Origin of the sequence: Pantoea sp. FN0305, from assembly GCF_050113845.1 — a bacterium.
GTDB classification, from domain to species: Bacteria; Pseudomonadota; Gammaproteobacteria; order Enterobacterales; family Enterobacteriaceae; genus Mixta; species Mixta alhagi.
Genome location: NZ_JBNJSN010000007.1, coordinates 227,684 through 285,354, shown reverse-complemented (window position 1 = coordinate 285,354; position 57,671 = coordinate 227,684). Strand labels below are relative to the sequence as shown.

Genomic DNA, 57,671 nt, shown 5'->3' with positions numbered 1-57,671 from the left:
GGCGTCAGGATGTGCTTCCAGCCAGGAAAGCGCCTGTGATACGTCCGGGATCAAAGTGACCTCCCGCTCAGAGAATAATTTATTTTTGTTTAGCATAATGTTTACCGTAGCCCCGATCCTGAAGGAATCAATGCCACCACGCCATGCCCTGTAAAGTTGCGGTCGCGACCACTACGTAACGCAGAGTCTTGCCAATAGCCAAAAACAGCACTACCGGGAGCCATGAGAAACGCAACCAGCCAGCCAGTACACACAGCAGATCGCCAATCAGCGGTAACCAACTGAATAACAGTGCTGCAGGACCAAGCCGACGCAACCACGCCATTGCTGTGTTATGCCATCGCCCCTGCTTTGGCGGCAGTAAGCGACCAATAACAACGTTTGTTAATCCGCCGAGCGTGTTCCCCACGGCTGCGACACAAATCAGACCTAATGCCGGCAAATTCCCTGCCAGTAGTAACGTAACCAGCAGCACCTCAGAGCTACCCGGTAGCAGCGTGGCGCTCAAAAAACTGCTGGCAAATAACGAACCGTAACTCAGAATGTCATTCACAATAAGCGAACATCTACCGCAGCCATACCAGCGGCTTGCGCTGCCTGCAGGCCAAAGTCGGCATCTTCAAACACCACGCATTTTTCAGCATCCACGCCCATTAACGCAGCGCAGCGCAAAAAAGTGTCGGGTTCAGGTTTATGGCGCGTTACATCATCAGCACCAACGATAACGTCAAAATAATGACGCAGATGCAGATGCTGCAACAAAGCATCGGCCATTGCATGTTCACTGCCGGTCCCCACCGCCATAGGCTTGCGCCCGTGATAAGCTTTCACCACCTCGATAAGCGGTAAAGTACGAACGCTGTCAAAAAGCATGGTTTTCACGGCGGCTGTTTTTTCAGCAGCCAGCTGGAAAGGATCCAGATCGGCCTGATGGCTGGCAATGATAAATTCCGCCACACGCCATGTTGGTGAGCCATTCAGCCCAATCATCGCCTGTTCATCAAACGACAAACCATAACGCGTCAGCACTCGATCCCAGGCCTGACGATGAGTCGTCTCGGTATCGAGGAGTGTACCGTCCATATCAAAAATCAGACCATCATAGCGATCGTACATATCCTCTCCCGGCTGTGAATAAATGCCCCTTTACTTTAACGTAAAGTATGCGGGTTGTCGCCGGTAGCAATGAACAGCAAATGCTTTGAATCTATTGGGAAATTTAGGAATCAGAAAAAGGTCAGAGAGTTCAGGAACCTGAATGAGGTCGTACGGGGGTCGCTAAAGAAGGTAATGAGAAAACGCAACAGGAAAATTTGTAAGGTAACGCGAGAGAATAAAAAGTAATGCGAGAGAATAAAGGGTAACGCAAGAGTGTGAAGAGGAGTACCAGAGAATAAACAGAGGAGAAAATCTGAAGATGGTGCATCCGGGAGGATTCGAACCTCCGACCGCTCGGTTCGTAGCCGAGTACTCTATCCAGCTGAGCTACGGATGCATCGGAAAAACAGGGGGAACTGCAACTGACCTGAGGAAATACTAAAGAAGACGTTAACGCTTCAGAGAAAATGGTGCATCCGGGAGGATTCGAACCTCCGACCGCTCGGTTCGTAGCCGAGTACTCTATCCAGCTGAGCTACGGATGCATTACAAATTCTTGTATAACACAGGGTGCTGACAACTCACCGTGACACAGGCTGCTAACACTGTATCGCTTTACTTCCTGGAGATGGTGCATCCGGGAGGATTCGAACCTCCGACCGCTCGGTTCGTAGCCGAGTACTCTATCCAGCTGAGCTACGGATGCATCATTAAATGGCGGTGAGAGAGGGATTCGAACCCTCGATGCAGCTTTTGACCGCATACTCCCTTAGCAGGGGAGCGCCTTCAGCCTCTCGGCCATCTCACCTTACGCGTTCTTGCGAACTGTGCTGCTGAACTTTGTTTCCGCTCATCGGCACTGCGTGGCGCACATATTACTTTCCCGCACTTATAAGTCAAACAATTTTTCCCAACAAATGTTTGTTTGCACAAAAGCCACGCAATTCGCGTATTTTGCCGACAAAAAGAGTGATTTATCAACAGCGAAACAGGAGACAGTTCACAATCAGGGGAAAACAACAGAGAAAAAAACAGGGCGGGAAAAACATTGCGCCTCGCGGTAATGAGAGCGAGGCGCGGGATTCGGTATAGCTTTTACTGTGGTTGGCTCTTTTCAGCCTGGATACGCTGATAGATTTCTTCACGGTGTACTGAAACTTCTTTTGGCGCATTCACACCAATACGAACCTGATTACCTTTCACTCCCAGTACCGTTACCGTCACCTCATCGCCAATCATGAGGGTTTCACCAACTCGACGAGTTAGAATAAGCATTCTTTGCTCCTTGAAAGATTAAAAGAGTCGGGCCTGTCGGGTCCCCGGCATTATCCATCATATAGCGCTAAACGTAGATGATGACAAATACATCAACGCATCTTGTCACGCTAATACATTCTGCTGATAGTTAGTTTAGCCGAAATCATTACCCGCAACCTGACTTTGTTATTACAGAGTACGGTTTGCATTAAAAAGCGCCAGCGGAGGCTATCCACGGCGCTTTCCGCACTGCTTTTTTATCCCTTACAGTTTAGCAGACACCCAGGACTCAACGCTGGCCAGCGCAGCAGGCAGCGCCTGTGCATCCGTACCACCCGCCTGCGCCATATCCGGACGTCCACCGCCTTTACCGCCAACCTGCTGCGCCACCGCACCAATCAGCTCGCCCGCTTTAACACGGTCGGTAAGATCTTTTGTTACACCGGCAATCAGAGAAACTTTCCCGTCTGCTACCGTCGCCAGGACGATCACTGCCGAGCCCAGCTGATTTTTTAACTCATCAACCATGGTTCGCAACAGTTTAGGATCGACATTGCTCAGCTCATTGACCAATAATTTTATACCGTTGATATCTTTGGCTTTGCTGCTCAGCGAAGCGCTTTCCTGAGCCGCCTGCTGATCTTTTAACTGCTGCAACTCTTTTTCCAGCGCGCGCGCGTGATCGATCATAGCACGCACTTTTTCATTCAGATTACTGCTGTTGGCTTTAACCAGCTGCGCGATATCATGCAATTGCTCAGCCTGCGCGTTGACCTGCGCCAGCGCCGCTTCGCCCGTTATCGCCTCGATACGACGAATACCTGCGGCCGTGCCTGATTCAGAGGTAATACGGAACAGACCGATATCCCCCGTGCGGCTGGCGTGCGTGCCGCCACACAGCTCGGTCGAGAAGTCGCCCATTGAGAGTACGCGCACGCGCGCATCATATTTCTCGCCAAACAGCGCCATTGCACCGTTCGCTTTGGCCTCTTCGAGATCCATGATATGGGTCTCAACCGGCAGGTTACGACGGATCTGCGCGTTAACGATGTCCTCAACCTCACGGATCTCCTGCGGCTTCATCGCCTCGGCGTGCGAGAAATCGAATCGCAGATATTTATCGTTTACCAGCGAGCCTTTCTGAGCAACGTGCGTTCCCAGAACCTGACGCAGCGCAGCATGTAACAGATGCGTGGCTGAGTGGTTCAGGCGAATGCGCGCACGACGCGCCTCGTCAACCTGAGCATCCAGTCGATCGCCAATGCGCAGGTGACCAGAGATCAGCTTGCCTGTGTGACCAATAGCCTGACCATATTTCTGCGTATCGCTTACGTTAAACTCAGCGTTAAGCCCTTTCAGCACGCCGGTATCGCCTACCTGCCCGCCTGATTCGCCATAGAACGGCGTCTCATCGAGTACAATCACCCCTTCTTCTCCGGCGGTGATTTCATCTGCCGGCTGGCCGTTAACATAGATGGCAGTTATAGCGGCTTTTAACGCAAGGTTGTCGTACCCCTTGAAAGATGAAGCGGAATCGATGCTGATAACATTGCTGTAGTCAGCGCCAAAACCGCTGGCTTCACGAGCGCGCTGACGCTGACGCTCCATTGCCTGCTCAAAGCCTTCTTCATCAATTTTCAGATTACGCTCACGGCACACATCAGCCGTCAGGTCTGCCGGGAAGCCGAAGGTATCGTACAGGCGGAAAACGGTTTCGCCATCCAGCGTATCGCCCTGCAGATTCGCCAGCTCTTCATCCAGCAGCGCCAGACCACGCTCCAGCGTTTTAGCAAACTGCTCTTCTTCAGTTTTAAGAATCTGCTCTACCTGTGTCTGCTGGCGTTGCAGATCTTCACCAGCGCTGCCCATCACTTCAATCAACGGGCCAACCAGCTTATAGAAGAAGCTACCTTTAGCGCCCAGCATGTTGCCATGACGCACCGCACGACGAATGATACGACGCAGCACATAGCCACGGTTCTCATTTGAAGGGATTACGCCATCGGCAATCAGGAAAGCACAGGAACGAATATGGTCGGCAATAACCCGTAGCGATTTATTGCTGAGGTCGGTACTGCCTGTGACCTCTGCCACAGAAGCAATAAGCTTCTGGAACAGATCGATTTCATAGTTAGAGTTAACGTGCTGCAGCACCGCAGAAATACGCTCCAAACCCATGCCGGTATCAACAGAAGGTTTAGGCAGCGGCAGCATCGTACCGTCAGGCTGACGGTTAAACTGCATAAAGACGATATTCCAGATCTCGATATAGCGATCGCCATCTTCTTCCGGGCTGCCCGGCGGGCCGCCATAGATATGGTCGCCATGATCGTAGAAAATTTCGCTGCACGGGCCGCATGGTCCGGTATCGCCCATCTGCCAGAAGTTATCTGAAGCGTAAGCGCCACCTTTATTATCACCGATACGGATAATGCGCTCAGCGGGCACGCCAATTTCGTTGGCCCAAATATCCCAGGCTTCATCATCGGTTTCGTACACGGTCACCCACAGGCGCTCTTTCGGCAGGTTAAACCACTGCGCTGACGTCAGCAGCTCCCATGCAAAAGCAATCGCTTCTTTCTTGAAATAATCGCCGAAGCTGAAATTACCCAGCATTTCAAAGAAAGTATGGTGACGCGCAGTATAGCCTACGTTTTCCAGGTCATTATGTTTACCACCGGCACGCACGCAACGCTGCGACGTGGTGGCACGCGAGTAGCTGCGCTTGTCTTGTCCAAGGAAAACGTCTTTAAACTGGTTCATCCCGGCGTTAGTAAACAATAACGTCGGATCGTTATGGGGTACGAGGGAGCTGCTGGCAACAACCTGGTGTCCCTTACTATGGAAAAAATCGAGAAACGTTTGACGGATCTCAGCAGTACTCTTGCTCATAAATATCCTGGAATACGCTAACGAAGGTTCTTCCCTTGGCACCGGGCGGGCGTTCCACACGGCTGCGTGAAGAGTTACCAACAAAAAGTGGGAATAAGATAAATTTTCTTCCGAGGGAAGTAAAATCCCATCGCGGTTCAATCATCATTATTTCGATAAATCGACTGGATATCTTCCATGAAAAACCCTTTCGCCTGCAGATAACGCAGCACTTTGGATTTTTGTTTCCATTCCTGCGGCAACGGCAGGCCAAATTTACGTTCTGCCGCGTCTAAAGTCTGAGCGCCCCAATCGATCTCCGCCTCGCTCAGGGCGGTTTCCGCCAGTTCGCGCCCTATTCCCTTTTGCGCCAGCTCCATGCGGATACGCTGTGGGCCATAGCCCTTGCGGCTGCGGCTGATAACAAAACGTTGGGCAAAACGGACATCGTCCAGCCAGCTATGCTCATAGCACCAGGCGATAACCTGTTCTATCATCTCTTCCGGAATTTCCTCAGCCGGTTCATCATGGCGCATCGCGGCACGCGCAGCTGACTGCGCCATCTTACGACGGAACTCGGCTTCGCTATGATCGCGCATGGCAAGAATACGCGTAGCACGATCCAACAGGCGTGCAAAAGTGACCGGAGTTGCGGGCTTGTCAGTCATTACGCTTCCGTCAGGTTGGTAGGTTGAGATAAGCAGTAAAAAGCGAGGGTAGCGAGAATTGCGGCAGGATACAAAGTATTAGAACAAAAAAACCCCGGGCAGCCAGGCTGACCGGGGTGAGGAATTAGAAGTCTTCGTTAGTTTCGCTAGCGGTATCTTCGTAATTCTCCGCCGGGACGGCCGCTTTACCTTCCTCGACAGGATTGTTCAGCAGCATATCACGCAGTTTCTGCTCGATTTCGTTAGCCACAGCGCTGTTTTCTTTCAGGTAGTTGCTGGCATTCGCTTTACCCTGGCCGATTTTATCGCCATTGTAGCTATACCAGGCACCCGCCTTCTCGATCAGCTTGTGCTTCACGCCAAGATCCACCAGCTCGCCGTAGATGTTAATCCCTTCACCGTACATGATCTGGAATTCAGCCTGTTTAAACGGCGCGGCAATCTTGTTTTTAACCACTTTGACACGGGTTTCACTGCCGACGACGTTATCGCCCTCTTTGATCGCGCCAATACGGCGAATATCAAGACGCACAGAGGCGTAGAACTTCAGCGCGTTACCACCGGTCGTGGTTTCCGGGTTACCGAACATAACGCCGATTTTCATACGGATCTGGTTGATAAAGATCAGCAGCGTATTGGACTGCTTCAGGTTACCGGCCAGCTTACGCATCGCCTGGCTCATCATACGTGCGGCGAGACCCATGTGTGAGTCACCGATTTCACCTTCGATTTCCGCTTTCGGCGTTAGCGCCGCAACGGAGTCGACGATGATAACGTCTACCGCACCGGAACGCGCCAGCGCATCACAGATTTCCAGCGCCTGTTCACCGGTATCCGGCTGAGAACAGAGCAGGTTATCAATATCAACGCCCAGCTTTTTCGCATAAACCGGATCCAGCGCATGTTCGGCATCGATAAAGGCACAGGTTTTGCCCTTACGCTGAGCGGCGGCGATGACCTGTAGCGTCAGCGTGGTTTTACCGGACGATTCCGGACCGTAAATTTCAACCATACGGCCCATTGGCAGGCCGCCAGCACCAAGGGCGATATCAAGCGAAAGCGAACCGGTCGAGATGGTTTCCACATCCATTGAGCGGTCTTCACCCAGGCGCATGATGGAGCCTTTACCAAATTGCTTCTCAATTTGGCCCAGCGCTGCTGCCAGAGCCTTTTGCTTGTTTTCGTCAATAGCCATTTTTACTCCTAATCATGCCGGGGTAAAGCACGCCACGGTTGTGTGCAGTGCTCTCGTTCATTGGATGGTAATTATACTGTATAATCATACAGTATCAAGTCAAATTTTTGAGAAAATCATCATGTAAAATCTGCAGCGCCGTCGCTACCGCTTGCCGCCGCACAGCCTCTCGATCACCCTGAAATACAAAGCGTTTTTGCACTGCTTCGCCTGCTGCTGTGGCAAAGCCGAACCAGACGGTGCCGACCGGTTTTTCCGTGGTGCCGCCGTCCGGTCCGGCAATGCCGCTAACGGCAATGGCGAAGTCCGCTCTGGCCTCTTTTAACGCACCAGCGGCCATCTCTTTTACCACTTGTTCGCTGACTGCGCCCCACTGCTGCAAGCTCTGTTCAGATACGCCAATCATCTGCTGCTTGGCATCATTACTGTAGGTGATAAAAGCGCGTTCAAACCAGGCGGAGCTACCGGCGATATCGGTCAAAACTTTAGCAATCCAGCCGCCGGTGCAAGATTCGGCGGTGGTAAGCTTTGCCTGGCGCTGCAGCAGCAGCTTTCCGTTAAGGGCGCTTAACGCTTTCAGTTGTTCGTCAGTCATTCTCTCATCCCTGGATGCTCTGCCCAACGTTAACAACAAAGCGCGCGCAAGGCGTCACCTTTTTGCCGTTTCGTCCGGACAGCATGGTTATTTTGCGAGGCAGGTTCCTGCTTTATATGCGGGCGACGAACTGACTTAGCAAGGTTACCAGTCAACATATTAGCGCCACAGGAAATTGCCATTGAGATTCAGTATGGATGCTATTTCAGCGTTCGTTAAACAGGATGAAACAGCAAGATGGATAAATCACGCCGCATTTTTCAGAAAAGAGCGTTAAGTAAAGACGATAATTGAGATCGCGGTTGGATTATCGTGCTACTTGCTGTGACACGCACAGATAAAAATGATTAATTTAAAACACCGTTTCAATTGTCGCCTGCGGAGAACAATATGCAAAATCAGCCTGCTTTTTCCGGCGTTTGGTGCCCCTCGGTAACCCCATTTACGGCAGATAACCATTTAGATCTGAATGCACTGGCGCAGCATTTTGCGCGTCTGGACGCATCCGGCATTGATACGCTATTGCTGATGGGTAGCATCGGCGAGTTTGTTTCACTGACGCAAGCAGAGCGTAAATTATTAATACGTGAAGCCCGCAGCATGTCCCGTCTCAGCATGGTGGCCAATATTTCCAGCAGCTGTAACAGCGACATGCTGGAGTTAGCGCATCTTGCCTGGGAGAGCGGCTTTGATGCCGTAATGGTGCTGCCGCCCTGGTATTACGGGCAAACCCGACAACAGCTGTTAGCTTACTTTCGACAGCTCGATCGAGAGCTGGAAGGCAAATGGTTCGCCTATAATTTTCCGGCGCGTACCGGTTGCGATCTTGATGCGATGCTGGTGGCGGAACTGGCGGCAGAACTGCCCAATTTCATCGGCATCAAAGACACCACGGATTGCCTGTCACATAACCGTTCATTAATAGAAGAAACCAAAAAGGTGCGCAGCGATTTTGCCGTGCTCTCCGGCTATGATGAATATCTGTTGCCTAACCTGCTGGCTGGTGGCGCAGGCGTGATTAGCGGGCTAAATAATCTGGTGCCGGCGATGTTTGCCGAAGCGATGCAAAGCTGGCGGGATGGAGATTTGGCGGCGCTCACGCAGTTTCAGCAACGCATTGGTAAACTGATGGCAATTTATACGGTGGGCGATGATTTTGTGACCACGATTAAAGCGGCGGTGGCACGTAAATATGGCTACATGACGCCGCGCTCACGTAATAGCGGCGGAACCTTGAGCGAGGCGCAGTGCGACGCCATCGATCTGCTGTTCAGCTAAACAGAAAGGCAGCAGCCAAGCCAATGCTTAGCTGCTTTGCCTGACGTTGCAGGAAACTTAGTTCTTTTTAACGAACTCAGATTTCAGTTTCATCGGGCCAAAACCCTCGATCTTACAATCGATGTTATGATCCCCTTCCACCAGGCGGATCCCTTTAACTTTTGTACCGATCTTCAGCGCAGAAGAGCTGCCTTTAACCTTCAGATCTTTGATGACCGTTACGCTGTCGCCATCTGCCAGCAGAGTACCGTTGACATCACGCACAACCAGTCCCTGATCCCCTGGCGCTCCGGTCTCCTGCTGCGACCAGATGTGACCACATTCAGGACAGTTCAGCGTGTCGCCATCCTGCCAGGTATATTCAGAATGGCATTCAGGACAAGAAGGTAAAGTCTGCATTACAACCTCAAAAAGTTACGACCCAGCGGGTTATGAAAAAGGCGCTCATTCTATAACCTTAATTTTGCTGTGGGTAGCGTTATTCACTCTGCCCTTTTGACCTGGCACAAGCTTCTTATACTTTGCGAGCCGAGCCGAAGAAGTGGGTAGCCGCAGATAATAACCCTCCCTTTCTGACGTTACGCCTGCTAACGTCGGGTAGCGCTTTTGATACTTTAGCGATAGGATCCGCCTGAATCCCCAGACCGCCGCTGAGACCAACAGGAACATGCAAGTTGAGTGACATGACCGTGAAAGGATCGACAGATATGGATATTGGTAACCACACCCCGATGATGCAGCAGTACCTTCGCCTGAAGGCACAGCATCCCGACATCCTGCTGTTTTATCGCATGGGTGATTTCTATGAACTGTTTTATGACGATGCCAAACGCGCCTCTCAACTGCTGGATATCTCCCTGACCAGGCGCGGCGCCTCCGCTGGCGAGCCGATCCCCATGGCGGGCGTGCCTTATCATGCTGTGGAAAACTATCTGGCCCGGCTGGTACAGCTGGGCGAGTCGGTAGCGATTTGCGAACAGATTGGCGATCCGGCGCAGAGCAAAGGCCCGGTTGAGCGCAAAGTAGTGCGTATCGTCACGCCGGGTACAATTAGTGATGAAGCCCTGCTTAACGAGCGTCAGGACAATTTACTGGCGGCTATCTGGCAGGACGCGCGCGGTTTCGGCTATGCCACGCTGGATATCAGTTCGGGCCGCTTTCTGCTGAGCGAACCGGCAGACCACGAAGCAATGGCCGCTGAGCTGCAGCGCACTAACCCGGCCGAGCTGCTCTATCCGGAAGATTTTGCCGCGATGGATCTGATTGAAAATCGTCGCGGTATGCGCCGTCGTCCGCTCTGGGAATATGAACTGGATACTGCGCGTCAGCAGCTTAACCTGCAATTCGGTACGCGCGATCTTACCGGCTTCGGCGTTGAAAATGCGCATGTCGCCCTGCGTGCCGCCGGCTGCCTGCTGCAATATGTCAAAGATACGCAGCGCACCTCGCTGCCGCATATTCGCTCGTTAACGATGGAGCGCCAGCAGGACAGCATCATCATGGATGCTGCTACGCGCCGTAACCTGGAAATTACCCAGAATCTGGCGGGCGGCGTTGATAATACGCTGGCCGCCGTGCTGGATAAAACGGTCACGCCGATGGGCAGCCGCATGCTGAAACGCTGGCTGCATACGCCGGTCAGAGACAGCCGCGTGATCGCGCAACGTCAGGAAAGCATTGCCGCTCTGCAGGATCTCAGTGGCGAACTGCAGCCGATCCTGCGTCAGGTTGGCGATTTAGAACGCATTCTGGCGCGCCTGGCGCTGCGCACTGCACGCCCGCGCGATTTGGCGCGTATGCGCCACGCGTTTCAACAGTTACCGGAGCTGAACGCTCTGTTAGCCGATGTGGATGCCGGACATCTTCCCACGTTGCGTCAGCAGATGGGGGAATTTAGCGAACTGCGTGAGCTGCTGGAACGTGCCGTTATCGAAACGCCACCGGTACTGGTGCGTGACGGCGGCGTAATCGCGCCGGGTTATAACGCCGAGCTGGATGAGTGGCGCGCGCTGGCTGATGGCGCAACCGACTACCTCGATCGTCTTGAAATCCGCGAACGTGAAAAGCTAGGGCTGGATACGCTAAAGGTAGGCTTCAATGCGGTACATGGTTATTACATCCAGGTTAGCCGTGGGCAGAGCCATCTGGTGCCGATCCATTATGTGCGCCGTCAGACGCTGAAAAATGCTGAACGTTACATTATTCCAGAGCTGAAAGAGTATGAAGATAAAGTGCTTACCTCTAAAGGTAAGGCACTGGCGCTGGAAAAGGCACTGTATGAGGAGCTTTTCGATCTGCTGCTGCCGCACCTGGATGCGTTGTTGCAAAGCGCCGCTGCGCTGGCCGAACTTGATGTCTTAACCAATCTGGCTGAACGCGCCTGGACGCTGAACTATACGCGTCCGACATTAAGCGATAAGCCCGGCATCAAGCTTTCCGGCGGCCGTCACCCCGTGGTTGAACAGGTGCTGAAAGAACCCTTTATTGCCAATCCGCTTTCGCTTTCACCGCAGCGCCGCATGCTGGTGATTACCGGTCCGAACATGGGTGGTAAAAGTACCTATATGCGTCAGACAGCGCTGATAGTGCTGATGGCCTGTATTGGCAGTTTTGTTCCGGCAGAGCAGGCGACTATCGGTCCGGTCGATCGCATCTTTACGCGCGTCGGTGCGGCGGACGATCTCGCCTCAGGCCGTTCAACCTTTATGGTGGAGATGACCGAAACGGCGAATATTCTGCATAACGCCACAGAACACAGCCTGGTGTTGATGGATGAAATTGGTCGCGGAACCTCAACCTATGACGGTCTTTCTCTTGCCTGGGCCTGTGCTGAAAGCCTTGCCAGTCGTATTAAGGCAATGACGCTGTTCGCTACCCACTATTTTGAGCTGACTACCCTGGCAGAAAAAATGGAAGGCGTGGCCAATGTCCACCTGGATGCCGTGGAGCATGGCGATACCATTGCGTTTATGCACAGCGTACAGGAAGGCGCGGCCAGTAAAAGCTATGGCCTGGCGGTTGCTGCGCTGGCAGGCGTCCCCAAAGAAGTCATTAAGCGCGCCCGGCAAAAGCTGAAAGAGCTGGAGGCGTTATCGGGCACGGCTGCGGCAACAAAGGCTGATGGTCCACAACTGCCGCTGCTGGTCGAAGAAACGTCGCCTGCGGTTGAAGCACTTGAAGCGCTGGATCCCGATACCCTTTCACCGCGTCAGGCTCTGGAATGGATTTATCGGCTTAAATCATTGCTGTAAACCTGCCTGTATTCAGCCGCGATCGCTGAATACAGGCAATAAAAAAGCGGTGGTCTGAGACCACCGCTTTCGCATTACCCTATTGCAGGAACATTGTTACTCGCGGAACAGAGCTTCAATGCTCAGGCCCTGCGCCTGCAGGATTTCACGCAGACGACGCAGACCTTCAACCTGAATCTGACGTACACGCTCGCGGGTTAAACCGATTTCACGGCCCACATCCTCAAGCGTTGCCGCTTCGTAGCCCAGCAGGCCGAAACGACGTGCCAATACTTCACGCTGCTTGGCATTCAGCTCAAACAACCACTTAACGATGCTCTGTTTCATGTCATCGTCCTGCGTGGTGTCTTCCGGACCGTTATCTTTCTCATCGGCCAAGATATCCAGCAGCGCTTTCTCAGAATCTCCGCCTAATGGCGTATCAACTGAGGTAATGCGTTCGTTGAGACGCAACATACGGCTTACGTCATCAACTGGTTTATCCAGCTGCTCGGCGATCTCTTCCGCACTCGGCTCATGATCCAGCTTGTGCGACAGTTCACGCGCGGTGCGCAGATAAACGTTCAACTCCTTGACGATGTGAATCGGCAGACGAATTGTACGGGTTTGGTTCATAATTGCCCGTTCAATCGTTTGACGAATCCACCAGGTGGCGTACGTTGAGAAACGGAACCCACGCTCGGGGTCAAACTTCTCAACAGCACGAATCAAGCCCAGGTTACCTTCTTCAATCAGGTCCAATAGCGCCAGACCACGATTGCTGTAACGACGAGCAATCTTTACCACCAGTCGTAAGTTACTTTCGATCATGCGACGACGAGAAGGAATGTCGCCTTTCAGTGCGCGGCGAGCAAAAAATACTTCTTCCTCTGCCGTTAAAAGCGGCGAATAACCAATTTCACCGAGGTAAAGCTGCGTCGCATCTAAAACACGTTGCGTCGCACCCTGTGACAACAACTCTTCTTCAGCTAGTTCATTATCACCAGGTTCATTTTCAACAAGAGCCTTCTCGTCGAAAATCTCAGCTCCGTTCTCGTCGAATTCCGCATCTTCATGTAACTCATTAACTTTCAGCGTATTCTGGCTCATAAGCGGCTCCTACCCGTGATCCCTGGGCAGAACTTCAAGGCTCTGCCCGTTTATCGCTGCGGTAAATAACGCAACGGGTTTACGGATTTCCCCTTGTAACGAATTTCAAAATGTAATCTAACTGAACTGGTTCCGGTGCTACCCATAGTAGCTATTTTCTGCCCCGCCTTAACTTCTTGTTGTTCCCGGACCAGCATAGTGTCGTTATGGGCGTAGGCACTCAGGTAATCATCGTTATGTTTGATGATAATCAGATTACCGTAACCGCGCAGCGCATTACCTGCATACACTACACGACCGGATGCGGTGGCAACCACTGGCTGTCCTCGCGATCCTGCGATATCGATACCTTTATTGCCGCCTTCTGCAGCAGAAAAGTTATCGATAATCTTACCGTCGGTGGGCCAACGCCAACCAGCCACAGGGGTTGAACTGGACGTTGTACTGCTTACCGTCGGCGGTGCGGTAACCGGGGCTGTTGTCGTTGCAACAGTTGTATTCCCCGCTGAAGGCAACATTTTGCCCCCACCTGATTTTCCTGAATCATCAGAATACGTAATAACCGGTTGCTGCGCAACTGTAGAAGATTTGATTTGTGTTGAGCCAGGCGTGGTCGGCACGCCCCCTTGCGTAGCGTCCGCGACCGTGATCGCATTGCCACCGGTAATCGGTGAACCTGAGCCGTTACCAACCTGCAAAGCCTGACCCACATTGAGGTTGTAAGGCGCAGCGATGTTATTACGCTGGGCTAAATCGCGAAAATCATTGCCGGTAATCCAGGCAATATAGAACAACGTATCGCCTCGCTTAACGGTATATGTCTCACCGCTATAGCTACCTTTCGGAATATTCTCATAACTGCGCTTGTAGACGATACGACCATTCTGCGTCATTACATTAGCGTTGCTATTGTTCGAACCGGACGCAAATACCGGTCTGGAGGATGACGCGCCGCTTAACATACCGCCAGAGGCTATATTACCGCCCCGAGGCTGAGACTGACCGCCAACCGTACTAATAGGAGCCTGAGCGTTATTATCAGAAGTACAACCCGTCAGCCAAAATCCAATTAATGAAACAGCCGCAAGGCGGCTCAAAGTAAAAAGTGGGCTTCCTGTGCTCATTTATCCCCCGTGATAACAAACCTGTGACGAGCCTTGAAACGACGAACGTAAGCGTTCACGTTCGCTATCCATTGCTGACGAATGGAATGGCTGATACTAACAACAACCCAATTCCCGTGCTATTAATCAGTTGTGAAGAAATGCGTAGTCTGGTGCCGGGCCGTCAGGCGAGATCGCCCTGCACCAGCGGCACAAAACGTACCGGCTCAATAACATCGACAATAAACTCACCGCCCTTACGTCGAATGCGTTTCAGCTGCTGTATTTCTTCCCCAACCGGCAAAACCATAATGCCGCCTTCATCAAGCTGAGCCAGCAGAGCCTCAGGGATTTCCGGCGGCGCAGCGGTGACAATTATGGCATCAAACGGCGCGCGTGCAGCCCAACCCAGCCAGCCATCGCCGTGGCGCGTCGAGACATTATGCAAATCAAGCTGTTTCAGGCGGCGCTTCGCCTGCCATTGCAGCCCTTTAATACGCTCAACAGAACAGACATGATCGACCAGATGGGCCAGAATCGCCGTTTGATAACCGGAGCCGGTACCAATCTCCAGTACGCGTGAATCTGGCTTCAGCTCCAGCAAAGAGGTCATTTTCGCCACCATATAAGGTTGCGAAATGGTTTGCCCGGATCCAATGGGCAGTGACATGTTTTCCCATGCCTGATGTTCCAGCGCTTCATCAACAAAGCGCTCGCGTGGCACGTCGCCAATCGCTTTCAGTAAAAGTTCATCCTCGATGCCCTGCTGGCGTAGCTGATCCAGCAAAGCCTCGATGCGTCTGCTTACCATAGCGACTCGACTCCGGCTTTGGTCAGCCAGCCGGCCACCACGTCCTGCGCCTGATGGGCGGTGAGATCGACATGCAGCGCCGTCACAGAGACATAGCCTTCATCAACGGCGGCAAAATCGGTATCCGGGCCGGCGTCATGCTTATCGCCCGGCGGGCCGATCCAGTAAAGCGTATTGCCTCGCGGATCTTGCTGTGGAATAACTTTATCGGCGGGATGACGGCTGCCGCAGCGAGTAACGCGAATACCTTTGATTTGATCTAACGGCAGATCGGGAACATTGATATTCAAAATACGGCCGGTGCGCAGCGGCTCACGCTGCAATCCTTGCAAAATAGCGCAGGTGACCGCAGCGGCAGTTTCATAGTGATGCTGACCGTCCAGCGAGACCGCCAGCGCAGGGAGCCCTAAATGTCGCCCTTCCATCGCCGCCGCTACCGTGCCGGAATAGATCACGTCATCGCCCAGATTAGGCCCGGCATTGATACCGGAAACCACAATATCGGGCTTTGGGCGCATCAGCGCATTGACGCCAAGGAATACGCAGTCGGTGGGCGTCCCCATCTGCACGGCGATATCCCCATTGGGATAAGAAAAAGTACGTAAGGGGGTTTCCAGCGTCAGCGAGTTGGAAGCGCCGCTGCGATTACGATCGGGCGCGACCACCTGCACCTCGGCGATTTCACGCAGGGCTTTTGCCAACGTTTGAATGCCTGGCGCATGGATCCCATCATCATTACTCAGCAATATCCGCATCGTTACCTTCCTGTTCGAAAAGTTCCCTGACTATGCTGGTGGCAAAACTGCCGGCTGGCAGCCAAAAACTGAGTTCCAGCGTGGCATCATCGCGCCAGTTCCAGTGCAGGTCGCGCGGAATAACCAACATCGCCCGGCGAGCGGCTTCTACCCGTTCCCGCTCCAGCAACTGGATAAACGCCAGGCTGTCGGCCAGACTTTGCTGCTCGAAAGCCAGCGCGGCGTCACGGCTTCCCCACTCCCCGCTGCCGGGTAACGGCGCGGTAATGCGCAATTCATTATTATCAATCCGTGTCTGCAGCTGCGGCAGCTCTTCTTCTGTCGCAACAAACCAGCTGCCGCGACCGGTCAACTGCAACGCATCGCCCGTTATCGCCTGGGTCAGGTTGCCCTGTTGCGCCAGACGATCGCTGATCACCTGATTAAACATAACGCTGCGCGCGGCGGAAAGCAGAAAGCTGCGTTTACTCCGTTCACGCACGCGGATTTCATTACTGGCCCAGCGTTTCGCCTGCTCCAGGTTGTTGCCCTGAAAACCAAAACGCTGTTGGCCGAAATAGTTAGGCGCGCCGCCGTTCTGCACACGTAGCAGCCTTTCCTCCAGCGCCGCGCGATCGCTGATCTGACGCAGCACCAGCCTGAAAGCATTGCCCGCCAGCGCGCCGGTACGTAATTTACGTTTATGGCGCGCCAGATGCAGGATCTCACAGCCTTCCAGACTAAACGCGGAAAAATCTGGCGTCTCTTTACCCGGCAGACGCAAACAGAGCGTTTGTTCAGTCACCGCATGGCGATCTTTCATACCGGCAAAGCTGACATCACGCGGATGAATACCTGCAAACTTTGCCAGCGCATCGGCGACAAAGCGCGTATTACAGCCGGTTTTACGGATGCGCACCAGCAGATGCTCACCTTCGCCGTCAGCCTCGTAGCCGAGATCTTCAACCACCATGAAATCTTCCGGGCTGGCCTTTAACTGCCCGCGGATCGCGGGCTTGCCGTAAAGCCACTGCCATTCAGGTAAAGCCATTATGCCTCCGCCCGCGCGATCAGCGCCACGGCTTCGCAGGCAATGCCTTCGCCGCGTCCGGTAAAGCCAAGCTTTTCAGTAGTCGTCGCTTTGACATTAACATCATCCATATGGCAGCCGAGATCCTCAGCGATATTGATGCGCATTTGCGGCACATGCGGCAGCATTTTCGGTGCCTGTGCGATGATAGTGACATCGACATTAACCAGCCGGTAGCCTTTTGCCTGGATACGTTGCCAGGCTTCACGCAGCAGCCCACGGCTATCCGCGCCTTTAAACGCAGGATCGGTATCGGGAAAAAGTTTGCCGATATCTCCCATGGCAGCGGCTCCCAGCAATGCATCCGTCAGGGCATGCAGCGCCACATCGCCATCGGAATGGGCGATAAAGCCTTGCTCAAACGGAATCCGCACGCCGCCAATAATCAACGGGCCTTCGCCACCGAAAGCATGGACGTCAAAACCGTGACCAATACGCATTATGCGTACTCCTTGTTATGTCGTTGAGTAAGATAAAACGCCGCCAGCGCCAGATCTTCCGGGCGGGTGACTTTTATATTATCGCTGCGGCCAGCGATCAGTTCAGGATGATAACCACAATATTCCAGCGCCGAGGCCTCATCGGTAATGGTGGCCCCTTCGTGCAGGGCGCGCTCCAGACACTGACGCAGCAATGCTAAAGGAAACAGCTGCGGCGTCAGCGCATGCCATAAGGCCTCCCGCTCAACCGTATGCGCGATGGCGTCTTTGCCCGGTTCGCTGCGCTTCATGGTATCGCATACCGGTGCGGCGAGAATGCCGCCAACGCGGCTGTGACGGCAAAGCGACAGTAAACGGCTTAAATCTTCAGCGGCCAGACAGGGACGAGCCGCATCATGTACCAGCGCCCAGTCAGCCTGTTCAACCGCCTGCAGGCCCGCCAGCACTGAATCGGCGCGCTGTTTCCCGCCGGTTACCGTATGAATACGGCTGTCATTAGCCAGCGGCAGCTGCGGAAAATAGTTATCGTCCGGACTAAGCACGACAATCACCCGGTTAATGGCCGGATGTGCCAGCAGGCTGGCGATGCTGTGCTCCAGAATGGTGGACTGACCGATGGTCAGGTACTGCTTAGGGCGCCCCGATTGCATACGGCTACCGATACCGGCAGCGGGCACCACGGCGATAATATCCGGCCAGGCGTCAGTTATAGTGGTCATTGCTATCGTTGTTGATTTGGCAAAGCCTGCTGCCCGTTACGTTTGTTTTGATCCGGCACCAGGCGATAGAAGGTCTCTCCGGGTTTAATCATCCCCAGCTCATTGCGCGCACGCTCTTCAATTGCTTCCAAACCGCCGTTTAGATCGTCGATTTCGGCAAACAGCTGATCGTTACGCGCTTTTAATTTGGCATTACTCGCCTGTTGTACCACTACGTCATCGCTGACGCGGGTGTAATCATGAATACCATTCTTGCCCAACCACAGCGAATACTGTAGCCAAACAAGTAATGCAAGTAACAGCAGCGTCAGTTTTCCCATCCCCGCCCCCTGAAAAACGGCCCAATCATCCCATAACTTTTCACCGGACTCCACTCTGCCGGTTAAATTGCGCCGCTTTCTGCACGGTGTGCCTGAAAATAGTGCTGCAGGTAAAGATTTGTAACGCGTGGTCGCGTTTGATCATCAGCGGCAGGAGATAAACCTGAGCCTTGCAGAGCTGCCACTGCTGCTTGTGGTGTCAGCGACAGCGTGCCTTACCAGCCGGTTAGCCAGGAAAAGAGCAGCCATAAAACACAGGTTACGGTGACCAGCGTCAGCAGCAACGTCCAGATAAGATGACCGCGCAGCAGCAGACCAAAGGTGATACCGATCAACACAGCCACCGGCAGCAGCGCCAGAAAGAATGGCCAGGTATAAAGCAGGAAAAACAGCGTATTGGAACCATACAGCAGGAAAGGGATCGCCAGAGCGCACCAGTAAGAAACAAAACCGATTACGCCGCCGGGAAAGGACCAGGCACGGTCGTCCTGGTCACTGTGAGTTTTACGGGCCAGCAGGGGTGTAACATTATGCATAGGTATCCTGTTGTTGCGCATCACGGCCCGCTCTCTGGCCGTTTGCCGCTGCAATCTCAGGATTTGATAATATCGCGCCGACGCAGCAGATCTAACAGTTGCGCCGTCAATTTTGTTACCAATTGTTCGCCATCAAGATGGATTTCCGGCTGTTCCGGCGCCTCATAAACTGAGTCGATTCCGGTAAAGTTACGCAGCTCGCCCGCCCGCGCTTTTTTATACAACCCTTTGGGATCGCGCGCTTCGCAGATCGCCAGCGGCGTATCGACAAATACTTCGATAAACTCCCCTGCGCCCAGCATTTCACGCACCATCTGCCGTTCTGCGCGGTGCGGTGAAATAAAGGCGGTCAGCACCACTAATCCGGCATCCACCATTAGCCTGGCCACTTCGCCCACGCGACGGATGTTCTCTTTACGGTCGGCGTCGCTGAAGCCTAAATCACGGCAGAGGCCGTGCCGGACATTATCGCCATCCAGCAGATACGTGCTGACGCCCAGCTGATGCAGCGCCTGTTCCAGCGCCCCGGCGACCGTTGACTTACCCGACCCCGAAAGGCCGGTAAACCAAAGCACCACACCCTGATGCCCATGCTGCTGCTGACGATCGGCACGCGTTACCGCGTGTGCGTGCCAGACCACATTCTCGTCATGCGTCGCCATCTTATTGCTTGCCCGCCAGCAGATCGCGCGCTTCCCAGTGCGGGAAGTGACGACGGATCAGCGCATTCAGTTCCAGCTCAAAGGCAGAGAACTCGCCATGGCTGGCAGTAGCCTGCTGCTGCGGCTGACGGATCATTCCGGCACCCACGGTGACGTTTGTCAGGCGATCGATAAAGATCATCCCGCCGGTTACCGGATTCTGTTGATAGGCATCCAGAACCATCGGCTCATCAAAGGTGACGTTTACCAGCCCGATGCCATTCAACGGCAGCGCCTCTATCTGGTTGTTATGGGTCAAGTTATTGATATTGACCTGATAATCGATGCTTTCGATGCGGGCACGGCTTTTTTTACCGGCAATTTTCACATCAAAACTCTGACCTGGCGTCAGCGCCTGTTCCGCCATCCAGACAACATCAACCGAAGCGCCCTGCACTGCTTTCAGCGTTTCATCCGCCGTCACCAGCAGATCGCCACGGCTAATATCAATTTCATCGTTTAATACGATGGTCACCGCTTCGCCCGGTCCCGCTTCCGGCAAGTCGCCATCAAAGGTTACGATGCGCGCCACGCTTGACTCAACGCCGGAAGGCAGCACCTTCACGCGCTGGCCCACGCGCAGAATGCCGGAGGCCAGCGTACCGGCATAGCCACGGAAATCGAGGTTAGGCCGGTTAACGTACTGCACCGGAAAACGCATCGGCTGACTTTCTACTACACGATTAACTTCCACCGTTTCCAGTACGTCCAGCAGCGTGGGGCCGCTGTACCAGTTCATGGTGGTGCTTTGCGTGGCGACGTTATCGCCCTCCAGCGCCGACATCGGAACAAACCGAATGTCCACATCGCCCGGCAGCTGCGCTGCGAAATCAAAATATTCCTGTTTGATCTGCTCAAAACGATCCTGGCTGTACTCCACCAGATCCATTTTATTGATCGCTACGACCAGGTGCTTGATCCCCAGCAGCGTAGAGATAAAGCTGTGACGACGAGTCTGATCCAGTACGCCTTTACGCGCGTCAATCAGCAGAATCGCCAGATCACAGGTGGAGGCGCCGGTAGCCATATTGCGCGTGTACTGCTCATGTCCCGGCGTGTCAGCAATAATAAACTTCCGCTTTTCAGTGGAGAAATAGCGGTAAGCGACATCGATGGTAATGCCCTGCTCGCGCTCAGCCTGCAGGCCATCCACCAGCAGCGCCAAATCAAGCTTCTCGCCCTGGGTGCCGTGGCGCTTGCTGTCGTTATGCAGCGAGGAGAGCTGATCTTCATAAATCTGACGCGTATCGTGCAGCAGACGACCAATCAGCGTACTTTTACCATCGTCCACGCTGCCGCAGGTGAGAAAACGCAGCAGGCTTTTGTGCTGTTGCGCGTGCAGCCAGGCTTCCACCCCGCCCTTGTCGGCGATCTGTTGTGCAATAACGGTATTCATCTGGCGTCCCCTTAGAAATAGCCCTGACGTTTCTTCAGCTCCATTGAGCCAGCCTGGTCGCGATCGATAACGCGACCTTGTCGCTCGCTGGTGGTGGAAACCAGCATTTCTTCAATAATTTCCGGCAGCGTTTGCGCTGACGATTCCACCGCGCCGGTCAGCGGCCAGCAGCCCAGGGTACGGAAGCGCACCATCCGCGGCGTTATCTTTTCGCCTGGCTGCAGGTCGATACGATCGTCATCAATCATCATCAGCATGCCGTCACGCTCCAGCACCGGACGCTCAGCGGCCAGATAGAGCGGTACGATTTCAATATTTTCCAGAAAGATGTACTGCCAGATATCCAGCTCGGTCCAGTTGGAAAGCGGGAAGACACGGATGCTTTCGCCTTTGTTGATCTGCCCGTTGTAGTTATGCCACAGCTCCGGGCGCTGGTTTTTCGGATCCCAGCGGTGGAAGCGATCGCGGAACGAGTAGATACGTTCTTTTGCACGCGATTTTTCTTCATCGCGACGCGCGCCGCCAAAAGCAGCATCGAAACCATATTTGTTCAGCGCCTGCTTCAGACCTTCGGTCTTCATAATGTCGGTGTGCTTGGCGCTACCATGAACAAAGGGATTGATACCCATCGCTACGCCCTCCGGGTTGCGATGAACAATCAGCTCCGCGCCGATCTCTTTTACCGTACGATCGCGAAACTCATACATTTCGCGGAATTTCCAGCCGGTATCAACGTGCAGCAGCGGGAACGGCAGCGTGCCGGGATAAAAGGCTTTGCGAGCCAGGTGCAGCATGACCGATGAATCTTTACCAATGGAGTAAAGCATTACCGGATTACCAAATTCAGCCGCCACTTCGCGGATAATATGGATACTTTCCGCCTCCAGTTGACGCAGATGAGTCAGTCGTTTTTGATCCATGATTTTTCCTCAAGCCAAATTCACAACGGCGGAATTACGTCCGGCCTGCTGTACTGAATGTTGAAACCAGGCCAGTTGCGCGTGGAGATTAACCACTTCGCCAATGACCAGCAGCGCAGGCGTCGGCGCCTGCTGCGCCAGCTGTTCCAGTTCGGCAAGCGTTCCGGTCAGCACCTGCTGATCCTGACGCGTGCCGCGACCAATGACGGCAACCGGCGTTGATGCCGCGCGGCCATGAGCGATCAGCTGTCCGGCTATTTCCGCCGCTTTTACCGTGCCCATATAGATCGCCAGCGTCTGCTGCGCGCGCGCCAGCGACGGCCAGTCAATCGCCTGACCATCGGCACGGCAATGGCCGGTAATAAACAGCACGCTCTGGGCATAATCCCGGTGGGTCAATGGGATCCCGGCATAGGCGGTAGCGCCGGAGGCGGCGGTTACGCCAGGAACCACCTGAAAAGGAATGCCTGCGGCGGCGGCGGCCTGTAGCTCTTCACCGCCGCGACCAAAGATAAAGGGATCGCCGCCTTTCAGGCGCACCACGCGTTTGCCCTTGCTGGCCAGCGATACCAGTAAGCGGTTAGTCTCTTCCTGCGCCACTGAATGCGCACCAGCACGTTTACCCACGCACAGCCGGTCGGCGTCGCGACGCACCAGATCCAGAATTTCCTCGCTTACCAGGTGGTCATAGAGCACGACATCCGCCTGCTGCATCACCTGCAAAGCGCGCAGCGTCAACAGCCCGGCATCGCCTGGCCCTGCGCCCACTAAAATAATTTCGCCCTGATGAGACGTTTCATCGGTTAACTGCGCATCCAGCGTTTGTTTTGCGCCCTGCACGTTGCCGGCCGCCATCTGACTGGCAAACAGGCCATTGAAGGCGCGCTCCCAAAAGCGACGGCGATCGGACATTTTGCTGAAACGCTGTTTGACTTTGTCGCGCCATTCGCCCGCTACCTGCGCCATTGCGCCGAGGTTAGTCGGCAGCAAGGCTTCCAGTTTTTCACGCAGCATACGTGCCAGGACCGGCGCGGTACCGCTGGAGGAGATAGCAACCACCAGCGGCGAGCGGTCAACAATCGACGGGAAGATAAAGGAGCATTTCGGTTGATCGTCGACGACGTTAACCAGCAGCCGACGCGCATTAGCCGCAGCGAAAACCTGAGCGTTCAGTTCGCTGTTATCGGTTGCGGCAATGACCAGATAAACCCGATCGAGCTGCTGTTCTTCAAATTGGGTTGCCAGCCACTCAACCTGCTGGTTATCCGCCAGCGTCTGGAGTTCCGGGCAAAGCGCGCGCGCGGCGATTTGGACCTGCGCGCCAGCGCGCCGCAGCAATTCAATTTTGCGCGCCGCCACGTCGCCGCCACCGACAACCAACACCGGCCTGGCTTTTAGATCGGCAAATATAGGGAGATAATCCACGTCGACCTTATATTGAATAACAAAAAGTTAACGCGACTATACGACTGCAGCTTCAGGCAGATGAAATTACGAATTGGAATGAGTAGTTACTGAATGGAATATAGGCCTGGCAAAGCTTTGCATAAAAGGTGCTTAACAGATGATATTTCGGGTATTTAAGAGCAATTGAAATTGTGCAATCTGCATCACAATTTCATACTATCGAAGCAAAATTATTTCGTTTTCGCGTCATCGGATGACGTCTAAGGACTATGGTATGTTTTCCTTGCTCCGCCTGAGCGCGTTGGCCGCGTTGCTCAGCTGCGGCATCAGTTTGCCGGTTAGCGCCAGCACCCCGGTTCCCGGCCAGTTTGCAGAGCAGCAATTACGTCATATCGCTACCTGGTTCCCTGGCCGCATGGCGGGTAGTCCGGCAGAGCTGTTGACCGCCAACTATCTTCAGCAACAGTTTGCAGAGATGGGTTATAAGAGCGATAAGCGCGATTTTAAAACCCGGGGCCCCTGGCGCGACAATAATGGCAAGACGCACTGGCGCAATCTTACCGCCACGTCGGTGATTGCTGCGCGTGCCGGAGAGGTACCGCAGGAGATTTTAGTGATTGCGCACCTGGATACCTGGCGGCCAGTGAGCGAAGAGGAAACCGAGAAGGATATCGGCGGGCTGCGTCTTCAGGGGGTGGATGATAACGCATCCGGGCTTGGCGTGATGCTGGAGCTGGCGCAGCTGCTTAGTCATAAGCCGCTGCATTACGGCGTGCGTTTTGTAGCGCTCAGCGCTCATCAGGATGATTTACAGGGTATGGATGCCTATATCTCACGGATGAAAGCCGCCGATCGCAAGAATACGCTGTTAGTGATCGATCTTGATAGTTTGATTGTGGGCGATCGGCTCTATTTTAACAGCGGAAAGAATACTGCTTCTGCGGTGATCAAACAGACGCGCGATCGGGCGCTGGATATTGCTCATCGTTACGGTATTAACGCCGCCACGCGTCCAGCCCATAGCGCGCCTTATCCACTGCCTAACGCTTTTGATGCTGCGGGTTTTCCGTTGCTGACGGTGCGTGCTGCGAACTGGGATTTAGGCAAGAAAGATGGGACGCAGCAGCGGGCCATTTCTCGCCATTTTCCGCAGGGCGTCAGTCATCATCAGACCGCGCGGGATAATTTGAATTATCTTGATCGATGGTTACCTGGACGCATCAGCGCGCGAGCGCGCGATAGCGTGCGGATTCTGTTTCCTTTGATTAACGAGCTGGCTAATCCACCTGCTACTCATAAGAAGTCATAATGTACATTATTAATCTGAGCTACCATCGCCCGATTGAAGAGGTTGAGGCCCTGACCGAAGCGCATGTTGACTGGCTGAAACGTTATTTTGCTGCTGAGGTTTTTATCGCCGCAGGCCGTAAGGATCCACGCAGCGGCGGAGTGATTATGGCGAAGGATATCGATCGCGATCGTCTGGATACAATTCTGGCAGAAGATCCTTTTGTAGCAGTGGCACATTATGAGGTGATGAAGGTGAATATTTCGCTGACCTCAGAAGCGTTAAAGGCGCTGGCTGAGGGTTAAGCGTTAGCAGGAGGTCCGCCTCCTGGCCCCGTCCTTCCCTCTCCCCTAATTCCGCACTTACGATACTTAACCTTAAAAAAGCGTCACTACTACATTAGCAGTGGTGAAAATCATCTGCATGTTCAAGAAACGGTAAACAGGCTGCACAAAAGCTAAGCCAGCGGCAAACAGACAACGCCGATGCACAGGGAAGCGGCGAATGGGGACGGAGTAAAGCCTCCGCGTCAGGGATGACGCGGCGGAGTCCCCAGGGATGGGTTGACGACGTCTTTACGGAGCGCCCCGTCCGCCGCTGAACCTTGTGCCGGATCGCAGCCAGCGCCAAACCGCCGCTGCTCCACAGAAGCTAAGCCAGCGGCAAACAGACAGCGCCGATGCACAGGGAAGCGACGAATGGGGCCGGAGTAAAGCCTCCTGAAAACAAAAGGCGGCCTTTCAGCCGCCTTTCTCTTAAACTCGCTGCACGACCTTACTCATGCAGCCCGCATTCCCGTTTTAAACCGAAGAAACGCGTCTCCTCCTCGGCCATACCCGGCTCCCACTTGCGCGTGGTATGCGTATCGCCCACGGACAAATAGCCTTCATCCCACAGCGGGTGATAGCCCAAACCGTGCTGCTGCAAATATTGATAAACCTGACGGTTATCCCAGTCGATGATGGGCAACACTTTAAACACGCCGCGCTGTATCGCCAGCACCGGCAAATTTGCACGGCTGCCGGACTGATCGCGACGCAAACCGGCAAACCAGCTCTGTGCGCCGAGCGTCTGTAACGCACGATTCATCGGCTCAACCTTATTGATCTCGTTATAGCGCTCAATCCCTTCCACGCCCTGCTCCCACAGCTTACCGTAACGCGCTTCCTGCCACGCCGGCGACTGCTCCGCACGAAATATCTTCAGGTTCAGATCCAGCTTCTCTGTCAGCTCATCAATAAAGCGGTACGTCTCCGGGAACAGATAGCCGGTATCGGTCAGGATCACCGGGATGTCTGGCTTCTGGCGCGTAACCAGATGCAGCGATACTGCCGCCTGAATACCAAAGCTGGAAGAGAGAACAAACTCACCCGGCAGGTTTTCCAGCGCCCAGATCACGCGATCCTCGGCGGACAGCGCTTCCAGCTGCGTATTCACCTCAGCCAGCGCCATGATGCGCTCAACTTTCGGTAACTCATTCAGTGCTGCAAGATCGAGTACAGGCATCATCCCCTCCGTTATTCCCAGAAATCCCGGGCTGGATCGACCACTGGTTTGACAACACCGGCGCGAATGGTGAAATCCCCAAAGCCTTCGCCCGGCGTGCGCTCTTGCGCCCAACGACCTACCAGCTCATCGATATGCGCCAGAATCTCATCTTCAGTGATATTTTCACGATACATACGCGGAATACGTGTGCCGCTGCGGTTGCCGCCAAGATGCAGGTTATAACGTCCCGGCGCTTTACCTACCAGCCCCAGCTCCGCCAGCATGGCGCGCCCGCAGCCGTTAGGACAACCGGTCACGCGCAACACAATATGCTCATTGCCGACGCCGTGCTTCGACATAATCTCTTCCACACGCGTCACAAAGGCAGGCAGAAAACGCTCCGCTTCCGCCATCGCCAGCGGACAGGTCGGGAACGCGACGCAGGCCATTGAGTTTTCACGCTGCGCGGTCACGCTCTCCATTAATGCATGTGAGCGAGCGATCTCCTCAATGCGTGCCTTCTCGCTTTCCGGTACGCCCGCCACAATCAAATTCTGATTGGCAGTCAAACGGAAATCGCCCTGATGAATTTTGGCAATCTCCGCAATGCCGCTCTTCAACGGACGTCCCGGATAATCAAGCAGACGGCCATTTTCAATAAACAGCGTTAAATGCCACTTATTATCAATTCCCTTCACCCAGCCAAAGCGATCGCCACGCGTGGTGAACTCATAAGGACGGATCGGCTCAAAAGTGATCCCGGCCCGACGCTCCACTTCTGCTTTAAACGTCTCAACGCCAACGCGCTCAAGGGTATATTTGGTCTTGGCATTCTTACGATTGGTACGATTGCCCCAGTCGCGCTGAGTCGTTACCACCGCCTCGGCAACCGCCAGCGTTTTATCCAGCGGCAGATAACCAAACTCGCTGGCGGTACGGGCGTAAGTCTCTTTATTGCCGTGCTCGATGGACAACCCGCCACCTACCAGCAGGTTAAAGCCTACCAGCTTGCCGTTCTCGGCGATGGCGACAAAGTTCAGGTCGTTCGCGTGCAGATCGACATCGTTATGCGGCGGTACCACAACGGTGGTTTTAAACTTACGCGGCAGATAGGTTGCGCTGAGGATCGGCTCCTCTTCGGTGGTGGCGACCTTTTTCTCGTCCAGCCAGATCTCGGCATAAGCACGGGTACGCGGCAGCAGATGCTCAGAAATTTTCTTCGCCCACTCATACGCTTCCTGATGCAGTTCAGACTCCACCGGGTTAGAGCTGCACAGCACGTTGCGGTTCATATCGTTCGCCGTGCCGATCGCATCCAGCCCCACTTCGTGCAGCATCTGATGCGCCGGTTTCACATTCTTTTTCAGAATGCCGTGAAACTGGAAAGTCTGGCGGTTCGTTAGACGGACGCTGCCGTATAGTGTGTTTTCCGTTGCGAACTTCTCAATCGCCAGCCACTGCTTCGGCGTAATGATGCCGCCCGGCAAACGACAGCGCAGCATCATCGCGTGACGCGGCTCCAGCTTCTGCTCGGCACGTTCGGCGCGAATATCTCGGTCATCCTGCTGATACATACCGTGAAAACGGATCAGCAGAAAGTTATCGCCGCTAAAGCCGCCGGTCAGGCCATTGTGTAAATCTTCGGCAATCGTCCCGCGCAGAAAATTGCTCTCTTTTTTCATGCGCTCCGCATCGGAGAGTTTTCCCTCGACGACCAGCGGTCCTGGGTGTTTTTCACTCATTAGTAAACATCTCGCTGATAACGGCGCTCAATGCGCAGCTCACTTAAAAACTCATCAGCCGACTCAAGGTCCATTCCGCCCTGCCCGGCTACCACTTCCAGTAACGCCTGCTCAACGTCTTTTGCCATACGGTTGGCATCGCCGCAGACATAAATATGTGCGCCTTCCTGTAGCCAGCGCCACACTTCCGCACCTTTCTCGCGGATTTTGTCCTGAACATAAATTTTATGCTGCTGGTCGCGCGACCAGGCTAAATCAATATGGGTCAGCAGCCCCTCTTTGACATAGCGCTGCCATTCCACCTGATAAAGAAAATCTTCGGTGAAATGCGGATTGCCGAAGAACAGCCAGTTCTTCCCGCTGGCACCGTCGTTTTCACGCTGCTGCATAAAGGCGCGGAACGGCGCGATCCCGGTACCCGGCCCAATCATAATCACCGGCGCATCAGGATCGGCAGGCAGGCGGAAGTTATCGTTATGCTCGATAAACACCCGCACTTCTCCCTCTTCCTCCAGCCTGTCGGCCAGATAGCTGGAAGCGCCGCCCGCACGTGGGCGACCATCAATTTCATAACGCACCGCGCCGACGGTGATATGCACTTCGTTTTCCGTCTCAGCCTGTGAAGAGGCGATGGAATAGAGGCGCGGCGTCAGCGGACGCAACAGCGACAGCAACTGCTCCGGATTCAGCTCGCCAGGTGCCTGACGCGCCATATCCACAATCGGTACGGTTTGCGCATAATGCTGCAGCTGGGCCTTATCCGCCGCCAGCGCCAGCAGCTTTTCGTTGCGTACCAGTTTGGCGTACTGCTCAACGATTTGCGGCGTGTTAACCGTTAGCTCAAAATGCTGCTGCAACGCCTGTGAGAGCGGCAGGCTTTGCCCTTTCACCTCAACAATTTCATCGCCGCGCAGCCATAACAGTTCAGTCAGCTCTTTTACCAGCGCCGGATCGTTTTCATACCAGATGCCAAGCGCGTCGCCCGGCTGATAGCGCAGCCCGGCATCGCCTAAATCGATTTCAATATGGCGCACATCTTTATCGGAGCCACGGCCGGTAATTTTCTGGTTAACCGAAAGCGTGGCGACCAGCGGTTCGTCACGCGTATAGGGCGTGGTGAAAACTTCATTATAGGTGCCGCTGGCGGTAGCAACGGCCTGCGCCGGCGTGTCGGTGGGAACGCGCTTTTGCAGCAGCGCAACGATCTCTTTACGCCACTTTTCCGCATCAGCAGCAAATTCCACATCAGCATCAACGCGATCGAGCAGCCGTTCCGCGCCCAGCTCAGCCAGCCTGGTATCGAAATCTTTTCCGGCCTTGCTGAAAAACTCATATGACGTGTCGCCCAGGCCAAACACCGCAAACGCGGTCTCCGTCAGCTTCGGTGCCTTTTTGGACATCAGATATTTATGCAGCGCAACCGCCTCTTCCGGCGGATCGCCTTCGCCCTGCGTAGAGGTCACCACCACCAGCAGTTTTTCCTGAGCGATCTGTTTGAACTTATAGTCACCGGCATTCACCAGCTTCACATTCAGTTTCGCTGCCAGTAAATCATCACGCAGCTGCTCAGCGACACGGCGCGCATTGCCGGTTTGCGAAGCGGAGAGCAGCGTAATGGCTGGTGCCTCTGCGGCGGGCGCGGGCGCGCTCTGCACGGCGGCAACAGCACCGGGCGACTGGTTAACCACCCCCCAGAAATAGCCAGAAATCCATGCCAGCTGCGTCGTTGATAAATCTTGGGTCGCCGCCTGCAAGCGGGCGAGTTGCTCCGGCTGAAGCGGGAGCAAAGAACCTGGGGGAGCCTGAGTCGTCATTGCCTTGATGATTCCAGTATCAGTGATGCCAAACCGTTCAGAGACGGAAGATAGCGTAGAGGTTACCGAGTCGCATATTAACCGGTAAATAAGGGTTAGAAATAATAAATAACCAAAACGCCTAAACGCTTTTGGTGATAAAGCTTAACGCTTTAGCTTCTTATTAAAGAGTTTACTTATCAAAGAGTTAATCAGTGAGCATTTATTGCGCAGCGTTAAAAATAGCGGTAGCGGGGGAAACGGGTGCGAAAAAACTGTTTTTCCGGTAGACTTCGCCGGTTTTTGCAACAACTGAGATACCGATTATGGCAACTACGCTTTTTAAAGATTTCCAGTTCGAAGCCGCCCATCATCTGCCGCATGTGCCTGAAGGCCATAAGTGTGGACGTTTGCACGGTCACTCATTCCTGGTGCGTCTTGAAATCACCGGCGATGTCGACCCTTATACCGGCTGGATTATGGATTTCGCCGAGCTGAAGGCCGCTTTTAAACCGGTATACGATCGTCTGGATCACTATTATCTGAACGATATTGCAGGCCTGGAAAATCCCACCAGCGAAGTGCTGGCGCAGTGGATCTGGCAACAGATGAAACCGGTAGTGCCGCTGCTTAGCGCGGTCATGATCAAAGAAACCTGCACCGCCGGTTGCGTGTATCGCGGCGAATAAGCACCGTTTATCGCTCTTTTTTTCCCAGCCAGCGTTCTTTCTGTAACGCACCGTTGATAGCGATATTCAGCACAGGCGACGGGGGAAGCCAGTTTGCTTTACCCAGCGCCTGCATTTCAGCCAGCAACGGATTATCTTCCCCCACGGCATAATCCGCCAGCAGCTCTCCGGCAATTGTTTGCTTTGAGATCCCCGCGCCGTTGCAGCCGCCAGCAGTATAAAGATATTTATTTATACGGCCCCATTGCGGTGCACCGTTACGCGTCACGCTAATGGTTCCCGACCAGCAATGACTAAACGCTACGTCTTTAAGCTGCGGATAGATTTTGTGGAAGAGTTGAGAATGCAGGCGGGCCGCCTGCTGCGTCTGACGTGCGCTGATCATACCCTGTAGTGCAGGGATCACATGCTGACGAATCAGGAAACGGCGATCCTGCGTAAACCGGAGCGTGGCACCCGCGATAGCATTTACTGGCGTCAGGCCCCAACTGTCCATTTTTGGCAGTCGTGCAAGCTGCTGTTGAGTGAGCGGCGGCGTCAGGCTGGCGAAAGTCGCCATTGCTGCCTGGCGACGCAGGCCGGGCAGCAAATGCCCCGATAAGGCATTGGTCCCCAGCATCGCTTTTTTAGCCCGCACCGCGCCAGTTGCAGTATAAACGGTCACGCCCTGATGATAATCGATGGTCAGCGCCGGGCTGTGGTACCACAGAGAGACATTATCAGGCAGCGTAGCAGCCAGACCAGAAATCAGCAGGGCTGGATTCACTAATACCGTATTCGGGGTAAAGATCGCTTTATGATAAAAACGGGTGCCCAGCTTCTCCTGTAAGGCATCGCTATTCAGCAGCTGATAATCTTCCGCCATCTGCTCCAGACTGGAACAGTAACGTTGTAAAATCTTTTCCTGTCCAGCCGCGACCTGGCAATGATATTTTCCGGCGCTCTCCCATTCACATTCGATGTGATGCTTGTCCACTAATCCCTTCAGCCGCTGCATGCCTGCCTGCAGCAGTTGACGATAAGCATGAGCTTTTTTTAGCTCGGCCGTTGAGCTACCGATATTGTGTGGCAGTCCGATGATAAAGCCGGAATTTCTACCGGACGCGCTTTCATAAGCTGTGCCAGCCTCCAGCACTGCAATTTTCCATGCGGGCTTTAGCGTTGCCAGCCGTCGGGCAAATGCCAGCCCGGCGTAACCGGCACCTATCACCACCCAATCAGCGTCGATCAAAGAGGTTAATGCCGGAAACAGATGCGGTTGCGGATACTGGCTAAGCCAGCCGGAGATGTTTTGATTAAACGGTAGATGAGGCATAACCCTTCCCTTGGTGTGGTCATTCCGAAAACAGAAGTGTACCACCCGCAGGCAAGGGCGTTAATCAGGCAATATTGAGATATTTATGGGTCTGCATCGAAAGCCGCCAGTTGCGGGCAATGCAGGTGGCAATACAGAGACGCGTAGCGTCCTCTTTCTGACTGATCGGCTGCAGCGCAATAATCCGCGCTTTATCATCCTCTACGCGAACCAGCAGTTGATCCAGCGCATCGATATCACGCTGACGTGCCACCGGATGCTTGATCTCATCGGCACGCACCAGCGCCTGGTCCAGCACATCATAACCACCTCGCATATTAACCTTAGGCGATACCGTGACCCAGGTTTGCGCCGTACAGCGCACCGGATGCGTACCGCTGGTTTCAATCTGACAGCTGAAGCCAGCCTGCTGCAGCGCGTCGGTCAACGGGGTTAAATCGTGGATGCACGGCTCGCCGCCGGTAATCACCACATGGCGTGCGGTCCACTGCTGTTGATCGATGGTTTGTAATAAGGCAGCGGCATCGGCAGCGCCCCAGGCATCGCTTTCCACCGTTTTTATCAGAATATCGCCCAGCGAGGTTTCCCGATCGGCCAGCTTATCCCATGTGTGTTTGGTATCGCACCAGCTGCAGCCAACCGGGCATCCCTGCAAGCGGATAAAGATTGCCGGAACGCCGGTATAAAAACCTTCGCCCTGCAACGTCTGGAACATTTCATTAATCGGGTACTGCATCACGCACTCACGTCAGGAGAATTAAGGGCGCAGATTATGGCAGATGAAGGGAGGGACGCCAAATATCATGGACAGAAAAGGCACAAACTGAAGAGAGAAAAAGCCGCCCGCTATCAGGCCGGGCGGCTTTTGCCTGTTACAGGAATTTATTATGGTGCATCGTTACTATCGCCTGGCGCGCAACATCATTCGCGCCGCTTAGCGTAAAGTGTCCATAATCAAACGCGCTTGGCTGACCGTTTGAAGCCAACACGTGGCAAACATCATTCGGACACATGATGTTGTATACCGAGATATAACCAACCTTCTCTTCCGCTACCGCCTGCTGCATGCGTAGATCGATGCCTTTGATATTGCGGTTGATAGAGCTTGAGACTAAATCTTTACGTCCGTTCTCCTGGTAGGCCAGCAGATCCGGCAGCGCCTCAGCATACTCAATCGTCGGCCCCATAACGGTGATGTTGTTGGTGACTTTTTTTAGCGCTTCCAGTGTCGCTTTCAACGGCGCGATATCTTCCGGCAACCAGCGAGCAGAGATAATGATGCCATCCACTTTATGGTTGGGCAGCCACTGCTGATAAACATAATCCATCAGTTCCGTACATTTATTATTGATGGACTGGTGCGATACCGGCTTACAGCCTGCTGAGGTGGCCTGCATCAGGTTAACGCTCTCTCCTGCCGCAAGGCTAAGCGCACGCCAAAGATGGGCACCGTGGCTGTCACCGACCAGCAGATAATTTTTTTCCGTGGCGGAAGTTTTCAGGCAGAAATCGCGATCGTAATGCCCTTTCGCCTCGCTGTTGCCATCAATAAAGCATTTACCTAAACGGAACTGATAAAAATATTCATCGGTATTACGATATTGAGAGAATTTCGCTACCGCCAGCGCCTGATCGGAAAATTTACCGGACTCATTACTGACATGGCTTTTATACAGTGTAGCCGACGCGATAAGCACCAGGCCGACCACAGAGAAGGCGGAAACCGCTACCGGATTCAGGTTCGACAGCTTGTAACGGAAAGGAATTTCAATCAGATAGCGGGAAGCAATAGCCAGCCCAAAGGTCAGCGTCAGCACCAGCAGATCGCGCATTCCCTCATTCATATTCAGGAACATCTTGCTGTAAACGATAAGCGGCCAGTGCCAGAGATAGAGGCAGTAGGAGATCATGCCGATATAAACCACCGGCTTTAATGCCAGAATGCGGTTTACGATGGCCTCCCGGCCCGCCAGAATCAGCAGGAAACTTCCGAGACATGGCCAAAGCGCGTTCCACGACGGAAACGGCTTGCTGGTGCTGAGCCAGAAAAAGCCGAACAGAATCAGCGCCAGGCCGGCAAGGCTCATCAGATGCCTGATTTCCTGACGCACGGTCGCCATACGTGTTTCCAGGGTCGAAACCGCGATAAGCCCGCCAATTGCCAGCTCCCATGCGCGTGTAGGCAACATATAAAAGGTAAAGTCGGGCTTTTTCAGCACGCCAACCACGCTAAGCAGAAACGACACGGCGATGATGGCCAGCATGACCTGAGTAACACGATGACGGAACCAGCGTACGGCAAACAGCAGCACGATTGGGAACAGAATGTAGAACTGTTCTTCTACCGCCAGAGACCAGGTATGCAGCAGAGGTTTTAGTTCTGCGGGGCCGGCGAAGTAACCGGTCTGCTGCCAAAAGAAAATATTTGAAGAGAAAAGCGCGGTGGCGATAGCGCTATTGCCCAGTTCGGTAAACTGCGCCGGAAGCAGGTTATGATAGCCAAACAACAAGGTGGCTATCAGCACAACAAACAGCGGCGGCAAAATACGTAAGCAGCGTCGCTTGTAGAACTCCAGATAAGAAAACTCACCTTTCATGGCACTCTGATAAATAATGCCGCAGATCAGATAGCCCGATATCACGAAAAAGATATCAACCCCGGTGAATCCACCAGGTATACCGGTCACGCCCAGGTGATAGGCGATCACCGGCAGCACGGCAAGTGCGCGTAGACCGTCAATATCAGCGCGATATTTCATTTTAAACCTTCCGTATCATTACAATTAATGACGTAAGGTGTACATATTTCTGTTAAGAATTAACCCTTCCTTAAACCAAATCAGACAGTTCTGGAAAAGTGCTTTTACACCGCAACTGGTTAATTAACAACGTAATAATAAAAAAGCCCCATCACAAGACGGGGCTTTTCAGAAAATACGCAGGTCACATTATTCAGATGCGAGCTGAAAAGTCTTATTACTGACCTTTCACTTCTTTCAGACCGTTGAACGGTGCTTTAGAACCCAGCGCTTCTTCGATACGAATCAGCTGGTTGTATTTAGCTACGCGGTCAGAACGGCTCATAGAACCGGTTTTGATCTGGCCAGCTGCAGTACCTACCGCCAGGTCAGCGATGGTAGCATCTTCAGTTTCGCCTGAGCGGTGAGAGATAACGGCAGTGTAGCCTGCATCTTTCGCCATCTTGATAGCAGCCAGGGTTTCGCTCAGAGAGCCAATCTGGTTGAATTTGATCAGGATAGAGTTAGCGATGCCTTTCTCGATGCCTTCTTTCAGGATCTTGGTGTTGGTGACGAACAGGTCATCGCCCACCAGCTGGATTTTGTCGCCCAGCACTTTAGTCTGGTAAGCGAAGCCTTCCCAGTCAGATTCGTCCAGACCGTCTTCGATAGAAACGATCGGATACTGTTTGGTCAGATCTTCCAGGAAGTGAGTGAACTCTTCAGAAGTGAACGCTTTGTTGCCTTCGCCAGCCAGAACGTATTTGCCATCTTTGTAGAACTCAGATGCCGCACAGTCCATCGCCAGAGTGATGTCTTTGCCCAGCTCGTAGCCTGCTGCTTTTACCGCTTCAGCGATAACGGCCAGCGCTTCCGCGTTGGAACCCAGGTTCGGCGCATAGCCGCCTTCGTCACCCACAGCGGTGTTCATGCCTTTCGCTTTCAGCACTTTTGCCAGGTGATGGAACACTTCAGAACCCATGCGGATCGCTTCTTTCACAGAGGAAGCGCCAACCGGCTGGATCATGAATTCCTGGATGTCAACGTTGTTGTCAGCGTGCTCACCACCGTTGATGATGTTCATCATCGGCAGCGGCATAGAGAATTTGCCCGGCGTGCCGTTCAGTTCAGCGATGTGCTCATACAGCGGCATGCCTTTAGCTGCGGCAGCAGCTTTGGCGCTTGCCAGAGAAACAGCCAGAATCGCGTTAGCACCGAAGTTAGATTTGTTTTCGGTACCATCCAGGTCGATCATGATCTTGTCGATGTTCGCCTGATCTTTGGCATCTTTACCCAGGATAGCTTCAGCAATCGGACCGTTAACCGCAGCAACGGCTTTGGTGACGCCTTTACCCAGGAAACGAGATTTGTCACCGTCACGCAGTTCCAGCGCTTCGCGAGAGCCGGTAGAAGCCCCTGACGGCGCGGCAGCCATACCTACAAAACCGCCTTCCAGGTGAACTTCAGCTTCAACAGTCGGGTTACCACGTGAGTCGATGATTTCACGACCGATGACTTTAACGATTTTGGACATTAGTTTTTCCTCAGTACAAGTTAAGCTAAAACTCAGACAAACAGTGCGCGAAACGTTCGCGCACTGTTATAAAAACGCTTACTTCACTTGATGCTTCTGGTACTCGCTTGCAGCTTTCACAAAGCCGGCAAACAGCGGGTGACCATCGCGGGGCGTTGAGGTAAATTCCGGATGGAACTGACACGCAACAAACCACGGGTGGTTCGGGTTTTCGATAATCTCAACCAGCTGATTGTCCCCGGAGCGACCTGCAATGCGCAGACCCGCCGCTTCGATAGGTTTTAACAGCATGTTGTTCACTTCATAGCGGTGACGATGACGCTCAACGATGGTATCGGAGCCGTACATCTGACGCACCAGGCTATTTTCGGTCAGCTGACACTGCTGGCTGCCGAGACGCATGGTACCGCCGAGATCGCTCTGCTCGCTGCGAACTTCAACGTTGCCGTTTTCATCGCGCCATTCGGTGATCAACGCCACCACCGGATATTTACAGTCTGGCACAAATTCCGTTGAGTTGGCATCAGCCATGCCCGCAACGTTACGGGCAAACTCCATCAGCGCCACCTGCATACCCAGGCAAATGCCCAGATAAGGAATATTATTTTCACGCGCATATTGAGCGGTGAGAATTTTGCCTTCGATACCGCGCGGGCCAAAGCCACCCGGCACCAGAATCGCATCGAGATCTTTCAGGACTTCAACGCCGCGCGATTCCACATCCTGCGAATCGATCAGCTTGATGTTAACCGTTACGCGATTTTTCAGGCCGCCATGCTTCAGCGCCTCAATCACCGATTTATACGCATCCGGCAGTTCAACATATTTGCCGACCATACCGATGGTGACTTCGCCGCCCGGATTCGATTCTTCGTAAATCACCTGCTCCCATTCAGAGAGGTTAGCTTCCGGCACGTTCAGGCTGAATCGTTTACAAATATAATCATCCAGGCCCTGTGATTTCAACAGGCCAGGAATCTTATAAATGGAATCAACGTCTTTCAGAGAGATAACCGCTTTTTCCGGCACGTTACAGAACAGCGCGATTTTCGCCCGTTCGTTAGCCGGCACGGCGCGATCGGAACGGCAGATCAGCACATCAGGCTGGATACCAATGGAGAGCAGCTCTTTAACAGAGTGCTGCGTCGGCTTGGTTTTAACTTCACCCGCTGCGGCCATATAAGGCACTAACGTCAGGTGCATATAAAGGGTATGTTCGCGTCCGACATCTACCGCCATCTGACGAATGGCTTCCAGGAAAGGCAAGGATTCGATATCGCCGACGGTACCGCCGATTTCCACCAGCACCACATCGTGGCCTTCGCCGCCTTCGATAATGCGTTCTTTGATGGCGTTAGTGATGTGCGGAATAACCTGAATGGTGGCGCCCAGGTAATCACCGCGGCGCTCTTTGCGCAGCACCTCAGAATAGATGCGGCCAGTGGTAAAGTTATTGCGACGCGACATCCGGGTGCGGATGAAACGTTCATAGTGACCTAAATCGAGATCGGTTTCAGCGCCGTCATCGGTAACAAAGACTTCACCGTGCTGCGTCGGGCTCATGGTGCCTGGATCCACGTTGATATACGGGTCCAGTTTCATGATGGTCACATTTAGGCCACGCGCCTCAAGAATGGCTGCGAGGGAGGCTGCGGCAATGCCTTTACCCAGAGAGGATACGACCCCGCCGGTCACAAAAATATAGTTCGTTGTCATGCTGAACCTGAGAGTTGAGGTTTAAAGACGGTGGAATAACCAGGACGGGAAAACAGTATACTGGATTCACCTCTTACTCACAATTGATCATTGCCGCCATCGCCACACCTGATGACGGCCTACCTTACCTGGGCAATGGGTCTGGAGGGTTGATTTGGGTCATAGTGAGCGAATATTTTTTGCTAAAAGCTGAAACGAGTAAGCTAAAAATCAGGTGGAATGGCAAAAAATATTCTGGCAATCAGTGCCCGGGGAAGCGGGGGACAGGCTACGAAGGAAAGCCTCCGCGTCAGGGATGACGCGGCGGAGTCTCCAGGATGGATTAACGACGTCTTTACGCAGCAGTCTGTCCCCCGCTGGGGGCGGCGGGATTTTAACTTTACAAGCATGTCGGTCAGTCAAAAGGCCGCATTCAGGCTGATTAGCCTGCCGCTTTCTCCCCCGCTTTAACCTGTTGCCAGGCAGCTTCCATCTGCTCCAGCGTGGCGTCGCTCATATTCATGCCCTGCGCCGCAATAATCTGCTCGACCTGTCGAAAACGTCGCTCAAACTTCACGTTGGCTTTTTGCAACGCCGTCTCTGCTTTGGTGCCCAGATGACGCGCCAGGTTCACGGTAGCAAACAGCAGATCGCCGACCTCCTCTTCCAGCTTCGCCTCATCCACCACTGCCTGCTGCGCTTCGTGCATCACCTCATCAATCTCTTCATGCACTTTATCAACGACCGGCCCTAATGAGTTCCAGTCAAAGCCTACGCTGCGGCAACGTTTCTGAATTTTTTGCGCACGCATCAGTGCCGGTAACGCCTGGGGAATATCATCCAGCGCCGAGTGCTGTGCCTTCCCGGCGCGCTCCTGCTGTTTGATCTGCTCCCAGTTATGCAGCACTTCTTCGCTGTCTTTTACCTGCCCGTCGGCGAAAATATGTGGATGACGCCGTTCCAGCTTATCGGCGATGCCGTGACAAATATCATCGAAAGTAAAACGTCCCTCTTCCCGCGCCATCTGGGCATAAAAAACCACCTGAAACAGCAGATCGCCCAACTCATCGCGCAGATCGTCATAGTCTTCGCGCTGAATGGCATCGATCACCTCATAGGTCTCTTCTAATGTATAGGGGGCAATCGTGGCGTAAGTTTGTTCGCGATCCCAGGGGCAGCCGTGCTGCGGATCGCGCAGCGTCTGCATAATAGTCAGCAGACGATCAAGAGCAGTCATAGTGAAACCTTAATACCAATAAGCGGGAGCGACATGCCGCGCCAGGCACGGCATGTCAGATAATTAATGAAGACGTCGGGCGTCAATAATGTCGGGAACCTGATTAAGACGCGCCAGAACGCGACCCAGCACCTGCTGATTGTAAATCTCAATATCCATATCAATGGTTGCCAGCTGCTTACGCGTATCGCTGCGGCTGGAGACGCCCAGCACGTTCACCTTCTCATTGGCGAGAATAGTGGTAATGTCGCGCAGCAGCCCGCTGCGATCGTTGGCGGTCACGCGCACCACCAGCGAATAGCCGCTGGAGTAGCTTTCGCCCCAGACCGCATCCACAATTCGCTCCGGCGCATGCGACATCAGCTCTGCCAGCTGATCGCAGTCGGCGCGGTGGATGGAGATCCCCCGCCCCTGCGTAATAAAACCTACGATATCGTCGCCAGGAATCGGCTGACAGCATCGGGCAATGTGGTGCATCAGATTGCCGACACCCTCCACCACTACTCGCCCGCTCTCTTTTCCGGCGCGCTGCGGCGTATGGCTTTTCTGCGTCAGCTGGCGCAGCGCCTCGCGGTCTTCCTCCTCCGCGCTTGGCTTATTCAGCTTCGCCTGCAGGAAGTTAACCATCTGATTCAGACGTATATCGCCACCGCCGATGGCCGCCAGTAATTCATCCAGCGTACCCACGTTATAGCGCGGCAGCAGCAGCTTCTCCGCCTCTTTCAGGCTAATATCCAGCTGATTCAGTTCGTTATCCAGAATCTGACGGCCCGCCACGATATTCTTATCGCGATCCTGCTTGCGGAACCAGGCGTGGATTTTAGAGCGGCCACGGCTGGTGGTGACATAGCCGAGATTAGGGTTTAGCCAGTCGCGGCTGGGGTTGGGCTGCTTTTGCGTGATGATTTCAATCTGATCGCCCATCTGCAACTGATAGGTAAAGGGCACGATACGGCCGCCAATCTTGGCACCGATGCAGCGGTGTCCAATATCGCTGTGAATGTGATAGGCGAAATCAAGCGGCGTCGAGCCTGCAGGCAGATCCACAACGTCGCCCTTCGGCGTAAACACATACACGCGATCGTCAAATACCTGGCTGCGCACCTCTTCCAGTAACTCGCCGGTGTCCGCCATCTCTTCCTGCCAGGCAATCAGTTTACGCAACCAGGCGATACGCTCTTCATGTCCATGTGCGCCGCGCGCCTGTCCACCGGAGCCCTCTTTATATTTCCAGTGGGCAGCCACCCCCAGCTCTGCGTCTTCATGCATCTGCCGGGTACGGATCTGAATCTCAACCGTTTTGCCGCCGGGGCCAAGCACCACGGTATGGATCGACTGATAACCGTTGGGCTTTGGATTCGCCACATAGTCATCAAACTCATCCGGCAGATGACGATACAGCGTATGCACAATCCCCAGCGCGCCATAGCAATCCTGCAAACGCTCGGCGACAATTCGCACCGCCCGCACGTCAAACAGCTCGTCAAACGCCAGCGACTTCTTCTGCATCTTGCGCCAGATGCTGTAGATATGTTTTGGACGGCCATAGACTTCAGCCTTCACGCCTTCGCGCGTCATCTCGGTGCGCAAGCTTTCCACGAAGGTTTCGATATATTGCTCGCGGTCGATACGCCGCTCATGCAGCAGCTTTGCAATACGTTTGTATTCGTCTGGATGAAGATAGCGGAAGCAGAAATCCTCCAGCTCCCACTTGAGCTGCCCGATGCCAAGACGGTTGGCTAACGGGGCGTAGATATTGGTACACTCTTTGGCTGCCAGAACGCGCTCATCTTCCGGCGCATCCTTCATTTCACGCAGATGGGCGATACGCTCAGCCAGCTTGATCACCACGCAGCGGAAATCTTCCACCATCGCCAGCAGCATGCGGCGCACGTTATCCACCTGCTCGGAAGCCATCGAGTCGTTATGGATCGCCTTAAGCTGACGAATGGCATCCATATCGCGCACGCCATGCACCAGCGAAACGATCGCCTTACCAAAGGTTTCTTCCAGCTTCTCTTCTGAAACGATGTCAGCATCCGCCAGCGGAAAAACCAGCGCGGCGCGCAGGGTGTCATTGTCCATGCTCAGCATCGACAGGATCTCGACCATTTCAATGCCGCGCCACAGCAGCAACGCCTGATCGGGATGCGCCTGAGTGACAGACTCACAATAGCGCCAGGTATCGGCCAGTCGTTCACTTGATTGCGGGTTCACGATCCCCAGACTGGTGATCCATTCATCGAGCGCGAACTCACCCGCCGTATTCAAATGTGCGCTTCTTACCGCAACCATAACCTCTCCTGGCAACCTGTAAAGATACTTATGTTTTACCGAATAGCACCATGGATTCAAGATGACCGGTATGCGGAAACATATCGAGCATCGCAACCCTTTCTAACTGGTAACCGGACGACAGCAGTACCTGACTGTCGCGGGCAAGTGTAGTCGGGTTACAGGAAACGTAAACAATACGTTGTGGCGCAAGTTTAACAATATGTTGCATCACGCCTGCTGCGCCTGCACGTGCCGGATCCAGTAACACCTTGTCAAAACCGTGCGCCGCCCAGGGCTGGCGCGTCACATCTTCTTCCAGGTTCTCATGAAAAAAGGTGATGTTTTCAAGACAATTCTGGCGGGCATTATACGCACCTTGTGCTGTTAAAGCTGCTACGCCCTCCACACCCACAACATTTTGTGCAGCCTTTGCTATCGGCAAGGTAAAGTTTCCCATGCCGCAAAACAGATCTAACACCCGGTCGTGCGGCTGCAGATCGAGCCACTCCAGCGCCTTCGCCACCATTTTATGATTGACCGCGTCATTGACCTGAATAAAATCGCGCGGACTAAAGCTCAGTTTCAACTGATGCGACATATAGTAAGGCGGCTCGCCGCTAATCTGTTGTAACTGCTCGCTATCCGGCGCCAGAAACAACGCCAGCTGGTGCTCATGCGAAAAGCGTTCCAGCTTTTGCCGATCGCCAACGCTTAGCGCATCAAGATGTCGCAACACCAGCACCGGACCGTTATCCGCCTGCACCAGTTCAACATGCCCCAGACGTCGTACTGCCTGTAGCGAGGCGAGACAGGCCCTGAGCGGCACCAGCAGCGCATCAAGTTCGGGCTTCAAAATGGGGCAATGGTCGATGGAAACCAAGTCGTTTGATGCGGTTTTACGAAAGCCCATCGTGAGCGTCTGCGTTTTGGCCTGATATTGCAGACCAAGACGCGCACGGCGGCGATAGCCGTAAGCGCTGTCGCCGATAATCTCATCTACCCGGGTTGGCTGTGCGGTTTCCCGCGTGAGCAGATGCGCTAGCGCGTTGGCCTTGCTCTGCTGCTGCAACTCCTGCGAAGCGTGCTGCTGCTGACAACCGCCGCAAACGGTAAAATATGGGCAGCGCGGCGTAACGCGTTGCTCGCTGGGCTGAAGAATTCGTCGTGCACGACCGCGTGCGTACTGACGTTTATCCTCCTGCAGCTCAACCTCTACCTGCTCGCCCGGCAGTGCGCCGCTGACAAATAGCGTCTTGCCCTGATGGCGAGCCACGCCCTGACCAAAAGCATCAAGATCGTGAATAGTGACCGTAATTGTTTGTCGGGTCGTCACACGCCGTTTTGCGGAGTAGAATTGCGCCATAGTGGAATAAAATCTCTGAATAATTGCTATGCGAAGTTACGCCTGACTGACGGCGTTACTGCCCAGCGTAATTGTCTCATACCGGACTATCATGACCAAATACAGCCTGCGGGCAAGGATGATGATTTTAATACTGGCCCCGACCTTAATGATTGGTCTGCTGCTCAGTACTTTTTTTGTGGTGCATCGCTATAACGAGCTACAACGCCAGTTAGTGGATGCCGGGGCAAATATCATCGAACCGTTGGCGGTTTCCAGTGAATATGGCATGACCTTTCACAGCCGCGAATCAGTACGTCAGCTGGTGAGCCTTTTGCATCGCCGTCATTCCGATATCGTGCGCGCCATTACGGTATTTGATAACAATCATCAGATATTTGTTACCTCTAACTATCACCTGAATCAGGAACTGCTGCGCCTGTCAGGCGGCGCTAAGCCACCTAAACTGACAACGATAGAACGCCTCGGTAATGTCATTGTTCTGCGCACGCCGGTGGTATCAGAAAATTACTATCCGGATGAATCGCCTGGGCGGGACGTTAAGCCTACAGGTAATCCGCTGGGCTACGTGGCGATTGAGCTGGATCTGCAGTCGGTCAGGCTTCAGCAATATAAAGAAGTGTTTGTCTCTACGCTGCTGCTGCTGTTTTGTCTCTGTATCGCCATGATGTTCGCCTATCGCCTGATGCGCGACGTTACCGGTCCGATACGCAATATGGTCAGCACGGTGGATCGTATTCGTCGCGGTCAGCTCGATAGCCGCGTTGAAGGCTATATGCTTGGCGAACTGGATATGCTGAAAAACGGCATTAACGCCATGGCGATGTCTTTGACTGCCTACCATGAAGAGATGCAGCAGAATATCGATCAGGCGACCTCTGACCTGCGTGAAACGCTGGAGCAGATGGAAATCCAGAACGTTGAGCTGGATTTGGCCAAGCGCCGGGCACAGGAGGCGGCCCGCATCAAATCAGAATTCCTTGCCAATATGTCGCACGAGCTGCGCACGCCGCTTAACGGCGTTATCGGCTTTACGCGTCAGACCTTAAAAACACCGCTCACCTCCACGCAGCGCGACTACCTGCATACCATCGAACGCTCGGCTAATAACCTGCTTAGCATCATCAATGACGTGCTGGATTTCTCGAAGCTGGAGGCCGGGAAGCTGGTGCTGGAAACAATTCCGTTCCCGCTGCGCGCCACGCTGGATGAGACGCTGGTGCTGCTGGCGCCTTCCGCCCATGATAAAGGACTGGAGCTGACGATTAATGTTCAGGGCGAGGTGCCGGATAATGTGATTGGCGATCCGCTGCGCCTGCAGCAGATTTTAACCAACCTGATCGGTAACGCGGTGAAGTTTACTGAACGCGGCAATATTGATATTCGTGTGGAAAAGCGCGGCTTAAGCAATAGCAGCGTCGAGCTGGAAGTGCAGGTACACGATACCGGTATTGGCATTGCTGAGAAACAGCAGTCGCAGCTGTTTGAGGCTTTTCGTCAGGCCGATGCCAGTATTTCCCGGCGTCACGGCGGAACCGGTCTTGGGCTGGTTATTACCCAGAAGCTGGTGAAAGAGATGGGCGGCGATATCGCTTTTCACAGCCGTCTGGGCCAGGGGTCGACATTCTGGTTCCATGTCAGCCTGGCGCTGAATCCAAACGCCGCCAGCGATCCTCGCGCGCTGGATGGGCTGCGCGGCAAGCGTCTTGCCTATGTTGAGGCGAATCCGGCCGCAGCGCAGGCGGCGCTGGATATTTTGAGCGCCATGCCGCTTACGGTCAGCTACAGCCTGACGCTCGAAGGCCTTACCGAGACGCGTTACGATATGCTGCTGATCGGTTTGCCTGTCTGCCAAAGCAGCGACAGCGTGCTATCACAGGCTTTTATTAACAGCCTGAAGGCACGCGCCGACTGCGTAATTATGGCCCTCTCCAGCCAGATGTTATTGCAGGCGGAGCAGTTAAAAACACACGGTATCGATGCCTGTTTATGCAAGCCGGTAACCCGCACGCGGCTGCTGCCGGTGATGCTCGATTTGCAGGCGCGCAAACGCTATGACCTGCCCGCCCGCGCGCGTCTGCCGTTGGCGGTCATGGCGGTTGATGACAATCCCGCCAACCTCAAGCTGATTGGCGCGCTGCTGGAGGAGCAGGTGGAAAATATTGTGCTGTGCGACAGCGGCGAAAAAGCGATTGAGGTCGCCCGTCAGCAGGCGCTGGATATTATTCTGATGGATATTCAGATGCCGGAAATCGACGGCATTCGTGCCAGCGAGCTGATTCGTGAGCTGCCCCAGCATGCCAATACGCCGATTATCGCAGTGACTGCCCATGCCATTGATGGCGAGCGCGAACATTTAATCAAAGCGGGAATGAATGATTATCTTGCCAAGCCGATTGATGAGGTGAAACTCAGTCACCTGCTGGCGCGCTACTCTCCAACGCTTCTGCCGGGCGTGCCGGAAGCGCCTGCAATTCCAGCCTCCCTTGACTGGCAGCTGGCGCTGCGTCAGGCGGCCAACAAACCCGATCTGGCACGCGACCTGCTGAAAATGCTGCTTGATTTTCTGCCGGAGGTGCAGGAGAAAATCGAGCAGAGCCTGGTGGAAAACCGTCAGAATGGGCTGCGGGAAATCATCCATAAACTGCACGGCAGCGCCAGCTACAGCGGCGTACCGCGCATGAAACAGCTGTGCCGACAGATTGAACATAGCCTGCGGCTGGATGGCGAAGTGATGGCGCTGGAACCTGAGCTGCTGGAGCTGCTGGATGAGATGGAAAATGTGGCGCAGGAGGCGCGCCACATTTTGAGTCAGTCCTGATTAAAAGCCTGACCGATTTTCAGGGTTGCGGCGATATTGCGTGCCGTCATACGTACGTTTTGCGCCGCGTTATTCAGCGCATCTTCCAGCGTACAGATGGAATAGATCACGCTGTAAACCGCGTCCAGGCCATGCTGGTGAACCACGCCAACATCTGCCGTCAGGCTACCGGCAATACCAATTACCGGCTTGTTGTAGCGCTTCGCGACTTTTGCCACGCCAATGGGCACTTTGCCGTGAACGGTTTGACTGTCGATACGGCCTTCGCCGGTGATCACCAGCGTGGCATCTTTGACTAACTCATCCAGCCCCAACGCTTCGGTAACGATTTCGATTCCGCGCCGCAGTTCTGCCTGGCAAAACGCATGCAGGGCCGCGCCCATTCCCCCCGCCGCGCCGCCGCCGGGGATATGCAGCACGTCAATATCGAGATCGCGCTGAATAATGCCCGCGTAGTGCGCCAACGCGCTATCAAGCTGGGTAACTAACGCTGGCGTTGCACCTTTCTGCGGACCAAAAATCGCCGAAGCCCCTTCATCGCCCGTGAGCGGGTTGGTAACATCGCAGGCCACCTCAAAGCGGCACTGACGCAGGCGCGGATCGAGCTGGCTGATATCAATGCGCGCCAGCTGCGGTAACGCTCCGCCGCCGTAACCAATCTGCTCATCCTGCGCGTTAAGCAGCCTGGCTCCCAGCGCCTGCACCATCCCGGCGCCGCCATCGTTTGTCGCACTGCCGCCGATGCCGATAATAAAATGTTGTACGCCGCGATCCAGTGCGTTAGCGATAAGCTCACCGGTGCCCCAGGAGGTGGTGACCAGCGGATCGCGCTGCGCGGGCGGCACCAGCTCAAGGCCACTGGCTGCGGCCATCTCAATAAACGCGCAGCTTTCATCGCCAGACAAACCATAAAAAGCATCAACCGGCTCCCCTAAAGGACCGGTAACCCGTAACCTGACAATTTTACCCTGCGTGGCCGCTACCATCGCCTCTACGGTGCCTTCACCGCCATCCGCCACCGGCAGTTTGACATATTCAGCATCGGGAAAGATTGCCCGAAAGCCGTTTTCAATCTCCGAAGCGACCTGCAGGGCGGATAAACTCTCTTTATACGAATCCGGTGCGATAACGATTTTCATAAGTAGTCCGAGCGCTGTTGAGCTGGCCGCAGCCAGAAAACGAAGCCGGTCAGCCTGACCGGCTCTGTAACCGGTGCGGATGGCTAGCGTGAAATTTCAACCTTCGCTAACTTTTCATAATAGCAGGCCAGCGCACTGTGATCGGAGGTGCCCATGCCATCTGCTTTTAACGCCTGCATCATTTCCATGACGGCGGCCGTTAACGGCAACTGCGCGCCAACCCCATGCGAGGTATCCAGCGCATTACTGAGATCTTTAATATGCAGGTCGATACGGAAACCCGGTTTGAAGTTACGATCCATCACCATTGGCGCTTTGGCATCCAGCACCGTGCTGCCTGCCAGCCCGCCACGGATAGCCTGATAAACCAGATCCGGGTTAACGCCCGCTTTGGTCGCCAGCGAGAGCGCTTCTGACATCGCGGCAATATTCAGCGCGACAATGACCTGGTTCGCCAGTTTGGTCACGTTGCCTGCGCCGATATCACCGGTATGCACAACCGAACCGGCCATCGCTTTCATCAGATCGTAATAACGGTCGAAAACCGCTTTGTCGCCGCCCACCATCACCGACAGCGTGCCATCGATCGCTTTGGGTTCGCCGCCGCTCACCGGCGCATCCAGCATGCTGATGCCTTTTGCCGTCAGCGCCTGATGAATTTCGCGGCTGGCCAGCGGCGCAATCGAGCTCATATCAATCAGTACCGTGCCGGGTTTCGCCCCCTCGATGATGCCATTTTCGCCCAGCGCCACCTCTTTAACGTGCGGCGAGTTTGGCAGCATGGTAATGATGACATCGCACTGTTCGGCAACCTCCTTCGGCGTTTTCGCCGTGGTGGCGCCCAGCTCAACCAGCTCCGCCTCGTTTTGCGTATTGGAATCACGAACCACCAGCGTATAACCCGCTTTCAGCAGGTTTTTGCTCATGGGTTTGCCCATAATGCCCAGACCAATAAATCCCACTTTCATTGCTATTCCCCTTGTTAAGCTATTTTTTAAAACGATCGCAAAGCGCCTGCGTGGCGTTACGGAACACGCCCAGATCGCTTCCCACGGCAACAAAGGTTGCACCCCATTCCAGATAGCGGCGCGCGTCAGCCTCGACCGGGGCCAGAATGCCGCTCGGTTTGCCTGCGGCTTTCGCCCGCGCAAAGATATGCTGAATAACTTTTAACACTTCAGGATGGGCAGGCTGCCCCAGATAGCCGAGCGCAGCGGAAAGATCGCCCGGGCCGACAAAAATGCCGTCCACGCCATCAACATTCGCAATGCTGTCGAGATTTTCCACGCCCTGCTGGCTCTCAATTTGCACCAGCACGCTGACATTACTGTTGATATCGAGGTTGTAGTCCGGCAGCGTGCCGTACATGTTGCTGCGATGCGAAACCGAGACGCCGCGAATACCGGCGGGCGGATAGCGCGTTGAGGCCACCGCCAGTGCGGCTTCCTCTTCGCTTTCCACAAACGGGATCAAAAAATTATAAAAGCCAATATCCAGCAGGCGTTTGATAATCACCGGCTCATTGCAGGGCGGACGAACCACCGCCGCGCTGGGACTGCCTTTAAGCGCCATCAGCTGCGGTACAAAGGTGGTGATATCGTTCGGCGCATGTTCGCCGTCCAGCACCAGCCAGTCGAAACCCGCCAGGCCAAGAACCTCTGTGGTAATAGGATTTGCCAGCGAACACCAGCTGCCGATCAGCGTTTCGCCGCTTAGCAGACGTTGACGAAAATAGTTGGACCAGGACATGTTGTTTCCTCTCGGTTAAGCGCGCTTAGCGCACCAGACACGGACGTTTGTTATCAAAGCGCCAGTTCGGCACCAGGAACTGCATTGCCTGCGCATCATCGCGCGCGCCCAGCCCATGCTGTTGATAAAGCGCATTGGCTTTCATTACCTGATCCATATCCAGCTCAACGCCCAGCCCTGGCTTCTGCGGCACCTGCACCATGCCGCCCTTGATCTCCAGCGGCTGCTTCGTCAGGCGCTGGTTGCCTTCCTGCCAGATCCAGTGCGTATCGATGGCGGTAATCTTGCCTGGCGCGGCGGCGGCAACGTGGGTAAACATCGCCAGCGAAATATCGAAATGATTATTGGAGTGGGAACCCCAGGTCAGGCCGAACTCATGACACATTTGCGCCACGCGCACCGAGCCTTGCATGGTCCAGAAATGCGGGTCGGCCAGCGGGATATCCACCGACTGCAGCGACAGGGTATGCCCCATCTGACGCCAGTCGGTGGCGATCATATTGGTGGCGGTCGGCAGACCAGTGGCGCGACGGAACTCCGCCATCACTTCACGTCCTGAATAACCCTGCTCGGCACCGCACGGATCTTCCGCATAGGCCAGTACGTTGCGCAGCTGTTTACCCAGCTTAATCGCCTCTTCCAGCGACCAGGCGCCGTTGGGATCAAGCGTAATGCGCGCCTCCGGAAAACGCTGCGCCAGCGCGGTTACCGCTTCCGCCTCTTCGCTGCCTGCCAGCACCCCGCCCTTTAGTTTGAAATCGTTGAAGCCATATTTCTCATACGCCGCCTCGGCCAGCCTGACGACCGTTTCCGGCGTCAGCGCCTCCTCATGACGCAGGCGATACCAGTCGCAACTGGCATCCGGCTCACTCTGGTAGGGCAGCGTCGTTTTGCGGCGATCGCCCACGTAAAACAGATAGCCGAGCATCTCAACCCGATCGCGCTGCTGCCCTTCACCCAACAGGCTGGCAACATTAACGCCAAGGAACTGCCCCAGCAGATCAAGCAGCGCGGCTTCAATACCGGTAACCACATGAATGGTGGTGCGCAGGTCAAAAGTTTGCGTACCGCGTCCGCTGGCGTCGCGATCGGCAAAGGTGGTGCGCACCAGACTGAGCAGGTTTTTATATTCGCCCAGCGTATGGCCGATAAGCAGAGCCGCGGCCTCTTCCAGTGTCTGGCGGATTTTCTCGCCGCCGGGAATTTCACCTACGCCGGTATGGCCAGCGTTATCCTTGATGATGACAATATTGCGGGTAAAAAAAGGCGCGTGCGCCCCGCTCAGGTTGAGCAGCATACTGTCGTGACCGGCAACGGGGATGACCTGCATAGCGGTAATTCTCGGCGTGGCGTTCTGTTGGCTCATGGTCGATTCCTTATGCTTTGCTGCGCCCGAACGCCGGGCGCTTGCGATCGAAAGTCCAGCCGGGAATAAGATATTGCATCGCGGTTGCATCGTTCCGCGCGCCGCCCGGCAAGGTTTTGTACAGCTCGTGCGCCTGTTGCAGGCGTTCCCAGTCCAGCTCAATACCCAGTCCGGGCTTATCGGGCACGGCAATTTTGCCGTGACGGATCTGCAATGGCGCTTTGGTCAAATGCCGATCGCCTTCCTGCCAGATCCAGTGAGTGTCGATGGCGGTCGGCTTACCCGGCGCGGCCGCGCCGACGTGGGTAAACATCGCCAGAGAAATATCGAAATGATTGTTGGAATGGCAGCCCCAGGTCAGGCCCCAGTCGTCGCAGAGCTGCGCAACGCGCACCGCGCCGCTTAAAGTCCAGAAATGCGGATCGGCCAGCGGAATATCCACCGCGTTCAGCATGATGGCGTGCTGCATTTCACGCCAGTTGGTGGCGATCATATTCGTCGCGACCGGCAGGCCGGTGGCGCGGCGAAACTCCGCCATCACCTCTCGCCCGGAATATCCCTGTTCCGCTCCGCAAGGGTCTTCGGCATAGCTGAGAACATCCTGCAGCCCTTTGCAAAGGGCGATCGCTTCATCCAGCATCCAGGCACCGTTAGGGTCAACGGTAATCCGCGCGTCCGGGAAGCGTTTTTTCAGCGCACGCGCAGTCTCTATTTCCTCTTCGCCCGGCAGCACGCCCCCTTTTAATTTGAAATCTTTAAAGCCGTAACGATCCTGGGCCGCTTCCGCCAGCCGAACCACCGCCGCGCTATCCAGCGCCTGTTGATGGCGCAGGTGATACCACTCATGTGTTGCCCGTTCGCCGCTCAGGTAAGGCAGATCGGTTTTCTGCCGGTCGCCGATATAAAACAGGTAGCCCAGCACCGTGACCTCATCGCGCTGTTTGCCTGGCCCAAGCAGCTCGGCTACCGGCACATTCAGGCACTGGCCCAGCAGATCGAGCAGAGCAGCCTCCAGCGCGGCCACCGCATTGACCCGCAGTTCAAATGTCCAGGCACCTTTGCCGAAGGTATCGAAATCAGCATGCTGATTACCTTTATGCACCTGCTGTACCAGCCGGTTCATGCGGCCGACTTCATGCCCAACCACCTGCGGGATCGCCTCGGTTAGCGTCTGTAAGATGGTTTCCCCGCCTGGTGCCTCACCCAGGCCGGTATGCCCGGCGCTATCGGTTAACACCACGATATTGCGGGTAAAGTAAGCGCTGTGCGCCCCGCCGATATTGAGCAGCATACTGTCATGACCGGCGACCGGAATCACTTTCATATCGGTAATGACGGGCGTGCTTTGCGTATTCATCGCCTCTCCTTACGCTACTTTTTTCAGCTCAATGCGTTTGATGTCACCCACCAATACCAGGTAGCTCAGCACCGCAATGAAAGCATGGATCCCCACATAGATCAGCGCGCCGTTATAAGAACCGGTGGTGGCGATGATGTAGCCAATAGCGATAGGGGTAACGATGCCGGAAATATTGCCAAACATATTGAACAGGCCGCCGCTGAGGCCGCTCATCTCTTTAGGAGCGGTATCTGCCATGACCGCCCAGCCGAGCGCGCCGATGCCTTTACCGAAGAAAGCCAACGCCATAAAGAACACCACGACCCATTCGGTATCAACATAGTTACAGGTCACCATTGATATGGAGAGCAGCATGCCGAGAACGATAGGCGTTTTACGGGCGATATTCAGCGAGCCGGTTTTACGCATCAGCCAGTCAGAGATAACTCCGCCAAGCACGCCGCCAAGGAAGCCGCAGATAGCCGGTACCGAGGCGATAAACCCCGCTTTCAGAATCGACATACCGCGCGCCTGCACCAGATAAACCGGAAACCAGGTAATAAAGAAGTAGGTAAGGGCGTTGATACAGTACTGACCGAGATAGATCCCGAGCATCATCCGCGAGGTGATCAGCTGACGAATCTGGAGCCACTTTTCACGTCCGCTGACTTTTTCCTGGCTCTTTTTCGCATCCATATTGATCAGTGCGCCGCCTTTCTCCATATATTCCAGCTCGGCCCGGTTAACGCCTGGATGATCGTTAGGATCGTGGATCACCTTCAACCAGATAAAGCTCAGGATGATGCCCAGCCCGCCCATGAACCAGAAGACATGCGCCCAGCCTACCTGCGAGGTTAACCAGCCCATAATTGGCGCGAAAATAACGGTGGCGAAATATTGCGCTGAGTTAAAAATCGCTACTGCGGTGCCGCGCTCCTGCGCTGGAAACCAGGCGGCAACGATCCGACTGTTGCCGGGGAAAGATGGCGCTTCCGCCAGTCCCACCAGAAAACGCAGCATAAAGAGCGCAACGATAACGGTAAATCCTTCAAAAATATCAACAAACCCTTGCAATAGCGTAAACAGCGACCAGATGAAGATGCTCCAGAAATAGACGCGCTTCGAGCCGAAACGGTCAAGCAGCCAGCCGCCGGGGATTTGGCCAATCACATAAGCCCATGAGAACGCCGAGAAGATATAGCCCATGCCGACCGGATCGAGGCCAATATCTTTCGCCATCTCAGAGCCGGCAATCGAAAGCGTGGCGCGGTCGCCATAGTTAAAAGATGTGACGATAAACAACATCACAACGATCCAGTATCGTGCGTTGGTTCTTTTTTCCACGGCGCTTTCCGCCTGGCTGTATGAATTCATGATGCACTCCTGAAATATAGCGGTACGCTACTTTCCACTCTGACTGCATACACTTCGCGTTGAGTATCAGAATGAGGTTGGGTTAAACATGGCGATAATTATTTGTTAGCAAAAACATCGATTACGCAGCGCTGTTGTCTCACCAGTCGTCAAAGCTGGGAAAAAGTATATGGAGCGCAACGGGGCAATTCACTGGAATAAAGCCCGATATTTGATGGTGAAAAATGCTTATTTTATGGCGTTTGCATAATTCGCTGCGGCACGGCTCACGGAATCGCTTTTTTCAGGCCGACAGGCTGAGGGCCAGCGGGAGTGCGGGTTGGGTTTGTGAGCCTCTTCACTTGCATTTGTTCTAAAGCCTGAAAATGAATTAAACGGTAAACAGAAACCAGGTCATTTGCATAATGCTCGCCCTGTTGCCGCTTCTTATACTTTTCACAGCAAAAACCTAAGACGCGGTTTTCACCAGCGCCATCTCCCTTTCCACCCTTTTCCATTTACTGGATACCGAAGCAATGAAAATATTCGAAGAGACGCCGCGCTACATTCGGGTACACGAAGACGACAATGTCGCTATCGTAGTGAATGACAACGGTTTATCGGCTGGCAGCCTATTTCCCTGCGGCCTGCGCCTGACGGAACATGTTCCTCAGGGGCACAAGGTGGCGCTCAGCGCGATTGCGCGTGGCGAAACCATTCGCCGTTATGGCGAAGTGATTGGCTACGCGCTGCGTGATATTGCTCAGGGCAGCTGGATTGAAGAGTCGCTGGTAGCGCTGCCGGAAGCGCCGCCGCTGGAAAGCTTGCCGCTGGCGACGCGCGTGCCGGAGCCGCTGCCGCCGCTGGAGGGTTATACCTTTGAAGGCTACCGCAACGCCGATGGCAGCGTCGGCACGCGTAATCTGTTGGGAATTACCACCAGCGTACACTGCGTGGCTGGCGTAGTGGATTATGTGGTCAACATTATTGAGCGCGAGCTGTTGCCGCGTTACCCCAACGTCAATGGCGTGGTGGCGCTGAATCATCTCTACGGCTGCGGCGTGGCGATCAATGCGCCAGCAGCTATTATCCCTATCCGCACCATTCATAACCTGGCGCTGAACGCCAACTTTGGCGGTGAGGTGATGGTGGTGAGCCTTGGCTGCGAGAAACTCCAGCCGGAGCGGCTGTTAGCCGCTAACGGCGATGATGTACAGGCAATCTCCCTCGGCGAAGAAGATATTGTGCGTTTGCAGGATGAACGTCATGTCGGCTTCGAGGCGATGGTGCAGGAAATCCTGCGCGTGGCGGACCGGCACCTGCAGCGCCTGAACCAGCGACAGCGAGAGACCTGCCCCGCTTCTGAGCTGATTGTGGGTATGCAGTGCGGAGGCAGCGACGCTTTTTCCGGCGTAACGGCAAATCCTGCGGTGGGCTACGCCTCGGATCTGCTGGTGCGCTGCGGCGCAACGGTGATGTTTTCCGAAGTTACCGAGGTTCGTGATGCGATACATTTATTAACGCCGCGCGCGGTAGATGAGGCAACCGGTAAGCGACTGTTGGAAGAGATGGCCTGGTATGATGAATATCTGCGTCAGGGCCAAACCGATCGTAGCGCCAATCCTTCGCCGGGCAATAAAAAAGGTGGGCTGGCAAATGTGGTGGAAAAGGCGCTTGGCTCGATTGCCAAGTCAGGACGCAGTGCCATTGTTGAGGTGCTGTCGCCGGGACAGCGTCCCACGAAACGCGGACTGATTTATGCCGCCACGCCCGCCAGCGATTTTGTCTGCGGTACGCAGCAGATGGCTTCCGGCATTACGCTACAGGTTTTCACCACCGGACGCGGCACGCCCTATGGCCTGGCCGCCATTCCGGTGATCAAAATGGCGACGCGCACCGCATTAGCTAACCGCTGGCACGATTTAATGGACATTAACGCGGGCACTATTGCGACCGGAGAAGAGAGCATTGAACAGGTGGGCTGGCGTTTATTCACGTTGATTCTGGATATCGCCAGCGGTCGTCAGCAAACCTGGTCCGACCGCTGGGGCATTCGCAATGCACTGGCGGTGTTTAATCCCGCTCCGGTAACCTGACCGGCGAAAAGCAACGCTTACCGAAGCGGGAGGGATTACAGCAGCTTGCCCCAGTTTTCTACCCAGGGCGAGGTCACGCTTTCCGGCTCCGGTGATTCCATCGCATCCACCAGCAGTACATCGCCTGTACGCATTGCGCCCTGCTCCTGCAGCAGGGCGTCAAAGGTTTTCCCTGCGCCGCAGAAGTGATCGTAGCTGCTGTCGCCCAGCGCGATAACGCCATAGCGCAGCTGCGGCTGATGCCCCAGCTTATCTTTTACGTCGTGATACAGCCCGGCAATGCTGTCAGGAAAATTACCCTGCCCGGTCGTGGACGTAACAATCAGCGCAACTTTGTCGCTATACTGCTGCCAATCGTTAAAGCTGGGATCTTCAAAAATCTGTACCTGATGTCCCTGCTCTTGCAGGATCGGCTCCGCCTCTTCCGCGACCAGCAACGCATTGCCGTAAACCGTTCCGACGAAAATACCTATCTGCGCCATAAACTTCTCCCTTAATGTGATTCTCTATCCTGGCCTGGCGTCTGTGCAAACTCAACCCTGGGAATATCAGGGAGATGGTGTTGCCAGCCAAACTGCTGCATCAGACGCTGCCACTCATGATCGAGCCCGGCCCGTAAAATAAGCGGCTCGCCGGTAACTGGATGGTTCAGCGCCAGGCTGCTGGCGTGCAGCATTAAGCGGTCGCAGCCAAAATGCTGCGCCACACCGCGGTTCTGACGTAAATCACCGTGGGTGGTATCGCCAATAATCGGGTGACGCAAATGAGAGAGATGACGCCGCAGCTGATGTTTGCGTCCCGTTGCAGGTTGAAGCTCCACCAGGCTGTAGCGGGAAGTAGGATATCGGCCAATTGCTACCGGCTGTTCCGTGATTGCCAGTCCGCACCAGTGGGTTACCGCCGGCTGTGGTCCTTTATCCGGCGAGGCATATTTATCCCCTATCTTATCCAGCTCTTCGGTAAGCGGATAATCGAGCCGCTCCGCGCCCTCCAGCCAGCCACGTACCACGGCATGATAGGTTTTTACCATCTGGTGCTGCTCAAACTGCTGCGACAGCAAACGACCAACCTCACTGGAAAGCCCCATCAGCAGAACGCCGGAGGTAGGACGATCGAGGCGATGCACGGTAAATACGTGCTGCCCAATTTGATCGCGCACCGTTTGCATCACCACGACTTTCTCTTTGCGATCCAGCCAGCTGCGATGCACCAGCCATCCGGCCGGTTTATTTACCGCGACCAGCCACTCATCTTGATAGATAATTTCCAGCATCAACGATCCGTTATAAACAGCGCATCAAGCGCGCTAAGGTGAATCAGCAACTCGCGCCGACCCGGCATCCCGGTTTCCAGCGCCATTTCATAATAGGGCGCGATAGCAAAATTCTGCGGTAGCGCAGCCTCGGCATCGAGCAAGGCGTGCATCCGGGGGATCAAGACCCACTGCAACCACTCCAGCGGCTGCATGGTATCGAGGAAAAACGGCTGTGTGCTGTCGAACGCAGCCGCCTCAGGCGCTTCGCTCTGCCATAGCGCATGCGTTTTCAGTAATGCTTCGACCGCCAGCAACCCCTGGCGAACCTGATGTTCACGGTGCATGGGCATCCTCACAACGGGTGAAATTTTAAGGGCGGCAAGCATAGCATCGCCGGGGCGGCGGGAAAACGCGCAGCATAAAAAAAGGGGGCACTGTATTAACAGTGCCCCCGGTTCGTTTGCAGCAGTCCCGCTACTCTGGTGCTCCCTGCTCATCCATGAAAACTTTTCCCTGTTGTCATCCTGACAAACACGCCTTCATGGCGATACTCCATTGGCTTTCCTGGCCCACCAGTCGTCCTGTCTGGCTCTCATTCTCCATCCTGGAGGTGTCCTTTTATTCCATCCTGGAATATTCAGCTTCGTCCTGAAGCCATCCTTTAACGCCTTTCCCTGTGCGGCACATCATCCTGATGAACGCCTTCCCTGACGTTGTCCAATCCACGGATTCCCTTTCCGATAATGTACAGTTTGCCTTAGCCAGCACAGGAAACAAGATACCTTTTCCTTTAACAGTTAAGCCTGGCAAAAATCTGAAAAGGCAGATTTCACTAAGTTGATGATTTACATTATTTTCACAAAAAAACTTTCAATTTTCTTGTGGTTTTTTCTGGCGATCTCTTACAGCTAATGTAAGAGATGTCTCACAGTATGATAAGTCGATCGCTTAACTCACCTCAGTAACCGGTTGTAATGCCTTAAGAAACGTCCGAAGATCCGCTGCCAGTTTTTCACGTCGTGGCGTTCCCAGTGTTTCACAGATCACTTCACCCGTTAAATTGCACACCGATATAATTTCTGAATCAGAAGATGTGGTGGCAATAAACAGGGTTGGAGTTTGTTTTAAACGCCTTTTCATGACCAAATGCCCAATCAGATTTTCCTGTACTCGCTCAAAATCGGTCTCGCTCCATACCTGAAGTAAAGTGATTGGCCGTTGCCCGAGCGTCGCCTGCATATCTCCGGCGAATTGCGTTGTATAATAACTCACCACCGAAGACTGTAGCTGTAGTTCCAGCGCCCGTTCTACCGCCGCAAGGTGCGGTTCCAGGCTAAAAGGCTGCGGCTGCCACAGCACGCGTTCGTCACGATTTTCTGTCACGCAGGGCGAAGGAATTTCGTATAACTCGGCGCTGGCAGGCAGATGGCCATAATCCTGCTGCCAACGTTGGCAATAGTATTGAGTGAAGTCCCGCAACGCGGCGGCAATAAGATCATTCATCTTTTTTTACTCCAGGCTGACTGAGTTACACTTACAGCCTTGTTTACCGTTTCTTTATCACAGGAAAAGACGCAACTCGTCTTCCCCGACGGGTTTGAGGTTACGTTATGTCTTCTTATGAACAACATCAAGCGCTTGCCGGCCTGACGCTGGGCAAGCCAACCGCATATCAGGATCGGTATGAACCTGGCTTGCTGCAGGCGGTGCCCCGCTCGCTGAATCGTGAGCCTTTGGGTCTTTACCCCACTCATCTGCCCTTCCATGGTGCCGATATCTGGACATTGTATGAGCTCTCGTGGCTGAATGCGAAAGGCGTTCCTCAGGTTGCTGTGGGCGAGGTCGTGCTGCGGGCGGATAGCGTTAATCTCATCGAATCAAAAAGTTTTAAACTCTATCTTAACAGTTTTAATCA

The 57,671-nt window shown here is 54.3% G+C and carries 52 protein-coding genes and 4 tRNA genes (2 of these 56 running past the window's edge); 8 read left to right on the top strand and 48 right to left on the bottom strand.

Annotated elements, in window-relative coordinates; translation table 11 throughout:
• From gshA to pncC, 12 genes are all read right to left on the bottom strand, one after another.
• Positions 1-96: the 5' end (the start) of a glutamate--cysteine ligase gene (gshA, locus tag ACQE3Y_RS15640; protein WP_426973724.1), read on the bottom strand. The gene continues 1,509 nt to the left of window position 1, outside the view; only the first 96 of its 1,605 coding nucleotides appear in the window; the start codon lies at positions 94-96; its stop codon lies beyond the left edge, outside the window.
• A 31-nt stretch (positions 97-127) separates the two neighbouring features.
• Complete coding sequence (locus tag ACQE3Y_RS15635) at positions 128-553, bottom strand: YqaA family protein (RefSeq protein ID WP_250650724.1); 426 nt, start codon at positions 551-553, stop codon at positions 128-130.
• Positions 550-1,116: a fructose-1-phosphate/6-phosphogluconate phosphatase gene (yqaB, locus tag ACQE3Y_RS15630; protein WP_426982037.1), complete on the bottom strand. Its 567-nt coding sequence runs from the start codon at positions 1,114-1,116 to the stop codon at positions 550-552. Before yqaB ends, ACQE3Y_RS15635 begins: the two co-directional genes overlap by 4 nt.
• 302 nt (positions 1,117-1,418) lie before the next feature.
• Positions 1,419-1,495: transfer RNA gene (locus tag ACQE3Y_RS15625), tRNA-Arg, on the bottom strand.
• Between the two features lie 71 nt (positions 1,496-1,566).
• Positions 1,567-1,643: transfer RNA gene (locus ACQE3Y_RS15620), tRNA-Arg, on the bottom strand.
• A gap of 84 nt (positions 1,644-1,727) precedes the next feature.
• A tRNA-Arg gene (locus ACQE3Y_RS15615) sits at positions 1,728-1,804 on the bottom strand.
• 9 nt (positions 1,805-1,813) lie between these two features.
• Positions 1,814-1,906 (bottom strand) — tRNA-Ser (locus ACQE3Y_RS15610).
• A gap of 287 nt (positions 1,907-2,193) precedes the next feature.
• Positions 2,194-2,373, bottom strand: coding sequence for a carbon storage regulator CsrA (gene csrA / locus ACQE3Y_RS15605; RefSeq protein WP_038624529.1), 180 nt, complete (start codon positions 2,371-2,373; stop codon positions 2,194-2,196).
• A 246-nt stretch (positions 2,374-2,619) separates the two neighbouring features.
• Positions 2,620-5,247, bottom strand: a complete 2,628-nt coding sequence (gene alaS / locus ACQE3Y_RS15600; protein WP_426973722.1) for an alanine--tRNA ligase — start codon at positions 5,245-5,247, stop codon at positions 2,620-2,622.
• 137 nt (positions 5,248-5,384) lie between these two features.
• A complete protein-coding gene (locus ACQE3Y_RS15595) occupies positions 5,385-5,894 on the bottom strand; it encodes a regulatory protein RecX (protein ID WP_426982036.1) in 510 nt (169 codons plus the stop codon).
• 124 nt (positions 5,895-6,018) lie between these two features.
• Positions 6,019-7,089: a recombinase RecA gene (recA, locus tag ACQE3Y_RS15590; protein ID WP_085070454.1), complete on the bottom strand. Its 1,071-nt coding sequence runs from the start codon at positions 7,087-7,089 to the stop codon at positions 6,019-6,021.
• A 94-nt stretch (positions 7,090-7,183) separates the two neighbouring features.
• Positions 7,184-7,684 carry a nicotinamide-nucleotide amidase gene (gene pncC, locus ACQE3Y_RS15585; RefSeq protein ID WP_426973720.1) on the bottom strand — a complete coding sequence of 167 codons (501 nt, stop codon included), beginning with the start codon at positions 7,682-7,684 and terminating at the stop codon, positions 7,184-7,186.
• Positions 7,685-8,074: 390 nt separating this feature from the next.
• On the opposite strand from pncC, the gene ACQE3Y_RS15580 reads away from it, so the two are divergent.
• A complete protein-coding gene (locus ACQE3Y_RS15580; RefSeq protein ID WP_426982035.1) occupies positions 8,075-8,962 on the top strand; it encodes a dihydrodipicolinate synthase family protein in 888 nt (295 codons plus the stop codon).
• A 57-nt stretch (positions 8,963-9,019) separates the two neighbouring features.
• On the opposite strand, the gene ACQE3Y_RS15575 is transcribed toward ACQE3Y_RS15580, so the two are convergent.
• Positions 9,020-9,361: a zinc ribbon domain-containing protein YjdM gene (locus tag ACQE3Y_RS15575; protein WP_426982034.1), complete on the bottom strand. Its 342-nt coding sequence runs from the start codon at positions 9,359-9,361 to the stop codon at positions 9,020-9,022.
• A 308-nt stretch (positions 9,362-9,669) separates the two neighbouring features.
• On the opposite strand from ACQE3Y_RS15575, the gene mutS reads away from it, so the two are divergent.
• Positions 9,670-12,213, top strand: coding sequence for a DNA mismatch repair protein MutS (gene mutS, locus ACQE3Y_RS15570; protein WP_426982046.1), 2,544 nt, complete (start codon positions 9,670-9,672; stop codon positions 12,211-12,213).
• Between the two features lie 96 nt (positions 12,214-12,309).
• Here the strand turns inward: mutS and rpoS are convergent, their stop codons facing one another.
• The 13 genes from rpoS to cysG all read right to left on the bottom strand — a co-directional run bounded on the left by rpoS (position 12,310) and on the right by cysG (position 23,497).
• A complete protein-coding gene (gene rpoS / locus ACQE3Y_RS15565; RefSeq protein ID WP_085070446.1) occupies positions 12,310-13,302 on the bottom strand; it encodes an RNA polymerase sigma factor RpoS in 993 nt (330 codons plus the stop codon).
• Between the two features lie 50 nt (positions 13,303-13,352).
• Positions 13,353-14,426, bottom strand: a complete 1,074-nt coding sequence (gene nlpD / locus ACQE3Y_RS15560; RefSeq protein WP_426982033.1) for a murein hydrolase activator NlpD — start codon at positions 14,424-14,426, stop codon at positions 13,353-13,355.
• A 163-nt stretch (positions 14,427-14,589) separates the two neighbouring features.
• Positions 14,590-15,216 (bottom strand): protein-L-isoaspartate(D-aspartate) O-methyltransferase, encoded by a 627-nt coding sequence (locus ACQE3Y_RS15555; RefSeq protein ID WP_085070442.1) that lies wholly within the window; start codon positions 15,214-15,216, stop codon positions 14,590-14,592.
• A complete protein-coding gene (gene surE / locus ACQE3Y_RS15550; RefSeq protein ID WP_426973712.1) occupies positions 15,210-15,971 on the bottom strand; it encodes a 5'/3'-nucleotidase SurE in 762 nt (253 codons plus the stop codon). The genes ACQE3Y_RS15555 and surE overlap by 7 nt, the downstream gene beginning before the upstream one ends.
• Positions 15,952-17,001 (bottom strand): tRNA pseudouridine(13) synthase TruD, encoded by a 1,050-nt coding sequence (gene truD / locus ACQE3Y_RS15545; protein ID WP_426982032.1) that lies wholly within the window; start codon positions 16,999-17,001, stop codon positions 15,952-15,954. The genes surE and truD overlap by 20 nt, the downstream gene beginning before the upstream one ends.
• Positions 17,001-17,480 carry a 2-C-methyl-D-erythritol 2,4-cyclodiphosphate synthase gene (gene ispF / locus ACQE3Y_RS15540; RefSeq protein WP_276575718.1) on the bottom strand — a complete coding sequence of 160 codons (480 nt, stop codon included), beginning with the start codon at positions 17,478-17,480 and terminating at the stop codon, positions 17,001-17,003. The genes truD and ispF overlap by 1 nt, the downstream gene beginning before the upstream one ends.
• Positions 17,480-18,199: a 2-C-methyl-D-erythritol 4-phosphate cytidylyltransferase gene (gene ispD / locus ACQE3Y_RS15535; RefSeq protein WP_250650734.1), complete on the bottom strand. Its 720-nt coding sequence runs from the start codon at positions 18,197-18,199 to the stop codon at positions 17,480-17,482. Before ispD ends, ispF begins: the two co-directional genes overlap by 1 nt.
• 2 nt (positions 18,200-18,201) lie before the next feature.
• Positions 18,202-18,519, bottom strand: coding sequence for a cell division protein FtsB (gene ftsB, locus ACQE3Y_RS15530; RefSeq protein ID WP_085070433.1), 318 nt, complete (start codon positions 18,517-18,519; stop codon positions 18,202-18,204).
• Positions 18,520-18,734: 215 nt separating this feature from the next.
• Entirely contained in the window at positions 18,735-19,055 is a 321-nt protein-coding gene (locus ACQE3Y_RS15525) for a DUF3561 family protein (protein WP_250650735.1), read from the bottom strand.
• Positions 19,056-19,111: 56 nt separating this feature from the next.
• Entirely contained in the window at positions 19,112-19,717 is a 606-nt protein-coding gene (cysC, locus tag ACQE3Y_RS15520; protein WP_426973706.1) for an adenylyl-sulfate kinase, read from the bottom strand.
• Position 19,718: 1 nt separating this feature from the next.
• Positions 19,719-21,152, bottom strand: coding sequence for a sulfate adenylyltransferase subunit CysN (gene cysN / locus ACQE3Y_RS15515; RefSeq protein WP_426982031.1), 1,434 nt, complete (start codon positions 21,150-21,152; stop codon positions 19,719-19,721).
• Between the two features lie 11 nt (positions 21,153-21,163).
• Complete coding sequence (cysD, locus tag ACQE3Y_RS15510; RefSeq protein ID WP_250650738.1) at positions 21,164-22,072, bottom strand: sulfate adenylyltransferase subunit CysD; 909 nt, start codon at positions 22,070-22,072, stop codon at positions 21,164-21,166.
• 9 nt (positions 22,073-22,081) lie between these two features.
• Positions 22,082-23,497 carry a siroheme synthase CysG gene (gene cysG, locus ACQE3Y_RS15505; protein WP_426973700.1) on the bottom strand — a complete coding sequence of 472 codons (1,416 nt, stop codon included), beginning with the start codon at positions 23,495-23,497 and terminating at the stop codon, positions 22,082-22,084.
• A gap of 256 nt (positions 23,498-23,753) precedes the next feature.
• Between cysG and ACQE3Y_RS15500 the strand changes: the two genes are divergently transcribed.
• Positions 23,754-24,788 (top strand): aminopeptidase, encoded by a 1,035-nt coding sequence (locus ACQE3Y_RS15500; RefSeq protein WP_426982030.1) that lies wholly within the window; start codon positions 23,754-23,756, stop codon positions 24,786-24,788.
• Positions 24,788-25,072, top strand: a complete 285-nt coding sequence (locus tag ACQE3Y_RS15495; protein ID WP_250650740.1) for a YciI family protein — start codon at positions 24,788-24,790, stop codon at positions 25,070-25,072. Before ACQE3Y_RS15500 ends, ACQE3Y_RS15495 begins: the two co-directional genes overlap by 1 nt.
• Positions 25,073-25,541: 469 nt before the next feature.
• Here the strand turns inward: ACQE3Y_RS15495 and cysH are convergent, their stop codons facing one another.
• The 3 genes from cysH to cysJ are packed head-to-tail and all read right to left on the bottom strand — an operon-like array spanning position 25,542 to position 29,811.
• On the bottom strand, positions 25,542-26,273 hold the full coding sequence (cysH, locus tag ACQE3Y_RS15490) for a phosphoadenosine phosphosulfate reductase (RefSeq protein WP_426982045.1): 732 nt from the start codon (positions 26,271-26,273) through the stop codon (positions 25,542-25,544).
• Between the two features lie 11 nt (positions 26,274-26,284).
• Positions 26,285-27,997 carry an assimilatory sulfite reductase (NADPH) hemoprotein subunit gene (gene cysI, locus ACQE3Y_RS15485; RefSeq protein ID WP_426982029.1) on the bottom strand — a complete coding sequence of 571 codons (1,713 nt, stop codon included), beginning with the start codon at positions 27,995-27,997 and terminating at the stop codon, positions 26,285-26,287.
• Positions 27,997-29,811 (bottom strand): NADPH-dependent assimilatory sulfite reductase flavoprotein subunit, encoded by a 1,815-nt coding sequence (gene cysJ / locus ACQE3Y_RS15480; protein ID WP_426973694.1) that lies wholly within the window; start codon positions 29,809-29,811, stop codon positions 27,997-27,999. The genes cysI and cysJ overlap by 1 nt, the downstream gene beginning before the upstream one ends.
• Before the next feature lie 305 nt (positions 29,812-30,116).
• On the opposite strand from cysJ, the gene queD reads away from it, so the two are divergent.
• Positions 30,117-30,479: a 6-carboxytetrahydropterin synthase QueD gene (gene queD / locus ACQE3Y_RS15475; protein ID WP_250650743.1), complete on the top strand. Its 363-nt coding sequence runs from the start codon at positions 30,117-30,119 to the stop codon at positions 30,477-30,479.
• 7 nt (positions 30,480-30,486) lie between these two features.
• On the opposite strand, the gene ACQE3Y_RS15470 is transcribed toward queD, so the two are convergent.
• The 8 genes from ACQE3Y_RS15470 to rlmD form a co-directional block, all read right to left on the bottom strand.
• Entirely contained in the window at positions 30,487-31,794 is a 1,308-nt protein-coding gene (locus ACQE3Y_RS15470) for an NAD(P)/FAD-dependent oxidoreductase (RefSeq protein ID WP_426982028.1), read from the bottom strand.
• 64 nt (positions 31,795-31,858) lie between these two features.
• A complete protein-coding gene (queE, locus tag ACQE3Y_RS15465) occupies positions 31,859-32,530 on the bottom strand; it encodes a 7-carboxy-7-deazaguanine synthase QueE (RefSeq protein ID WP_426973691.1) in 672 nt (223 codons plus the stop codon).
• A gap of 136 nt (positions 32,531-32,666) precedes the next feature.
• Positions 32,667-34,553, bottom strand: coding sequence for an acyltransferase family protein (locus ACQE3Y_RS15460; RefSeq protein WP_426982027.1), 1,887 nt, complete (start codon positions 34,551-34,553; stop codon positions 32,667-32,669).
• A 217-nt stretch (positions 34,554-34,770) separates the two neighbouring features.
• Positions 34,771-36,066 (bottom strand): phosphopyruvate hydratase, encoded by a 1,296-nt coding sequence (gene eno, locus ACQE3Y_RS15455; RefSeq protein WP_085070408.1) that lies wholly within the window; start codon positions 36,064-36,066, stop codon positions 34,771-34,773.
• A 78-nt stretch (positions 36,067-36,144) separates the two neighbouring features.
• Positions 36,145-37,782, bottom strand: coding sequence for a glutamine hydrolyzing CTP synthase (gene pyrG / locus ACQE3Y_RS15450; protein WP_250650746.1), 1,638 nt, complete (start codon positions 37,780-37,782; stop codon positions 36,145-36,147).
• 421 nt (positions 37,783-38,203) lie between these two features.
• Entirely contained in the window at positions 38,204-38,998 is a 795-nt protein-coding gene (gene mazG, locus ACQE3Y_RS15445) for a nucleoside triphosphate pyrophosphohydrolase (protein WP_426982026.1), read from the bottom strand.
• A gap of 63 nt (positions 38,999-39,061) precedes the next feature.
• Complete coding sequence (gene relA, locus ACQE3Y_RS15440; protein WP_426973690.1) at positions 39,062-41,293, bottom strand: GTP diphosphokinase; 2,232 nt, start codon at positions 41,291-41,293, stop codon at positions 39,062-39,064.
• 28 nt (positions 41,294-41,321) lie between these two features.
• Complete coding sequence (gene rlmD / locus ACQE3Y_RS15435) at positions 41,322-42,638, bottom strand: 23S rRNA (uracil(1939)-C(5))-methyltransferase RlmD (RefSeq protein WP_426982025.1); 1,317 nt, start codon at positions 42,636-42,638, stop codon at positions 41,322-41,324.
• Positions 42,639-42,729: 91 nt separating this feature from the next.
• On the opposite strand from rlmD, the gene barA reads away from it, so the two are divergent.
• Positions 42,730-45,459, top strand: coding sequence for a two-component sensor histidine kinase BarA (gene barA / locus ACQE3Y_RS15430; RefSeq protein ID WP_426973688.1), 2,730 nt, complete (start codon positions 42,730-42,732; stop codon positions 45,457-45,459).
• Here barA and ACQE3Y_RS15425 read toward each other — a convergent pair.
• The 7 genes from ACQE3Y_RS15425 to ACQE3Y_RS15395 form a co-directional block, all read right to left on the bottom strand.
• Entirely contained in the window at positions 45,450-46,598 is a 1,149-nt protein-coding gene (locus ACQE3Y_RS15425; protein WP_426973687.1) for a glycerate kinase, read from the bottom strand. The two genes, barA and ACQE3Y_RS15425, sit on opposite strands and share 10 nt — an antisense overlap.
• Positions 46,599-46,681: 83 nt before the next feature.
• Entirely contained in the window at positions 46,682-47,572 is an 891-nt protein-coding gene (gene garR, locus ACQE3Y_RS15420) for a 2-hydroxy-3-oxopropionate reductase (RefSeq protein WP_085072294.1), read from the bottom strand.
• Between the two features lie 13 nt (positions 47,573-47,585).
• Positions 47,586-48,347, bottom strand: coding sequence for a 2-dehydro-3-deoxyglucarate aldolase (garL, locus tag ACQE3Y_RS15415; protein ID WP_426973685.1), 762 nt, complete (start codon positions 48,345-48,347; stop codon positions 47,586-47,588).
• A 25-nt stretch (positions 48,348-48,372) separates the two neighbouring features.
• Positions 48,373-49,713, bottom strand: coding sequence for a glucarate dehydratase (gudD, locus tag ACQE3Y_RS15410; protein WP_426973684.1), 1,341 nt, complete (start codon positions 49,711-49,713; stop codon positions 48,373-48,375).
• Positions 49,714-49,723: 10 nt separating this feature from the next.
• Entirely contained in the window at positions 49,724-51,070 is a 1,347-nt protein-coding gene (locus ACQE3Y_RS15405; protein ID WP_085070390.1) for an enolase C-terminal domain-like protein, read from the bottom strand.
• 9 nt (positions 51,071-51,079) lie between these two features.
• The gene (locus tag ACQE3Y_RS15400; RefSeq protein WP_426973681.1) at positions 51,080-52,426 is read right to left on the bottom strand and encodes an MFS transporter; all 1,347 of its coding nucleotides are present in this window, start codon (positions 52,424-52,426) and stop codon (positions 51,080-51,082) included.
• Positions 52,427-52,692: 266 nt separating this feature from the next.
• Complete coding sequence (locus tag ACQE3Y_RS15395; protein WP_426973680.1) at positions 52,693-52,923, bottom strand: hypothetical protein; 231 nt, start codon at positions 52,921-52,923, stop codon at positions 52,693-52,695.
• Between the two features lie 18 nt (positions 52,924-52,941).
• Between ACQE3Y_RS15395 and garD the strand changes: the two genes are divergently transcribed.
• Positions 52,942-54,501, top strand: a complete 1,560-nt coding sequence (garD, locus tag ACQE3Y_RS15390) for a galactarate dehydratase (protein WP_426982023.1) — start codon at positions 52,942-52,944, stop codon at positions 54,499-54,501.
• 35 nt (positions 54,502-54,536) lie between these two features.
• Here garD and ACQE3Y_RS15385 read toward each other — a convergent pair whose 3' ends face one another.
• The 4 genes from ACQE3Y_RS15385 to syd form a co-directional block, all read right to left on the bottom strand.
• A complete protein-coding gene (locus ACQE3Y_RS15385; protein WP_426973679.1) occupies positions 54,537-54,983 on the bottom strand; it encodes a flavodoxin in 447 nt (148 codons plus the stop codon).
• A gap of 11 nt (positions 54,984-54,994) precedes the next feature.
• Positions 54,995-55,774: a tRNA pseudouridine(65) synthase TruC gene (gene truC, locus ACQE3Y_RS15380; RefSeq protein ID WP_426973677.1), complete on the bottom strand. Its 780-nt coding sequence runs from the start codon at positions 55,772-55,774 to the stop codon at positions 54,995-54,997.
• Positions 55,774-56,100 carry a YqcC family protein gene (locus tag ACQE3Y_RS15375; protein ID WP_250650759.1) on the bottom strand — a complete coding sequence of 109 codons (327 nt, stop codon included), beginning with the start codon at positions 56,098-56,100 and terminating at the stop codon, positions 55,774-55,776. The genes truC and ACQE3Y_RS15375 overlap by 1 nt, the downstream gene beginning before the upstream one ends.
• 604 nt (positions 56,101-56,704) lie before the next feature.
• The gene (syd, locus tag ACQE3Y_RS15370; protein ID WP_426973675.1) at positions 56,705-57,259 is read right to left on the bottom strand and encodes a SecY-interacting protein; all 555 of its coding nucleotides are present in this window, start codon (positions 57,257-57,259) and stop codon (positions 56,705-56,707) included.
• Positions 57,260-57,366: 107 nt separating this feature from the next.
• Here syd and queF point away from each other — a divergent pair, with 107 nt between their 5' ends.
• Positions 57,367-57,671 carry the start of an NADPH-dependent 7-cyano-7-deazaguanine reductase QueF gene (queF, locus tag ACQE3Y_RS15365; protein WP_085070376.1) on the top strand. Its footprint extends 541 nt past the window's final position, so only the first 305 of its 846 coding nucleotides appear in the window; its start codon is at positions 57,367-57,369; its stop codon lies off the right edge, out of view.

What these genes read in the sequence shown, in the direction of transcription:
- yqaB (WP_426982037.1), bottom strand. Translation starts at nt 1,116, where the DNA reads ATGTACGATCGCTATGATGGTCTGATTTTTGATATGGACGGTACACTC.
- mutS (WP_426982046.1), top strand. Translation starts at nt 9,670, where the DNA reads ATGGATATTGGTAACCACACCCCGATGATGCAGCAGTACCTTCGCCTG.
- garL (WP_426973685.1), bottom strand. Translation starts at nt 48,347, where the DNA reads ATGTCCTGGTCCAACTATTTTCGTCAACGTCTGCTAAGCGGCGAAACG.
- garD (WP_426982023.1), top strand. Translation starts at nt 52,942, where the DNA reads ATGAAAATATTCGAAGAGACGCCGCGCTACATTCGGGTACACGAAGAC.
- ACQE3Y_RS15525 (WP_250650735.1), bottom strand. Translation starts at nt 19,055, where the DNA reads ATGCATAATGTTACACCCCTGCTGGCCCGTAAAACTCACAGTGACCAG.
- barA (WP_426973688.1), top strand. Translation starts at nt 42,730, where the DNA reads ATGACCAAATACAGCCTGCGGGCAAGGATGATGATTTTAATACTGGCC.
- ACQE3Y_RS15400 (WP_426973681.1), bottom strand. Translation starts at nt 52,426, where the DNA reads ATGAATTCATACAGCCAGGCGGAAAGCGCCGTGGAAAAAAGAACCAAC.
- ACQE3Y_RS15460 (WP_426982027.1), bottom strand. Translation starts at nt 34,553, where the DNA reads ATGAAATATCGCGCTGATATTGACGGTCTACGCGCACTTGCCGTGCTG.
- gudD (WP_426973684.1), bottom strand. Translation starts at nt 49,713, where the DNA reads ATGAGCCAACAGAACGCCACGCCGAGAATTACCGCTATGCAGGTCATC.
- truD (WP_426982032.1), bottom strand. Translation starts at nt 17,001, where the DNA reads ATGGCTTTACCTGAATGGCAGTGGCTTTACGGCAAGCCCGCGATCCGC.
- ACQE3Y_RS15470 (WP_426982028.1), bottom strand. Translation starts at nt 31,794, where the DNA reads ATGCCTCATCTACCGTTTAATCAAAACATCTCCGGCTGGCTTAGCCAG.
- pyrG (WP_250650746.1), bottom strand. Translation starts at nt 37,782, where the DNA reads ATGACAACGAACTATATTTTTGTGACCGGCGGGGTCGTATCCTCTCTG.
- ispD (WP_250650734.1), bottom strand. Translation starts at nt 18,199, where the DNA reads ATGACCACTATAACTGACGCCTGGCCGGATATTATCGCCGTGGTGCCC.
- nlpD (WP_426982033.1), bottom strand. Translation starts at nt 14,426, where the DNA reads ATGAGCACAGGAAGCCCACTTTTTACTTTGAGCCGCCTTGCGGCTGTT.
- cysN (WP_426982031.1), bottom strand. Translation starts at nt 21,152, where the DNA reads ATGAATACCGTTATTGCACAACAGATCGCCGACAAGGGCGGGGTGGAA.
- cysD (WP_250650738.1), bottom strand. Translation starts at nt 22,072, where the DNA reads ATGGATCAAAAACGACTGACTCATCTGCGTCAACTGGAGGCGGAAAGT.
- pncC (WP_426973720.1), bottom strand. Translation starts at nt 7,684, where the DNA reads ATGACTGACGAACAACTGAAAGCGTTAAGCGCCCTTAACGGAAAGCTG.
- ACQE3Y_RS15425 (WP_426973687.1), bottom strand. Translation starts at nt 46,598, where the DNA reads ATGAAAATCGTTATCGCACCGGATTCGTATAAAGAGAGTTTATCCGCC.
- ACQE3Y_RS15375 (WP_250650759.1), bottom strand. Translation starts at nt 56,100, where the DNA reads ATGCACCGTGAACATCAGGTTCGCCAGGGGTTGCTGGCGGTCGAAGCA.
- queD (WP_250650743.1), top strand. Translation starts at nt 30,117, where the DNA reads ATGGCAACTACGCTTTTTAAAGATTTCCAGTTCGAAGCCGCCCATCAT.
- ispF (WP_276575718.1), bottom strand. Translation starts at nt 17,480, where the DNA reads ATGCGTATTGGTCACGGTTTTGACGTCCATGCTTTCGGTGGCGAAGGC.
- queE (WP_426973691.1), bottom strand. Translation starts at nt 32,530, where the DNA reads ATGCAGTACCCGATTAATGAAATGTTCCAGACGTTGCAGGGCGAAGGT.
- surE (WP_426973712.1), bottom strand. Translation starts at nt 15,971, where the DNA reads ATGCGGATATTGCTGAGTAATGATGATGGGATCCATGCGCCAGGCATT.
- ACQE3Y_RS15495 (WP_250650740.1), top strand. Translation starts at nt 24,788, where the DNA reads ATGTACATTATTAATCTGAGCTACCATCGCCCGATTGAAGAGGTTGAG.
- alaS (WP_426973722.1), bottom strand. Translation starts at nt 5,247, where the DNA reads ATGAGCAAGAGTACTGCTGAGATCCGTCAAACGTTTCTCGATTTTTTC.
- ACQE3Y_RS15555 (WP_085070442.1), bottom strand. Translation starts at nt 15,216, where the DNA reads ATGGTAAGCAGACGCATCGAGGCTTTGCTGGATCAGCTACGCCAGCAG.
- ACQE3Y_RS15405 (WP_085070390.1), bottom strand. Translation starts at nt 51,070, where the DNA reads ATGAATACGCAAAGCACGCCCGTCATTACCGATATGAAAGTGATTCCG.
- rpoS (WP_085070446.1), bottom strand. Translation starts at nt 13,302, where the DNA reads ATGAGCCAGAATACGCTGAAAGTTAATGAGTTACATGAAGATGCGGAA.
- ACQE3Y_RS15385 (WP_426973679.1), bottom strand. Translation starts at nt 54,983, where the DNA reads ATGGCGCAGATAGGTATTTTCGTCGGAACGGTTTACGGCAATGCGTTG.
- syd (WP_426973675.1), bottom strand. Translation starts at nt 57,259, where the DNA reads ATGAATGATCTTATTGCCGCCGCGTTGCGGGACTTCACTCAATACTAT.
- ACQE3Y_RS15575 (WP_426982034.1), bottom strand. Translation starts at nt 9,361, where the DNA reads ATGCAGACTTTACCTTCTTGTCCTGAATGCCATTCTGAATATACCTGG.
- ftsB (WP_085070433.1), bottom strand. Translation starts at nt 18,519, where the DNA reads ATGGGAAAACTGACGCTGCTGTTACTTGCATTACTTGTTTGGCTACAG.
- ACQE3Y_RS15395 (WP_426973680.1), bottom strand. Translation starts at nt 52,923, where the DNA reads ATGGAAAAGGGTGGAAAGGGAGATGGCGCTGGTGAAAACCGCGTCTTA.
- cysC (WP_426973706.1), bottom strand. Translation starts at nt 19,717, where the DNA reads ATGGCGACGCATGACGAGAATGTGGTCTGGCACGCACACGCGGTAACG.
- recA (WP_085070454.1), bottom strand. Translation starts at nt 7,089, where the DNA reads ATGGCTATTGACGAAAACAAGCAAAAGGCTCTGGCAGCAGCGCTGGGC.
- cysI (WP_426982029.1), bottom strand. Translation starts at nt 27,997, where the DNA reads ATGAGTGAAAAACACCCAGGACCGCTGGTCGTCGAGGGAAAACTCTCC.
- cysJ (WP_426973694.1), bottom strand. Translation starts at nt 29,811, where the DNA reads ATGACGACTCAGGCTCCCCCAGGTTCTTTGCTCCCGCTTCAGCCGGAG.
- rlmD (WP_426982025.1), bottom strand. Translation starts at nt 42,638, where the DNA reads ATGGCGCAATTCTACTCCGCAAAACGGCGTGTGACGACCCGACAAACA.
- ACQE3Y_RS15580 (WP_426982035.1), top strand. Translation starts at nt 8,075, where the DNA reads ATGCAAAATCAGCCTGCTTTTTCCGGCGTTTGGTGCCCCTCGGTAACC.
- mazG (WP_426982026.1), bottom strand. Translation starts at nt 38,998, where the DNA reads ATGACTGCTCTTGATCGTCTGCTGACTATTATGCAGACGCTGCGCGAT.
- cysH (WP_426982045.1), bottom strand. Translation starts at nt 26,273, where the DNA reads ATGCCTGTACTCGATCTTGCAGCACTGAATGAGTTACCGAAAGTTGAG.
- ACQE3Y_RS15595 (WP_426982036.1), bottom strand. Translation starts at nt 5,894, where the DNA reads ATGACTGACAAGCCCGCAACTCCGGTCACTTTTGCACGCCTGTTGGAT.
- ACQE3Y_RS15500 (WP_426982030.1), top strand. Translation starts at nt 23,754, where the DNA reads ATGTTTTCCTTGCTCCGCCTGAGCGCGTTGGCCGCGTTGCTCAGCTGC.
- csrA (WP_038624529.1), bottom strand. Translation starts at nt 2,373, where the DNA reads ATGCTTATTCTAACTCGTCGAGTTGGTGAAACCCTCATGATTGGCGAT.
- relA (WP_426973690.1), bottom strand. Translation starts at nt 41,293, where the DNA reads ATGGTTGCGGTAAGAAGCGCACATTTGAATACGGCGGGTGAGTTCGCG.
- eno (WP_085070408.1), bottom strand. Translation starts at nt 36,066, where the DNA reads ATGTCCAAAATCGTTAAAGTCATCGGTCGTGAAATCATCGACTCACGT.
- truC (WP_426973677.1), bottom strand. Translation starts at nt 55,774, where the DNA reads ATGCTGGAAATTATCTATCAAGATGAGTGGCTGGTCGCGGTAAATAAA.